Raw genomic sequence first — 57,671 nt, 5'->3', positions numbered from 1 at the left:
CCATACCATTTTACTTCTAGTGATGAAATTGGGTACTCTGGATGTTCAATTGGTACCTCTTTCACTTCTTTTTTAGGGATTTCTTTATATACAGGATCTTTTCCATCAACAGAAAACACAAGCGGTAATACGTCAAAATGTGTACCTTCTCCTTGCCAACCAAGACCTTGACATAAATCAGTAAGTGCGGCGGAGTGTGAGTCACCGATCACTCCCATTTCCGTTTTGTATCCTGCATATCGAATTAATTGATGATTATAAAGTCTTATATTATTCTCTTCACCTTGATATTTCTTAAAAATCGTAATCGTCGGTTTAACTTTCCCATCATTCGTCGCATATTTAATATGATGAATTAATGCATTATATACACCTTCCTCATCATTTACTTCTCGCGCATCTAATATGTGCATTTTACTCCAAAACAATCTCCCAATGCATCTATTACTATTACGCCATGCCATTCGTGATCCATGAACAAGCTCTTCAAATGTATGCTCATACGTTCCAGTCTTTTCTATCTCTATTAAAATTTCTTTCATACGCTCTTTTATTAATTTCTCTTTATTAAGTTCCTTATAGCAAACGGTAATAAAATTACTTGCTTCCTCTATTAATTGTTTCGTTTTGCCCATAAACAATCTCCTTCTATCTCAACAAGACACTACTACTTTACAGTATAAGCAAAAAGGATAAGAGTCACAAACGAAATCAAAAGTGTTACTTTTATTGTAATATTTTTCAAAAAATTCCCGGGATTATTGTTGACTTCCGAAAAAAACAAGTGTATTTTTGACTTAAGTAAACTATTTTTACTCAGGCCAACTTCTGAGGCGGAAAGGAGATAATTTCACGTATTCATTTCAATTGCCCAACCTTTCATATGACTATGATGAACTAGATCCATATATTGATGTGATACATTAGTATTCATCATGCATGTAAGGTAAATTTGGTGATGTAAAACTAGTATTGTCGAAATCCTCCAGAATCCCCCGGATTGCCACCGGGGGATTTATGATTATTTCAGTATATTTATGTAATGCTGTAAAACATTTTTTATTTCTGTATTTAATTCTCGGAACGGAAATCCTAATTCGCGAGCCTTTCTATTATGTAACGTACAATTAGTCATTTCATTATAAGGTGCTATATTCTCTCCCGCTTCTTGAATAAGAGCTTTTGTCCCACTGTTGTCTTCTATGAAACGAATAACTTCTTCCATGGAAATCACTCCGTTACTACAAGCATTAATTGGACCTTCTATATTTTCCATTCCGCACCATGCTAAAAACTCTCCTGCTTCTTTTTCATGTATGAACGATAACTGTCCATCTACATCATCGACAACAATACACGCTTGTTTCACAACATTTTCAACGTAAAATTGTAATCTTTTCGTATAATCATTTTCTCCAATAACAACTGGAAAACGCACTGCAACGACTGGGAATTCTGCATGTTGAAATAAAACTGCCTCAGCTAATCGCTTACCTTCACTATAATTGAAATCATTCCTACCTCCATACGTAATTGTATACTTGTACGGATTGAAGTTTTCTTCTAACAGGCCTAGCGCAGGCTCATAGACAGCCATTGAAGATGTCATAATGTATTTCTTCGTTTTTCCTTTTAGCACTTCACATACTATCTTCGCTGCATTCGAGCTATAGCATAAATTATCGTATACGATATCATAACTTTTATCTTCTAGACTCTCTTTTAGTAACTCTTCATCTTCTCTATCGACAATCAATCTTTTTACTGCACTACCGAAAGAATCTTCGGTAACTCCCCTCGTAGCAATCGTTACATCGTGTCCAGCTTGCAACAGTACTTCTACTAAATGTTTACCAAAAAACCTTGTTCCCCCTAGTACCAATACCTTTTTCAACTTCATCATCCCCTGTTTTATAAAATCGAATATTGTAAATTACTACCTTAATTATAAACTTGAATATAAATAAAAAGCATGGAATCATTATCAAGATTCCATGCTTTCTTATATACGATACTTTAACGTACTCGATATTTAAAAATACAATAGCAGCAATAGAAAATAGAAATTACTGATACATAAACCCATAGTTCATATACAAATCCCTCTCCCCATACTCCCATAAAATAAAAGAGTGCAGGCAACGTCAATGTTACCCACGATTGTACAAAGGCAATTCTGCCAAGATATTGATTGATATTCTTTTTTTGTGCATTTAATACAAAGAATAAATACCAAAGTAATGCCCACATAAACCATGTTAACGCATTAACAACATCGTGGAATTGAACAAATGAAACAACCATATAGAATAAAGCAATAATTGCTACCCAAATACAGAACCAGCCTAGTCCACTACTATCCATTCCTTTAATAAAAGTAACGCCTACATATAAATAAGTTAAACCAAACAAAAAAGTAGCTGCATATGAATATACCGTCCAATTACTTTGATCAGAAATCATAATCAAATAGAACGGAATGATAATTTGTAATGCCCCCACAAATAAATTAAAGACACCTGCACTTTTCATCTCTACTTTTCCTAATATGACAAGACTATTTAAAAATAAAGCTGCACCTGAAAGTAATAATCCTACGTAACCCATATATATTCGTGTGAAAATCTTTCCCTTTCACACTTTTAACCTCCCCACAATATAAAGTTTCACTTTATTATTTTTCTTCCTATTTAAAACTACATACATAATTTTTAATCCAAATAAGTCAGACTTCCTACCTTAAAAAAGAGCAAATTTAAAACGCTTTCAATAATAAATAACCCTATCAGGACATTAAATAGGATTCCTTGATTATAAACTTACTCTAACCATGATACAAGCCAAGAAGGTAACACAGTATATCATAAACAGCTCGTTCGCATTTATTAAGCCCTCCTCTTATGTAAAAGGAGCTGGTCAGTAATACATTCACCTTTATGAAATCCTTGTATTACTGACCTAACACTTCATAGTTTTTCATATGGAACAATTGCTATTTATCATAAATATCATTCGGATTAATTGTAGGAATAAATCCATTTATAGAGCTATATTTTTTAGATACGTTATTTGGAGTAACGGTAAACGTTACAATTTTATTACTTTGTTGTTTAAAATAGCGCATCCAATTTTGACTCCATTCATCTTTCGCAATAACTTGTTTATTGAAGTCTTCCCACAATACACCATGTATAAAATTCAAGGATGTATTTTTGATTGTTTCAAATCCCCAATTCTGTATAAGAAGCAGGTTGGAATCAACACTTTTAATTTCTTTTAATAAATTTACATATGCTTCTCGAAATTTTCCTTGTGTAGCTGGCTGATCATAAAAATAGTCATCAATATCACCAGCTGTATCTAAAAACACACCATCTATGCCTTTGCCAATAATTTGCTGTTTTACTTTATTAACAACAATCCCACGGTAATGTTCATCAGCTAAGTTCATAATATATGTATTCCACTGCTCAATCTTCATTTTCTTACCGTCTCTATAATAATAGTCTGATTCAACTACTTGTGATTTATGCCACGCTTCTAATTCTAAAACACTAACATAACCAAGGACTACCGTTCCTGACTTTTTCAATTGCTGAACTTGTTCTTTCGTAAATGCATATGGCTCTATAATAACCATGTCATACTTTGAAAGTCTCTCAATTACTTGCTCATTTGCTTCACCATAATAAATTTTATAACTTCGTACATTTTTTAAAACTGGTTCCACAACATTTGCTTGTGCGGATGTACTTGAGGAAAAAATAAAAGAAAATATAGCTAAAAAGCATATGGAACGTTTCCACTCCATAATAATATTACCCCCTATACAACTGTAATTTTCTATCGTTTTACATTTTAACACCTTTAAATATTAATACAAACTTAGTAATTCCATAACATTTTACATTTTTCAAACTCGATATCTTTATAAAAATCCCAATAAATACAATTTATTAACAAAAATTAGAATTTATTTCACTTGAATTTACTACATCCCTGTTGATAAAATGATTTGGGCTCTATATATTATATATCTTAAAATAATTCTTTTAAATTATGTATTTTATTTCAGTGTACTATTCCTCAAAATTAAATTTGCAAATGAAAGAAGGAATTTATTTATGTACTATAAGCAATCCAATTCATTCCAAAAAATGATTGAACCTACGATTCTCTTTATTGCACTATTTTTTCTCTCAATACTAACTGATTTTCTAACACCTACGTATGAATACTGCTTACTCTTATTTATTACATTAATTATTTCCAGCCGGTATGGTATATCTATTGCCCTTTTCGTCTTTCTGGAAGCAATGATTTATATTTTTGTAAGCGGTATATATATAGAAGATGATGTATTACTGTACTTTTATTCATCAGGTTACTGGATAAGTTGGATTTTCTTACTTGTTATTAGTTTATGTTGCGGATTAATGAGTACTTCACAAAAAGAACGTTATGAAGATGTACATATGATAAATAATGAGCTGAAGGCTGAAAATAAAGAATTAAAACATGTTGTGAAACAATTGGATGAAACACGTATTACACTACGTTCTCGTGTACTTGAATCAAATAACCATTTGTCGAAAATGTATCATATGTTTAAAGCTTTAAATCATACACATCCTGAAATTGTACTCGATGAAGGAATAAATGTATTAAAAATGTACTTTGGAGCAAAAAAAATTGGTATCTATCACGTCGATAACAATAAACAATCGCTTCGTATTAAATTAAGATCAGAAACTGGTAAAAATACATTATCTCAATCCATTTTTGTTAAAAACGCTTCGTTAGTCATCAAAAATGCTCTAGCGCATAATCGACCTTTTTTCCGTACGGATGAAGATTTTCAAGATGCTCCACTTTTAGTTGGTCCCGTCCTATTCCAAGATGATGTACAATACGTCATTATATTAGACGAAATCGAGTTTTCAAAAGTAACTTCTGAGCAATTCGAACTTTTTACATGGTATTTACGCTGGATGGGTGATCGTTTACAGAACGCTTCTAATCTTTGGCTATCGAGTCAAGAGGATCGCACATTCCCTAAAACAAGCATTTATTATGAAGGTGAATTTGAACATTTACTAAAAATAGAAAAGAAACGTTACGAAACATTATCTTATCCATATTCCTATTTTGAGTTCAATGCTCCGCAAGATTCTTTAGAAATGATAAATTCTATTTTAAAAGACCATTTGCGTGATATTGATATATTCGGTTATAGTACGACCGAACAAAAGATTATGATTTTATTACCTGGCACTGAAGAAAAGTTTTTACTCCAAGTTCAAACTCGTATACAACATGCTCTTTCTTCTAAAGGAGTGATAGTCTAATGATTTTACTCCTTCTTTATTTTATTTATGCTATTTTGGTTTTTCTTTTATTTCGATTTACGAAAAGTGTAATTGCTGAAGATAAAAAAGGAATTATTGAATTTTGCTTGATTATCTCTCTTCTTTTCCCACTTATCGGACTTATTGTATCAGTAATCATGTTATTACTTAATATAAGACGATCCAAAACCGATTGGTTACAGCAATACTCTGAGTACGTTTCCTTTCAAGTTGATAATTACGAAGATATTTTAGAATCAGCAAGACAAGATATGGACTTAATTTCATTTTCTTCTGGATTAGAACTAGATAAGCCTGAATTACATAAACAACTCATTGTACAGTTAAGCTCCTCCTCTATTTCTAATGAAGGAGGCTTATTGAAAGAAGCAATTCACCATAAAGATCCTGAAACTGTACATTACGCAGCAACTACTATTAATTTACTAAATGAACGGTACGAAAAACAGATCGAATACTTAAATAAGCAATTTCTACAAAATCCACAAAATGAAATTGCAAAAGAATTAGTTTCTAACTATTTAAGATATATAGACAGCGGTCTTCTTTCTAATCAGCAAAAAGAAAAAATAATCGATGAATTTATGAATTTTATTACACAAAGTGTAGAACTATTCCCTAACGAATCTCTTTACCCTTTCCACCTTGGAAATCTGTTTCTACACACAAAACAATATGCAAAGTCTGAAGAACAGTTTTTAAATCTTATTCATTTCTATCCTGAATCCTATTACGGTTATGTTGGATTACTTGAAATATATTATGACCAAAAGTTATGGGACAAGCTCTATAACTTAATCAATAATCTAACAACCGCAAAAAGAATTCATATACTACCGCGTAAATATCAATTATTTGTAAAGCAGTTTGGAGGCGCACACATTGAAAAAGGGAATTAATCTATATATCGGGATTATTAGTATCATTTTATTTCTCTTAATTTTATCCATCCTTATATATCGAACAGAAAATTTTTATCAAAAGTTTTCTGTTCCTAAAGCTAAAGAAACAGATACTGTTAAAACACTCAAAGCAAAAGATGTAACTCAAAGTGGACATAAAATGCAATTATATGTTTTAAAAACGGATAATACATTAGGACAACAAGTCGAATTTAATACGAAGAAGGCAATGGATTACGCACACCTACACTATAAAGATATTACAGCTAATGAAATTAAGGGACTTACTCCTTCTCCCTATACAGGGATTATTATTACAGGTGAAATAATGGCGCAACTTCCACAAGCTGATATTCAAAATTTTGTACAAATGGGCGGAAGGATTATTATCGCAAACCGACTTGATTCAGATCCTTCCTGGAACGCCCTATTCGGTATTACAAAAAAAGAAGGCTTCAAAGACGCGAAAGGATTGACCTTTGAAGAGGTTTTATTCCCTGGTTATCCAGATCTCTCAAGTTCTTCTATATTGTTTACTCATAGCTCAATGAATATTACGCTAGATGAGAATACAACTAATACTTGGATTACAGCAGAAGATACTCCCATCCTCTGGACCAATGACTACGGTGAAGGAAAAGTCTTATATTGGAATACAACAGCATTGAACGATAAATTAGGTAGAGGTATGTTCGTTCAATCACTGGGTACTATTTTCCCGGCTTTCGCTACAGCACAACTTGGAGCCGAGATTATGTATATCGATGACTTCCCATCTCCGATTCCAAGTGGAGAACTAAAAAACTTAACAACAGAAAAAATTTCTGTTGAAGAATTTTATAAAAAACATTGGTGGAAAAATATGAAGAATATCTCTGAAGAGCTTGATATTAAATATACGGGTGTTGCAATTGGGACATACCAAAACAAAGTAACTCCACCTTTCGAAGATTTCTCAGGTAAAAATAGAAATACCTATTTATTATTTGGGAGAGAATTATTAAGTCATGGCGGAGAAATAGGCATTCATGGCTATAACCATCAACCTTTATTATTATCATCAGACCCAGTAGATAAAGCACTTGAATATGTTCCATGGAATTCAAAAGAGGATATGGAGAGCTCCTTAAATGCTCTACAAAAACTCGTGTATAACTTCTTTCCAAATGAAAAGTTAAAAACCTATGTACCACCATCCAATATTATAAATACAACTGGATTAAGTGCGTTAAACGACGCGGTCCCAACTATAGAAACAGTTGCTTCCCTATATGTGGGGGGTAAAGGTAACGGCAGTTTAATTCAAGAATTCGGACCAGATGAACAGAATAAAAACATTTATCACTTCCCGCGCATTACGAGTGGCTATGCTATCACAGATGAAGAGCAATTTATCTTAACTGATGTTACTGCAAATTTAGGGATTATCTCACATTTCGTCCATCCAGATGATATCCTTGATGAAAAACGCTCGGGTAACTTAACATGGGAAGAATTATTTAAAGCTTATAAAACGACAATTAAAGAAATACGAGAAAGATATCCTTATATAAAAAGTATGACCCAAAGTGAAGCAACTGCTTCTATGAAAATTTATCAAACTGGTGACCTAGATGTTTCTTATGAAGATGATGCTGTTCACATTGCCTATCAAGGGTTACCAAACCATACTTCAACAATTATACGTGTAGAAGAAGGTAAGAAGATACAACCTGGCTCATTCTCTTACGGTACAGTTAAAAAGCTTGATTCCCAAATTTATAGCGTTACGTTAACGAAGGCCAGCGCTACAATTCCAATTAAAGGAGAATAACAAATGAGAATAGGTTTGGTCGTTGAAGGCAGCTACCCCTTTGTAAGTGGAGGGGTAGCAAGCTGGGTTCAGATGATTATCCAGCAGTTTAAAGAACATGAATTTACGATTTTTGCGATAGTCCCTCAAGTAAAAACAGAAAATGAATATCAATATGAAATTCCAAGCAACGTAAAAGATATCATTCTGATTCCTTTGCAATCAGAAAATGAAGCAAAACATATAAAAACTAATTTAACTGAACAAGAAGTACAGACACTTCAAAAATGGTTTACATTTCAAGCCAACGATACAACAGCATTACAAATATTAGGAAACAAACAAAAACTAGGAACACTCCATTCCTTCTTCGAAAGCCGTGAGTTTTATGCAATTGTTAAAGAAAGCTATTTATATGAAGAAAGTAGTGGCTCCTTCTTAAATTACTTTTGGATGTGGAGATCTATGTTCACACCAATCATTCAAATTTTACAAATTGATTTTCCTGAATTAGATCTTATTCATTCTGTATCGACAGGATATGGTGGATTACTTGGTGCTGCAATTAGTGCCAAGTCCGATATACCATTTATTCTAACTGAGCATGGTATTTATTCTCGAGAGCGCGAAGAAGAAATACTACAATCTACTTGGATACCAATTGAATACAAAAAAAGATGGGTTTCTTTCTTTCATCACTTGTCTCATCAAGCATATGAACAAGCTGATGATGTAATTACGTTGTTCGGCCGAAATAGTGCATATCAAAAAGAATTAGGTGCCCCGGCCCATAAACTAAAAATCGTTCCAAATGGCGTTACTTTATCTGACTATAAAGGGTTACGTAAACCAAAATACAATTCGGATAAACTCATCATTTCCGCCATTATACGAGTTGTGCCAATTAAAGATGTAAAAACAATGATTTATGCAGCTAAATTATTATTGGAAAAAGATATTCCATTTATATTTTACCTACTAGGTCCTGATACGGAAGAAGCAGAATATGCTCAGGAATGTCGTGATTTAATTCAACAATTAGGATTAGAAGAGCATGTAATAATGACCGGCAAAGTAAATATTAAAGATTACTTAAAACAAACAGATCTTCTCGTATTAACAAGTATATCTGAAGGACAACCATTAGCTATGTTAGAAGGAATGGCAGCAGGATTACCGTGGGTTGTTACAGATGTCGGCTCTTGTAAGGAATTAATTTACGGACAAGATGGAGATCCTTACGGACAATGTGGATTTGTTGTACCACCTGTATCTCCTGAACAAGTTGCCATTCATTTAGAGTGGTATTATCGTCACCCTGAATCCATTCAACAATTTGGGGATAATGGGCGCAATCGTATTGAAGCGCACTATCAATTATCAGGTGTCGTTGATAGTTATCGTAAGCTTTACTTAGAAAGAGGTAAAAAAACATGGCAGGAATAGGATTTCGTTTACAAAAATTATTCCAAGAAGACTACTATTCTTCAAGAATAAAGGCGTACGGATTTTCATTATTTGTTACAGCTGGTCCGTGGTTAGTCGTTATTTTAGCAGTAACAGCTATTCGATACATTTTAAGTTTGTTCCATTCTATTTCAATTGAGGAACAGCGCCTTTTCACAATTTCAATTTCATACTGCTTTATTTTTTCTCAAATCATATATGGTGCCCTGCAGCTCATCGTAACTAGATATGTGGCTGATCTTTTATACGAGCAAAAAGCTGATAAAGTATTTTCTTCCTTTTTAGGAATGACGAAAATCACACTTTTCTTAGCTATTGTCTTGTGGCTTTTGTTTGCAATTTTTACACCATTAGCCTTGTATTATAAAATCGTGATGCTATTTTTATTTTTAGCTTTAAACATCATTTGGATTCAATCCATTTATTTAACAGCAGCTAAAGATTATCAGTCCATCGCTCTTGCATTTTTAATTGGTTCCATTTTCTCCTTATCTGGAATTGCGCTTATCGCTTACTGGCATCCAACACTTGGAATAGAACATGGATTTTCCCTATTACTTTTAATTTCTTTTACAATCGGGACTTTCATTACATTAGTGTGGTTAAGTATAGTTATTGTACGAATGTTTCCAAATAGTGATGCTACCGAACAATTTACCTTCCTTTCTTACTTAGATAAATATCCGGAACTATTTTGGTCAAGCTTACTTTACAATATTGGCATTTGGGTATGTAACTTTGTTATTTGGTTCGGAGAAGGGCGAGGAAATATTGAAAACACGTTTATTTATCATCAAATGTATGATACCTCTGTTTTCTGGGCATATTTAAGCATTATCCCAACCTATATTTTCTTCGTAGTATCCATTGAAACAAGGTTTTATGAACGGTATAAGAAGTTCTTCGGTTCAGTTAACAATGGGGCGACATTAAATACAATTTTACAATTAAAAGAATCAATGAACTTTGTCCTAAAGCAAGAAATGGAACGCATACTTCGTAATCAAGGTATTTTTTCTTTACTTATTATTTTTATAATATGGATGTTTAGTTCACAATCTGGGAACGTGACACTTGAATACTCTATTTTGCAACTGACTATAATTGGTGCTTATGCAAACGGGATGATCCTTGTTATCACGTTACTACTCTTATATTTTGAAGATCGTAAAGGGGCATTTCGAACATCAGCCCTGTTCTTTTTTGCAAACCTATTATTAAGTCTTCTTCTACTTCCATTTGGATTCAATGGTTACGGTATTAGTTTTGCACTCGGATCTTCTATTACATTCTTATATGCTATTTCTAGACTCTTTACTTATATTAAAGATATTGACTACTATACATTTTGTCAGTCAAACATTTCTATGAAACAGCGAACTTTCTTTACTAAAGTGGCCAATAAACTTAATGGAAAATAAACAGATAAAAAAATGACCTCTTGCTTATGCAAAGGTCATTTTTTTATCTGTTTATTAAACTTCTAGATAGCCATTTTTGTTATTTGATTGCCATCTCCAAGAATCTGTACACATCTCTTCTAATCCGCGTTTTGCTTCCCATCCTAATTCACGCTTCGCTTTCGATGCATCTGCAAAACATACTGCAACATCACCAGGGCGACGCTCCGTAATTTTATAAGGAACTTCCTTGCCTGAAACTTTTTCAAATGCTTCAACCATTTCTAATACACTATAACCAGTACCTGTACCGAGATTGTATGCATCTATCACAGTAGTAGTGCCAAGTACCTTTTCAAGCGCCTTTACATGGCCATTTGCTAAGTCTACAACATGAATATAATCACGGACACCCGTGCCATCTTTTGTTGGATAGTCATTTCCAAATACACTTAATTCTTTTAACTTACCTACTGCTACTTGCGTTACATATGGCATTAAGTTATTTGGAATTCCATTTGGGTCTTCTCCAATACGCCCACTTTCATGCGCACCAAATGGGTTGAAATAACGAAGTAATGCAATACTCCATTCTGCATCTGCAAATGCTACATCACGCATAATTTGTTCAATCATTAATTTCGTTTGACCATATGGATTTGTTGCACTTAATGGAAACTCCTCCGTAATTGGTGATGTTTCTGGAATACCATACACTGTTGCAGATGAACTGAAGATCATCTTCTTCACATTATGCTTCTGCATCACTTCACATAGCACTAATGTGCTTGTAATGTTGTTATGATAATACGTTAATGGGATTTCTACTGATTCCCCTACAGCCTTAAACCCTGCAAAGTGAATAACAGCTTCAATTGTATTTTCTTCAAAAATCGTATCCAGTGCTTCTCGATTTAAAATATCTTCTTTATAAAATTTAAACTGTTTTCCTGTTATCTCTTTTACTCGATTTATAGACTCTACTGAGCTATTCGAAAGATTATCTACTACTATAATTTCGTAACCGTTTTTTAGTAATTCTACGCATGTATGACTACCAATATATCCTGCTCCACCTGTTACAAGTATTGCCATAATTATAGTCCTCCATATTTCATTCATTATAAACTTATCAAAGTATATCACATATTTCTTATCATATGTTTATTATGCGAACACAGAAACTTACATTTTATCCCATGATTTTTCGGACAATACACGATTCAAATCAGGTAATAAAAAAACGCCACATAACAGACATCGTGTGGCGTTTTTTGATCAAATTACGTAACAATATACACTTAGAAAATGAGCAAGACTACCTAACAATACAAAAACATGAAAAATTTCATGGTGTCCCATATATTTAAACTCCAACCATTTTGGCTTCGCACCGTAAATAAACCCACCAATTGTATAAAAAATGCCTCCAAGTACTAAGAAAATAATACCTCCTGTACTTAAATTCTCAGCTAGCGGTGCAAAGAATAGAACAATTAACCAACCCATCAGAAGATAAATTGCTGTCGATAACCATCTTGGACAATTAAACCAAAACATTTTAAAAACAATACCAAAAATCGCAGTTGCATAAACTAAACAAAATAATAGTAAACCATTTGCCGAATTTAATGTAATTAAGCAAAAGGGTGCATATGTACCTGCAATTAATATAAAAATCATAGAATGATCTAGCTTCCTAAAGAAATAAATAACACGTTCACTGGCTACAACACTATGATACACAGCTGACGCCATATAAAGGACCATCATCCCTATACCAAATAAAATAACGGCTGTAATTGCAGCAACAGATGGCATCTTAACCGAAACCTTCACAAGCATAGCTAATAATGCAATAAATGATAATACAGCTCCTCCTAAGTGAGTAAATGCATTAACTGGTTCTCTTACATAAGTATTCATATAAACACCCCTCATATAATTACATGTAGTTTTCATAACTACATGTAATTATATACATATTATTCGCACGGGTCAACATTTACAATTCATTTGTTTCGTAATACCATATTTAAAGATATACTAAACATTAAGTTCCACTAAGTTATAAAAGTGAGGGGTTCTACGTGGAAAATATAAATAAATTACTTGAATCATTACATTTAGAAAAAAGTATTAAACTTGAGGATATCCCAAATGTCGACTTATATGTAGACCAAGTTGTCCAACTATTTGAGAATACTTATGCGGATACAACGAGAACTGATGATGAAAAAGTATTAACAAAAACAATGATTAACAATTACGCAAAAGGGAAATTATTCATCCCTATCAAAAATAAAAAGTATTCAAAAGAACATATGATTTTAATCAGCTTAATTTATCAATTAAAAGGGGCTCTTTCCATTAATGATATAAAAAGCTCCTTAGAAAATATAAATGCACCGTTAATAAACGATGATACATTCGAATTAAATACTCTATATAAAGATTACCTTTCTCTTACTGACACCAATGTGGAAAGCTTTAAGCAAGACGTGAATAACCGTGTTAAGGAAGTAAACGAAGTTTCTTCCTTAGAAGATCCAAAGCTAGAAAAGTTTTTATTACTAACATCCTTCGTGACTATGAGTAATATGTATAGACGTTTAGCAGAGAAACTAGTTGATGACCTTAAAGAAACTTAAACAAAAAAACTATCCACCTGTTAGAGGTGGATAGTTTTTTTGTTTACTTAATTGCTTCATGAACCTTTAATTGTTTCCCTTTAATCGTTGTGCTTTTCATGATTTTTAAAACAAGTGGTCCTTTTCCATTTAATATTTCAACGTAAGAAACATTGTCTTGTATTGTAATAATTCCTATATCTTCTGCTGTAACACCTTTAATTTTAGCAATTGTACCGACGAAATCTACCGCCCTAATTTTCTTTTTCTTCCCGCCATTAAAGTACAATTTCATAATTCCTTTGTTTAGGTCTGCGTTTTTATCTTTTTTTATAATTGGTTTAGCATGTATTTTTCCCTCAAATACTGCTTTCCCTTTCATAACTTCTTCTTTTGAAGGTGCAAGCGCCTTTGGAATTTCAAAGCCGATGTACTCCTCAATCTCTTCTAAAAATCTATTTTCATACGGCGTTATGAATGTAATAGCTTTTCCGTTATTACCAGCTCGTCCCGTTCTTCCCGTACGATGTACATAACTTTCTTTTTCTAATGGAATATCATAGTTAATAACATGTGTAATATTATCAATATCAATTCCTCTAGCAGCTACGTCTGTCGCTACTAAATAACGGAACCTTCCTTTTCTAAAATCGTCCATAACTTCAAAACGATCTTCTTGTACCATACCACCATGTATTTTGTCACAAGGATAGTTAACGCGCTTTAACTGTTGAAATACGTGATCTACATTTTCTTGTGTACGGCAAAAAATAATACAACTATCTGGATTCTCAATCGTTGTTACATCTTTAAGAAGTGAAAGCTTCTCCTCTTCTCTCGTCTCAAAAAGTGTATGTTCAATTTTATCTGTTGTAATCCCGGCAGCCTTAATTTCAATATGAGTTGGGGAGCCCATATACTTACGAGATAACTTTTCAACATCTTCTGGAAGTGTTGCTGAAAATAGCATTGTCATTCGTTTTTTAGGTAACTCGTCAATAATTGCCTCTACTTGATCGATAAAGCCCATATTCAGCATTTCATCTGCTTCATCAATAACTAAATACTTCAAACACTCTAAAGAAAGAGTACCTTTTTCAATATGATCTAACACACGGCCAGGAGTCCCAACCACAATATGTGTCTTTTGCTTTAATTCTAACTTTTGACGTGCAAATGGAGATTTACCATAAACTGCAGCAGCCTTAATTCTTTTGAAGCGGCCTATATTCGTAATATCTTCTTTTACTTGCACCGCAAGCTCTCTCGTCGGTGTTAAAACTAAAGCTTGTGGCTTATTCTCTTCCCACTCCACCATTTCACAAAGTGGTATGCCAAATGAAGCGGTTTTTCCACTTCCAGTCTGTGATTTCACGACAAGGTCTTTCTTTTGCAAGGCAACTGGAATAACCTCTCCTTGCACTTCTGTCGGATGTTCATATCCTAAACCAGTAAGTGCTCTTACAATTTCCTTACTTAATGCATAATCGGTAAAACTTCTTTTACTCATGTAATAACCTCATTTTATTCTGTATTTAATAATTATATTTTTTATATCCTACGTTCAATTATACCGAAATAATATATTAAACCAATATCTTTAGTTCATTAAAGTACCAACTTATCCTAAGTATAATTCTTTATATTATTTTTTGAGGACAACATAATTAAGGGCAGCCTTAATTATAAGTCTGCCCACCTAAACAATATAAAAATATTTCGATATATTTTTGTAGAAGAAATATCTTTACGGAACTAGCCTTTTTACAACTGGTATTCTTTGCAATACTAACGTTATTACCATACTAAGGAAAAGTGTAATAATTACATTTATAGGTATTGCCAATATTGCATGTACATGTGCATTCACCTTTGGAATGACTATGTATAGATAATTATTTAATAAGAAAAAGTGAAGAATATAAATCCCAAGACTTGCTTGGTTTATGCCGCGTAATAAAAATGGCAATTGTCTTTCTGAATTTTGGAAAGCATATCTGAAAAAGACAAATAACCCGATTGCCATAAGTACAACACCTGGCGCAAAATATTCATACCAATATTGATCTAACTGTCCATTCGCTTTAACTGTATAATGATATGTAATAAAGAATGTACCAATAAACCCTACAAGCCCTCCAATGTAAGAAATATTTCTCCACTTTTTCACAATATCATAATTCGATAAGTAATAACCAAGTAGAAAATATCCTACATAATTTGTAACATAAAATAATTCAATATTAAAGTTGATAGGATAATAATAGTTTACTAGTTTAACTATAACAGATGCATATAGCCATAAAATTAAAAAATATTCTATCTCTCTCTTCTTAGCATTTTTCACAAATACTTTTAGTAAAGGTGCAATTAAATATATTCCTACAATCATGTATAAGAACCATAGATGTAACCCGATACTATTTGTTAAAAAGTACTTTATCCCTTGCTTTAAAGAAGCCGGAAAATATCCTACGCAAGCCCCATAGATATAAAATATAGCACTCCAACCTATCAAAGGTATAATCACTTTACTTGCACGTTTCTTTAAAAATTCCCCAATAGAAGTATCTTTTGTTCCCTTTAATAATAGGGCTCCACTAATCATTACAAAAATTGGTACACTAGCACGCGAAAGTGAGTCGTAAAAATTACCAGCCAACCAACGCGACACGTTATTTGCATCTAACGTAGAAACATAACCAGCAGCAACGTGAATTGTAACGACCGCAATTGTCGCCACTACACGTAGCCAATCCATATATACCGAACGCTTCATCAAATCTCCCCTAAATTAATAAATTTAAACATCCGTACCTATACATAATTTTACATTGAATTGTAATATATTGAAACAATTTTTAGCTATACTAAGCCACAATATGAGTAAATAAACTTCAATTTTCAAATATAAACATGAAAACCTTTGACTTATTACTAAAAATACTGTAAATTATCATTTGGACGAACGTTTTTAAGTAAACTATGTGAAATATTCGTATTTTAGGGGTGCAAATGATGGAAAACGTATTTGACTATGAAGACATTCAATTAATTCCTGCAAAATGTATTGTAAATAGCCGATCTGAGTGTGATACAACTGTCACTTTAGGAAAACATAAATTTAAATTACCTGTCGTACCTGCAAATATGCAAACGATTATTGATGAAAGAATCGCAACTTATTTAGCTGAAAATAATTACTTCTATATCATGCATCGTTTCCAACCAGAGAAACGAATTTCATTCATTAGAGATATGCAATCACGTGGATTAATTGCTTCAATCAGCGTTGGTGTTAAAGAAGACGAGTACGAATTCGTACAACAATTAGCTGCTGAGCAACTTTCACCTGAATACATTACAATCGATATCGCACATGGTCACTCTAACGCTGTGATCAACATGATTCAACATATTAAAAAACATTTACCAGAAAGCTTCGTTATCGCTGGAAACGTTGGAACTCCAGAAGCAGTAAGAGAATTAGAAAACGCTGGTGCTGATGCAACAAAAGTTGGCATTGGACCTGGTAAAGTTTGTATTACTAAAATTAAAACAGGCTTTGGAACTGGCGGTTGGCAGCTAGCTGCACTTCGCTGGTGTGCAAAAGCTGCAAGTAAGCCAATTATCGCTGACGGTGGTATTCGTACACATGGCGACGTAGCTAAATCAATTCGATTTGGAGCAACTATGGTTATGGTCGGTTCTCTATTCGCAGGTCATGAAGAGTCTCCAGGGGAAACAATCGAAAAAGATGGCAAACTTTATAAAGAGTACTTCGGTTCAGCTTCTGAATTCCAAAAAGGTGAGAAGAAAAACGTTGAAGGTAAGAAAATGTTCGTTGAGCATAAAGGTTCTTTAGAAGACACTTTAATCGAAATGGAACAAGATCTTCAATCTTCTATCTCTTACGCTGGTGGAACAAAATTAGACGCAATTCGTACTGTAGATTATGTAGTCGTGAAAAACTCTATTTTCAACGGTGACAAAGTATATTAATTTATAAATTTAACTAGAAGGACAAGCATAAAAAATGCTTGTCCTTCTTTTTCATGTATAAAAATGTAAAATATTTTCATTTCACTGAATTTTCTAGTATCATGTTTTTAGATACTTATAATAAGGGGGATATAACAAATGAAAAATGTAATTGAGAAACGCCTTATTCGCGCGGAAGTCTCTACTGAATTGACATGGGACCTTTCTGATTTATACGAATCTGATAAAGAGTGGGAAACTGCATTACGTGTATTAACAGCCGATATAAAAAAACTTGATGCATTTAAAGGACAATTACACACTAGCCCCGCTACCTTATTAAATTGCCTACTTTTAGAAGAAGAGCTTTTAATGAAGTTAACAAAACTCGGCGCATATGCAAATTTAAAAGAATCCGCTGATCGTACAGATCCAGTTATTCAAGCGAACTCTTCCAAAATTTCCGCTCTAGGAACGAATGTACATACCGCACTATCCTTTATTCATAACGAAATTCTCTCATTTGAGGAGGGAACAATTGAAAAATATTTAACTGAGGAAATAAAACTTGAACCTTTCCATAAATCATTACTAGAGATACTCAAAAAGAGGCAGCACACACTCTCTCCTGAAACAGAAGAAGCTCTTGCTGCACTCGGCGAAGTTCATAGTTCACCCTACAAAATTTACGGCATGACTAAATTAGCCGATATGGATTTCCCTTCTATACAAGATGAACAGGGAAATGATTTGCCTGTATCGTTTGCATTATTCGAAAGCAAATATGAATTTTCTCCAAGCGCATATATACGTAAAAAAGCATATTCATCATTTGTTTCCACATTGAAACGATATAAAAATACAGTTGCAACAACATATGCTACTGAAGTAAAAAAACAAGTGGCGCTTTCTCGTTTGCGCAAGTACGAGTCCGTTACCCATATGCTTTTAGAACCTCAAAAAGTTCCACTTGAAATGTATAACAACCAACTAGATATTATTTATAACGAATTAGCGCCTCATATGCGCCGTTTTGCAGATTTAAAAAAGAATGTATTAGGGCTTGATCAAATGCTTTTCTGTGACTTACATGCACCGTTAGATCCTGAATTTAATCCAACAATCACTTACGAAGAAGCTGGCAAACTCATTCAAGATTCTTTAAAAGTATTAGGAAATGAATATAGTTCCATTATCGAAAAGGGCTTCAAAGAAAGATGGGTAGACCTTGCAGATAACGTAGGAAAATCAACAGGTGCCTTCTGCTCTAGCCCATACGGTTCCCACCCTTATATTTTAATTACATGGCAGGGTACGATGCGCGGGTGTTTCACATTAGCTCATGAATTTGGACATGCTGGTCATTTTTATTTAGCAAATAAAAATCAGCGTATTATGAATGTGCGTCCATCTATGTACTTCGTTGAAGCCCCATCAACGATGAATGAATTACTATTAGCGCAGCATTTACTTGCGACTACTGAAGATAAGAGAATGCGCAGATGGGTTATTCTGCAACTACTCGGCACATATTACCACAACTTCGTTACCCATCTACTTGAGGGAGAATATCAAAGAAGAGTATACGCTCTAGCAGAAGAAGGGCAAGCACTCACAGCTACAACTTTAACTGAAATAAAAACGAAGGTCCTTTCGACATTCTGGGGAGATTCCGTAGAAATTGATGAAGGCGCCGGTTTAACATGGATGCGTCAACCTCACTATTATATGGGCTTATATTCTTACACATATTCTGCGGGACTAACTGCTTCTACCGCTGTAGCTCAAATGATTAAAGAAGAGGGACAACCTGCTGTTGATCGCTGGCTTGATGTACTCCGTGCAGGCGGTACAATGAAACCACTTGAATTAATGAAACACGCTGGAGTAGACATGTCAAAACCAGATGCAATCCGTAAAGCCGTTTCTTACGTCGGTTCCTTAATTGATGAATTAGAACGTTCTTATCAAGAATAAAAATAAGCCCTCGCTTTATGAGGGCTTATTCTATATTTACTTTCCAAATCTTTTGCGGTATCCGCACTTTCTACATAGTTCTTCTACTGCAACCCTTTTTGAAAATCCATCTACAATATTGTTCGCTCTTTCGCCTTCAATAATATTAGAGAATGAATCATTATTAATATTTCCGAGATTAATAATTCCCTCACCATCTAGACAACAAGGAATAACCGTTCCATTCGCTAAAATACCTGCCTGATTTCGAAGACCATGACAGAATCCTTTTCCATCATCCTCTTCTTCATGCAATGCCGGCCACTGGAATTCATAGTCTTGATTAATAAAGACACGTTCCGCAATTTTTATACCTTTTCCTGGTGTAAGCTTCTCTTCAATGTTATAAGAAAGATCAAACTCTTTTTCGATAATAGATAATAAATCTCTATTCCGCTGAATTTCAAGATTCGTTTTGTTGTCCTGAGTTAAATTCCATAACCTTAGCGAAACAATTAAATCCGATTGACTCGTCGCTTCTCTAATGAAAGAAAGTATACTCCTTACATAGCCCTCTTTATCTTGCGATCCTGGGTGTCCATCAAAACTGTGCAGTGAAAAATTCATTTGTCTTAGAGCTGGCTTATTTAACAGTCTATGCCTTCTCTTATTAATTAACGTTCCGTTCGTTGTAATATTAACTTTAAACCCTTTTTCATGGCTTAAATCTAATAGTTGATCTATTTTCGGATGGAGCAACGGCTCACCCTTCACGTGCAAATAGATGTAGTCTGTGTGAGGTTTAATTTGGTCTAATCTTTTAGCAAAATCCTCCACAGAAATGAATTGCTTCTGCCTTTCCGTCGGCGGACAAAAGCTGCACGCAAGATTACATACGCTTGTAATCTCCAAGTAAAACTTCTTAAACTTCTTCACCTTTAATTCCTCACTTCTCTGACTACTTATACTTTTTCCTCTTCATATTACAGCATATTTTTTTAGAAATAGAAACATACTTATTTTAGGAAATCTACATACCATCTATTAATGTTTAAAAGACCATCGATGATTTTTATCCAATGGTCTTTCCCACTATTAATTACCTTTAACCTCCTTTACATACTCCCATGTTTCACCTTGATTTTTAGATTGATAAAGTATACTACTATTACCATTATAGTCTCCATCTGATCCTTGCCCAACTAACATGTTAAAAACCCCATCCTTCTCATAAGGCATATTAGGAAAATCAAAAGGGGTTATTAATTGTCCACTCTCTAGCTTCACTTCATGATTTATATAGCTCACCTTTTTAAAAGTTATACCCACATCATCTGTACGGTATAGCCCTCCTTCAGTGCCAGAGGGTCTAGCTGCCCTTAAAAATCCGAGTTTCTCATTAAAAAAGATGATTCCTGATGCACTACCAACTGCTTCATTGAATGGGTCTTCATTTATAACTGCCCATGTTTCTCCACCATCTATTGTCTTGCTTAGTGAATAAAAGGTACTCCCTAATGCTTTATCTGTAACATGTAGTTTATAACCTACTTCTTTTGAAAAGTAAAATTGCTCATTATCATTAGTTAAATCCTCTTTTTTCTTTTTAAAACTACTTTCCTTACTCCAATTTGGATCACCTAGCAAATTATATCTAGCAGGTACTATCTCTTTCTCTTTTCCAGGGACAAATATAGATACTGTATATCCAATTATTTCGGATTTTGCTTCTTCTAACTTCTCTAATTTCCCATCTTTATTAATATTGATAATTCCTTCTGTATTGTAACCCCAATTTCTTTTCCCATAATAAACTAATCCATACTGATTTTCATTCCACTTACTAACAGTTTGTTTAACCGGAATCGCTTGAACCGTTTTAATTAAAGGTTTTACTAATTTATCTTCATTATAATCAGCGTTAACATGCCCATTTAGTCTTACAAAAATATTTTTCGATTTATTTTTATTATAAGATATTAAGTAACTTTCCTCTTTTCCAGCAGCATTTTTTCCATAAAGAAAAGTATCAAATGATGTAATTGTTCCATCTGAGTTAAATTTCAATGCAAAATCATCTGACATATATAACTTCTTTGACAAAGTATATTTCTTATTTATATCTTCAAAAATACCCTCTACACCATACTTATATATATTATCACGCTCAAGTTCAACTGATCTTTCGTTTTTTACGCTTTCTATAAACCATGCTAGCTTACCACCATAATTCGTTGCACTTTTATAAATTTTTATCCCATAAAAAAGCGTTATAAAGATAATGATGATAACGGAAACATATTTCCATCCCTTTATATTTAATAATTTTGATAATTCATATTCCCTATTTTTTATAACTTTAATTGTAGTAAATATAATTATAAGTATTAAAAATGCTGTACATAATAACAAAATATAAATATTATTATTCACTCTTCCATACATACATAACAAAGCTAACTCATAACAAAAAATCCAGTATCCGATTATTAATAATGGGTTTTTTAGTAATGATATAAGTATTTTTTTCATATTTCCCCTAAATATGTTAAGCCCCCCTAATTACATCTAATACTTCTTTTCTCCTATATTGAGTATACTTGATTTTACCAAACACTCGCATATCCCATATTTATTGTACATTTTAATTACGATCGGTTAAATCTAAAATAATAAAGTGCGTATAAAAAAGCACTCTATCCTGTAAAGATAAGTGCTAATTTCTTAATCATATTTTTTATTCAATATACAGCCAATAATACTTTATGTTATTACACAAGGCATTATTAACTTTCGATTACTACCCACTATTTATGATACGGTTCACCGCGATTAATCCGAAACGCTCTATACACTTGCTCAAGTAATACTAATCGCATTAATTGATGTGGTAATGTCATCTTTGAGAAAGAAAGAGATTCGTTTGAACGCTTCATTACTTCAGAACTAAGCCCCAGTGATCCGCCAATTACAAATGTGATTTTGCTCTTTCCATATGTAGCAAGGCGATCTAAGCTTACTGCAAATTCTTCTGATGATTTTTGTTTTCCTTCTATTGCTAACGCAATGACGTGCGTATCATCAGAAATTTTATCCAGTATACGTATGCCTTCTTTTTCTTTTACAATTAACATTTCTGCTGCACTTAAATTTTCTGGTGCCTTTTCATCTGGCAATTCAATTACTTCTACTTTTGCGTAAGAAGATAATCGTTTTAAATATTCTGCTATACCTTGTTTTAAGTACTTTTCTTTTAATTTCCCAATTGAAATAATCGAGATATTCACATTTATTCCCCACCTTACAAACACGTTATCCACAGGACTTATCCACATATCCACAAATGTTACCCACATATTGTGTGAGAATCTGTGTTCGATACAACATATGTCGCCTCATTTTGACAAAATTCACATGTTTTTTTCTCTTCTTTAGAGTTATCCACATTGTTAATAACCGGTGCGACTTCACACTCATCCACAATGATATCTAATGCTAATTCAACATGTTCTAAACAACAAGGTAAATTCATATTCTTCACCTCACTTTTCTACAATAGAAAACAGGAGGTAGGCCCTCCTGTTTTTAATACTTTTGAATGCCTAATTTCACCGTTGTTGTCGCTCGTTTTGTACCACGATAAAACGTAAGAGTCATTTTATCATTAATTTTTTTATTATATAAGGCCGTGCGGAATCCAATAATATCGTGCACCGCTTTTCCATCTACCGCCACAATAACATCATGTTCTCTAAGACCCGCATCCGTACCTGGCGAAGGACTTTTCACATCTAAAATGCAGACTCCTTCTTTTACGTTATCTGGTAATCGTAACGTTTTTGACCAGTAGTAACTCGGAATCTCGTTTAAAGACCTTAGTTCAATCCCAACATAAGGTCTTTTTACTTTACCGTACTTTTCTAGTTCATTCATAATAGGAACAGCTCTCGTAACTGGAATAGCTAGTCCAATTCCTTCTACTTCTTTTGCTGCAATTTTCATTGAGTTAATACCTATTAATTGTCCCGCTACATTTACAAGCGCTCCACCACTATTACCTGGATTAATTGCCGCATCTGTTTGCAATACTTCTACTTGCCAATCGTAATGTCCATCTTGATTTAAATCTACAGGAACAATACGCTCATTAGCCGAAATAATACCTTGTGTGACAGTTCCGGAAAATTGTAGCCCAAGTGGATTTCCAATCGCAATAACTGGTTCTCCTCTACGAACGGTATTAGAATCGCCAATTTCAATCACTTTCTTCACATACTTCGCATCTATTTCTAGTACCGCTAAATCAGTGACTACATCGGTTCCTAATACTTTACCTGGAATTTTCTTACCGTCACTTAAGCTCACTTCAATACGATTCGCCCCAGCAACAACGTGGTTATTCGTTACAATATACGCATGTCCATCTGTTTTCTTATAAATCACACCAGATCCTGTACCAGCTTCCGAATCAGCCTCTGAAAAATCGTCTCGTTGAATATTAATAACACCAACAACAGCCTCTGAAGCACGATCAACAGCGTCTACAAAGCTAATCTGTTTAACAGGAACATTTCCACTTTGAGCTTCAGCCATATTTTTTTCACTTGCTTCGGCTTGCGGAAGCTTACCTGCATGATTTGAAAATAAAGGAGCTCCAAATGCAAATAATGAAGCCCCTACAATTGTCCCTGCTATGCTAGAAATGACAATACCTTTATGTTTCTTTTTCCCTGCACGTTTAATACGATATTTTTCTTCATCAATAAAGGACATATTTGTTCACCTATCTTCCTGAAAACAACTATATTCACCTTTATTGTTTACTAAAATGAAGAATTATACGTATTGAATTTTCGTAGGCATTTTTTGATCCGTATCATGTATTTCAAAGGATTCTCCAACCCCAAAACCCTTTTCTTCTAATACTTGTGATACAGACATACGCGCTAATTCTTTCATGTTATTATCTAAGCTTAAATGTGCTAAATAAATGTGTTTTGTCTCATCTGTAATAACATCAGCCATCGCTAATGCAGCGTCCTCATTACAAACGTGGCCAACGTCGCTTAAAATACGTCGCTTAATGCTCCATGGATAGCGTCCCATACGAAGCATTTCCACATCATGATTGCTTTCAAACACGAAAGCATTTGCTCCCTTAATAACACCTTTCATACGGTCACTTACGTAGCCCGTATCTGTAATAAGAGCTAACTTTCTATTATTGTTATGAAAAGCGTAAAACATCGGTTCCGCCGCATCATGAGAAACGCCAAATGATTCAACTTCAATATCCCCAAATGTTTTCACGTCTCCTACTGAGAAAATGAATTTTTGATCAGTTGGGATATTACCTATTAAATGTTCCATTGCATTCCATGTTTTCTCGTTCGCATAAACAGGTAAATCATATTTACGCGCCAATACACCTAATCCTTTAATGTGATCACTATGCTCATGTGTTACAAGAATACCTGATATGTCATTTATATTCAGTTCAGCTTGTTTAAATAAAGACTCTGTCGCTTTACCACTTAAACCTGCATCGACAAGCAGTTTTTTTTCATCTGTTCCTACATATAGCATATTCCCTGTACTTCCACTTGCAAGTACACTAAAATGCATGCTCATTCTTTCTCACTCCATTATGTTCTTCCGGCACTTGAGTTTCCCCTAATTCCATAACTTGTCCTTCAATTGCATTCACAAAAAAATCCTTTTTTTGTTCTGTCTTTAAGTTCCATGTTGGAGCAAGCACTTGTATATTAGAAGAAGACTCCGCAAGAGTCGCATATCCAATCTGCGCCTCTTTCACGTGCGTATTTTCTGCAATTTTATTTTTCAAATATATATTTTCTAAAGCTGTTTGAGCAGTAATAATTTCTTGTTCTTTCGTCTTTTCGCTTTCGCCCATTTCCTTCAAATCCGTTAACATTGTTTGTGTATATGAAATAAGCTCATTTTTTTCATTTAAATCTACAACAATCATCGCACGATTATTGTAGAAGATTGGTTTATCTTTATACTTTTGAAAGAAGTAAATTTTTGAGTCCTTTATTGCTCCAAACTCATATTTTTGTCCATCCAGCACATAATTTTTCAAAAACTCATTATACTTATCTTTTGACAATGATTTTGTATTTAAAAAAGGCTCTTTTAATTTACCCTCTATTTGATATTCGTCTTGCACATGCGCTGTCTGATTTTTTAAAGATTGCACATCTTCTTCTTTGAAACCCTTATTTTTTGCCATTATAAATGACTCTTTTTTCGGTTCTTTAGGGAAATTTCCCATAGTAATTTTTTCAGCTTTTAATTGCTGATCGATTTTCGTTTCCGTCACAAGTTCTAATTGATTACTATCTTGCTTTTGAATGAACTGAAAGATAAGAAAGAGGTCTAAAACAAAAAAGGTCACAATAAATATTGTTTTAATTCGATCCCAATCCATTTAGTCCCCCCTCACTCCACTCATATATTTGTTGCTTACCATCTTCTTCACATTTTACATACCATATCGGCTGTAAGACAGCGATTCTCACATCACTGATGGAAGGTTCCAATGACATTTTATAACCAATACCAACATCCTGAATTGATTTTTTATCAATTTCCGGGTTATTCTCTAGTGATGTCATCACTGTATGACCTGATGCAAGAGAAGTTGTTTGTTGTTTACTAGGCAAAGTAATACTGAACTCAAAAAAGGGTCTTTCATACTGCATAATTTCACCTGAACCCCATACTTGTTTTAATTCCGCTATTCCATTGGCATTAAATACAGGCAAACCATCCTCATATAAACGGAATGAAGTTTTCCTCCCATTAATATAATCAAAACGATAGGACTTCAAGGATCCACTATGCCCACTTACAAAGTCAAAACTTTTTTGTAAAATCACCGCATTATCCGTAGGTTTATCACCATGTACAGCGGAATTTTTATATTTCAACATTGCATCCAACTTATCAATTTCCATAGAACGGATGCCATCCGTAAATGTTTCCTTTTCTTTCTCAGAAATAGGACTTAAATAACGTGGATCACTAAATAAAGCATTTTTGAATGGATCCACTTCTAGTTTAGCTGTAATATACTCTGCCTTACTTAATTCCGTAATCCCATCTGGTAAAAAAAGTTTTTTTGTATCATTTATTTGATATTCAAAATATGGTCTTGCTACTGTTATAAGTTGATTTTGAGCATTTATAATATCCTTTATATAAGCACCACTCAATGTTGCTTGATATATTTTATGAGGAGTATCATAGGAAACAAAGCTAACTTTAATTTCTTGGTCCTTACTTCTAGAAGGATCAATTATAATACGATTAAAACTTCTGTTACTTTCTATGTTTTTATCTTTAATATTAAACATATCTTTAATCGTATCTAACGGGATATTTGTAGGAAAAACAAATTCAATTTTTTCTTCTCCGTGTACATAAGACAGAAAATCACCTTTAGGGACTGTCCCCGTTATTTCCCCGAAATTATGTAATTCTCCGTTTTCAAGAATTTTATAGATTGAATCCACATTTGCCTTCTTTTCGCTTACATAATGATTTTTCTCTTTATGAATAACGACAGAGGATGGGCGAACAACCTCCGAAATCTTTACCTGATTTATCTCTTCGTTACCTTGAACGAACTTTGTATTTTGCATAGAAGTAGAATCAGGAACATATGTCCACAAGTTAAAAGTAAGAAATAGACTAATGACAACCAAATTAATTAGAACTATCGTTTTAAAGTTTTCCATACTCATTCCCAATCGTCCTCTTCATCTGTCGCCATTGGCAATGTGAAATAAATAGTTGTCCCTTTTCCTTCCTCACTTTTCGCCCAAATCGAGCCGCCATGTGCCTCAATCATTTCTTTCGCAATGGCTAACCCAAGACCTGTACCACCCATTTGTCTCGAACGCGCTTTATCTACACGATAAAAACGTTCAAATATTTTATCTACATTTTCTTTCGGAATTCCCATTCCTTGATCACTCACACTAATCTCTAATAACTCCCCGCGGTCACGTAGGCGATATGTTACTGTACCACCTTCTGGCGAATATTTTAGTGCATTAGAAATAATGTTATATAAAACTTGCGTAATTTTGTCTGTATCCATATCAATAAATCGAGATTTTTTAGAGAAAGATCGTTTGAAGCTTACATTTTGCTCTTTAGACATTTCAAAGCGATCGATAACGTTATTAAAGAAGTCAGTAAAGTCGACCCATTCCTTCATTAAGCGATGTTCTGTACTATCTAGTTTAGATAGTTGTAACAATGCATTTACAAGCCTGATCATTCTTTCCGTTTCCTCTTGTGTAACCGTTAAAAATTGCGGTGCAATATTTGGATCTTGCCATGCTCCATCAGTAAGTGCTTCTAGGTAACTGCGCATCGTTGTTAACGGCGTTCTTAACTCATGAGATACGTTCGCAACAAACTCACGGCGCTCTTGTTCTATCCGCTCCTGCTCTGTTACATCATATAATACAGCAATTAAACCATTTGCCTTCCCTGTTTCTTTTTGAATAACAGAGAAACTAGCACGTAAAATATATGGTTCATTTCTCGTACTAAAATCTAATAAAACTGAATCAGGCTCTTCATATAAATGATCAAGTGTAAATTCTTCTTGTATTCCTAGCACTTCTAACACTGATTGATCTAGCGCCGTTTCACGCGAAACATTTAACATCTTTTCAGCAGGATCATTTAATAAAATGATATCCCCTTTTCGATCAGTAGCAATTACTCCATCTGTCATATGTGATAAAACGGATGATAATTTTCGTCTTTCACTTTCTGTGGAGGAACGAGCTTGTTGTAATTTTTTAGATAAATTGTTAAAAGATAATGCTAATTGTCCAATCTCATCGTGACTATGCACCTTTACTTTTCGCGAATAATTTCCTTTCGCCATTTCAATTGCTTGTCTTCGCATATCTGAAATTGGTCTCGTAATTGTTTGAGCCAATAAAATTCCAAGTACAGCTGTTACTAATAAAGCAATTACTGTCCCCGTTGCGAAAATTTGGTTGATGTCCTTCATTTGTTTATACACATCTTCCATAGATGCAACGATATGAATGACGCCAAGTACATCTCCGCCCGGCTCTTTTAGAATAGGGGTAATCATAACTTGAACTCGATGACCTGTATGTCCATCTTTCTCAATCTTTGACTCTGGTTTCTTTTGTACCATTACCCGTTGTACAGCTGTATCTGCTGACGTTCGTCCTACCTTATTTTGCTTAGACGTGTCTGAAATTGCCATTAATTTTTTAGTAGAATCAATTACACTTACTTCTTGAATATCTCTCTTACGATCTGATGCGAATTTTTGAATCGAATCATTAATAGCTTTATCTACTGATTCTGTTTTAGGACGTTCTTTTACAAACTCTTGCTTCAGGTTATAAGAAAGTAAGTTTGTTTGCTGCGTTAAGGAATCTTGAAAGCCTTTTACAAGGCTTTTTTCTAATTCCCTGACGAAATATACACCAATTACTTGCATTGCTATTAATATTAACAGCATATATATGAGCACAAATTTTAAATGAATAGATTGAAAAAAGCCAACTTTCTTCATATACTATTCCTGTTCTGGGTCACGCAAGTAATACCCTACCCCACGTCTAGTTACAATTAAAGTAGGATGACTTGGATTATCTTCAACTTTTTCGCGTAAACGACGTACTGTTACGTCTACTGTACGTACATCTCCAAAATAATCATAACCCCAAACTGTTTGTAATAAATGTTCACGAGTCATAACTTGACCTAAATGCTTCGCTAAATAATGTAGTAATTCAAATTCACGATGTGTAAGCTCAATGCTTTCTTCACGCTTCGTTACACTATAAGCGTTCGAATTGATAACGATTGGTCCAATAACCATTTCGGTATTTTCTTCTTTCTCTGCAGCACCACCCTGCTGATGGCGACGTAAATTTGCTTTCACACGAGCAAGTAACTCCCTCGTACTAAATGGCTTCGTTACATAATCATCTGCCCCAAGCTCAAGCCCTAATACTTTATCAATTTCAGAGTCTTTTGCTGTAAGCATAATAATTGGCATTTCTGAGCTTTTACGTATTTCACGACATACCTCTAAACCGTCTTTTCCCGGTAACATAATATCTAATAAAACCATATCTGGCTGTTCTTCATTTGCTTTTTCAATCGCCTCATCACCATCATGCGCCATTACAATTTCAAAACCTTCTTTTTCTAGGTTGAACTTCAAAATATCCGCAATTGGCTTTTCATCATCAACTACTAAAATTTTCTTTCCCATCATCGCCTATTTCCTCCTTATAAAAATATGATCAATAATCCTCAAACATATTGGTGTTTCTATATGACAACAATCTTAGTCTAAGTATTTCTCCTCTATTCTCATAGACTCATGTATCATCCACTTTTACACGGAATCCTATACGATCTATAGAAAAACCTCTAGCTTCAACTGCTAGAGGCTCCTCATTCTATTGTAAAATAACTACCCACATTTGTAAAACTGGACAAAATAAAAAGGATATTAAGTGGGCCCACTTAATATCCTGAGAGTGGCTCGGGACGGAATCGAACCGCCGACACGAGGATTTTCAGTCCTCTGCTCTACCGACTGAGCTACCGAGCCAAAACTATATATAAAACCACTAATGGTGGTATAAACAAAAGTGGCGGTCCCGACCGGGGTCGAACCGGCGATCTCCTGCGTGACAGGCAGGCATGTTAACCACTACACCACGGGACCAAAAATGAACATAAAAAAACATGACCCGTACGGGATTCGAACCCGTGTTACCGCCGTGAAAGGGCGGTGTCTTAACCACTTGACCAACGGGCCACGAAAAATAAAATGGTGAGCCATGAAGGATTCGAACCTTCGACCCTCTGATTAAAAGTCAGATGCTCTACCAACTGAGCTAATGGCTCATACTCACCAACGTCATATTTTCGTGACGACAAGACATATCATAACATGTTATCTTTTATTTTTGCAATACCTTTTTTAATTTTTTTATAAAAGATAAGAAAAAACTCATGAAAACATGAGTTTTTTCTTAAAAAAATCAATTTTTTATATCAATTAAGCTTCGTATACATTACGAACGATATTTGTTTGATTACGATCTGGTCCAACTGAGAACATAGATAATTGGATTCCTGTTAATTCAGAAACACGCTCTACGTATTTTCTTGCATTTTCAGGAAGTTCATCCAATGATTTCATAGCAGTAACATCTTCTGTCCAACCTGGAAGCTCTTCATATACAGGCTCACATTTCGCTAAAATGTTTAAGTTAGCTGGAACTTCATCGATAACTTCGCCATTGTATTTGTAAGCAACACAAATTTTAAGAGTTGGGATACCTGTTAATACATCGATAGAGTTTAATGATAAGTCTGTTAAACCACTAACACGACGTGCATGTCTTACAACAACGCTATCGAACCAACCTACGCGGCGCGGACGACCAGTTGTTGTTCCGTATTCACGACCAACTTCACGAATTTGATGACCGATTTCATCATTAAGTTCCGTAGGGAATGGACCATCACCAACACGGCTTGTATATGCTTTACATACACCTACAACGCGAGTAACTTTCGCAGGACCAACTCCAGTTCCAACTGTTACACCACCAGCAATTGGGTTAGAAGATGTAACGAACGGGTACGTACCGTGGTCGATATCAAGCATCACACCTTGTGCACCTTCAAATAATACACGATGATCGTTATCTAGTGCATCATTTAATACGACAGATGTATCGCATACGTAATGTGCGATTTGTTGTCCGTATTCGAAGTACTCTTCAAAGATTTCTTCTACACTGAAACCTTCTGTATCGTACATTTTTTCAAACAAACGATTTTTTTCCACTAAATTGCGCTCAAGCTTCTCTTTAAATGCTTCACGGTCTAAAAGATCAGCCATACGGATACCAATACGAGCAGCTTTATCCATATATGCAGGACCGATACCTTTTTTCGTTGTACCGATCTTGTTATCACCTTTACTCGCTTCTTCTAACTCATCTTGTTTTAAGTGATAAGGTAAAATAACGTGCGCACGGTTACTTACACGTAAATTATCAGTACTTACACCACGATCGTGTAAGTATTTTAACTCTTCAAGTAATGCTTTCGGATCTACTACTAAGCCGTTTCCGATTACACAAATTTTCTCTTTATAGAAAATACCAGATGGAATTAAGTGTAATTTATATTTAACTCCGCCGAAAACAATTGTATGTCCCGCATTATTTCCACCTTGATATCTTGCAACTACTTCCGCATGCTCAGAAAGAAAATCAGTGATTTTACCTTTTCCTTCGTCGCCCCATTGTGTTCCTACAACTACTACTGAAGACATTATTAAAGCACCTCCGCGATTTTCAAACGATCTATTCAAACAATATAATTGTACCAAAACCGAAAAAGAAGTCAACCAAAAAGCGAACATTTTTTTATTAAAATTCATTTTCGTTCGTAAGAATTATATTTTCACATTATGAAAGCCTTATCTTTCCTATATAAAAAAAGAAACACATCTTATTATAAGAAATGTGTTTCTTTTTTATACTTACCTTTATGCGTGCGGTGCACGTCCATCCTCAAAGCGGCGTTCTAAGTTGACGAATTTATTAAATTCCTTAACAAACGCAAGCTCTACTGAACCTACCGGACCATTACGTTGTTTTGCAATGATAATTTCAATTGTATTTTTATTTTCTGTTTCACGATCATAGTAATCTTCACGATATAGGAAGGCTACAATATCAGCATCCTGCTCGATACTTCCTGATTCACGAATGTCAGACATCATCGGACGTTTATCTTGACGAGATTCTACACCACGAGATAACTGCGACAAGGCGATAACAGGTACTTGCAATTCACGTGCAATCCCTTTTAATGTACGAGAAATCTCAGATACTTCCTGCTGACGGTTTTCTCCTGATTTCCCACTTCCTTGAATAAGCTGTAAATAGTCAATCAAAACCATCCCAAGACCTTGTTCTTGCTTTAATCTACGACATTTTGCTCGAATCTCATTTACTTTAATCCCTGGTGTATCATCAATATATATACCAGCATTCGACAGGCTACCCATCGCCATTGTTAATTTCGCCCAATCATCAGAAGTTAATGAACCGGTACGAAGTCTTTGCGCATCAATATTTCCTTCTGCACAAAGCATACGCATAACAAGCTGATCAGAGCCCATCTCCAAACTAAAAATCGCTACATTTTCATCAGTTTTCGTCGCTACGTTTTGTGCGATATTTAATGAAAATGCAGTTTTCCCCACCGACGGACGCGCTGCTACGATGATTAAATCATTTCGCTGAAAACCAGCGGTCATCTTATCTAATTCAGTAAATCCAGTTGGTATCCCGGTAACTTCACCTTTTTGATTATGCAAAAGTTCAATTTTATCATAAGCATCTACAAGAACATCTTTAATGTTTTGGAATGCTTTTGCATTTGTTTGGTGAGATACTTCTAATATTTTTTTCTCAGCCTCATTTAAAAGGCCATCCACATCATCTTCTCGCTCGTATCCATCCGATACAATATGAGTCGCCGTTCGAATTAAACGACGTAAAAGTGCCTTTTCAGCGATGATGCGTGCATAATATTCTACGTTAGCAGCTGTTGGAACAACTTCTGCTAATTCTGCTAGATAAGAAACCCCACCAACTTCTTCTAGTACTCCTTGATCAGCCATCGCTGATGTCATTATTACTAAGTCGATTGGTTCTCCCTTATCAGACAACCCAAGCATGACTTCAAAAATCTTTTGATGTTTCGTTCGATAGAACGAGTCAGGTAGCAACAGCTCTGATGCTGACGTTAATGCATCTTGATCAATCAATATAGCCCCTAAAACCGCCTGCTCTGCTTCTATATTATGCGGAGGGGTACGATCAGCCAGTACATCACTCATGCGCAATCCTCCTTGCTCAATTTATTTTTATTGTTCACTAACATGAACTTTTACTGCCGCTGTTACTTGCGGATGCAATTTTACAGTGACTTTTGTATAACCTAATGCACGGATTGCATCGTCCATTTCAAATTTACGTTTATCAAGTTTAATCTTGTGTGATTTTTGCATTGCATCTACAATTTGTTTGCTTGTAATAGAACCAAATAAACGGCCACCTTCTCCAGATTTCGCCTTTAATTCTACAGTTAATTTCTCTAATGTTTCTTTTAATTGTTTTGCACTTTCAAGCTCTGCTGCTGCATCTTTTTCCTCTTTGCGCTTTTGAGCATCTAAAGTTTTCATACTGCTGTTTGTCGCTTCGGCAGCTAACCCCTGTTTTAGTAAGAAATTATTTGCATAACCGTCTGGTACGTTTTTTATTTCTCCTTTTTTACCTTTACCTTTTACGTCTTTTAGAAAAATTACTTTCATGATTGTGTGCCTCCCTGTAAATAGTCATCAATAACAAATCGAAGCTTCTCCTCCGCTTCATCTACTGTAACATTTTTCATTTGTGTGGCTGCATTTGTTAAGTGCCCGCCACCTCCTAAATTCTCCATAATTAGCTGTACATTCAATTCACCTAAAGATCTACCACTAATTCCAATGAAATTTTCACCACGTTTTGCAATAACAAATGATGCAATGATACCTGTCATTGTCAATAATGTATCTGCTGATTGTGCAATAAGTACTTGGTCATAATATTCATCACCATCAACTTTAGCAATCGCAATTCCATTTTTATAAATGTACGCATTTTTAATGGCTTTTGCAACTCGTAAATACTGACCCATATCTTCTTTTAAAAGTTCTTGTACAAGTACAGTGTCTGCGCCATGCGAGCGTAAATAAGAAGCAGCATCAAATGTACGAGCGCCTGTACGGAATGTAAAACTTTTCGTATCAACAATAATACCAGCTAACAATGCCGTTGCTTCTAACATTGTCATCTTTAAATTTTTCGGTTGATACTCAAGTAACTCTGTAACAAGCTCTGCCGTTGAAGAAGCGTACGGTTCCATATAAACAAGTAATGGATCTTCAATGAAATCTTCCCCGCGACGATGATGGTCAATAACCACCACATTTTCAATCTTATGTAACAGTTTTTCCTCCATCACCATTGAGGGTTTATGCGTGTCAACAACAACAAGTAATGAATCATCATTTGCAAATTCCATCGCTTGCCCTGGTGTAATAAAGTGTGACCATAACTCTTCATTTTGTTTCACTTTATCCATCAAACGTTTGATTCCTTTATCAGAATCATTTTTATCTAATACAATATATCCTTTGCGCTCATTTAATTGAGCTACCTTTAAAATACCAATCGCCGCACCAATCGCATCCATATCAGGGGCTCTATGCCCCATTATAATGACATTACTGCTTTCTAATACTAAATCCTTTAATGCATGCGAAATAACTCTAGCACGTACACGAGTACGCTTTTCGACCGGATTCGTCTTGCCACCATAAAACTTAACTTTACCCGTTGCTTGTTTAATAGCTACTTGGTCTCCTCCTCGTCCTAATGCAAGGTCTAAACCAGATTGAGCCATCGCTCCAAGCTCCGATAAAGGTAAATCACCTGAGCCAACACCAACACTTAATGTAAGTGGTATATTCCTTTTTGATGTTTCTTCACGCACTTGATCCAAAATACTAAATTTCCCTTTCTCCATTTGCGCTAAAATACTTTCATTTAGTACAACGAAGAATCTTTCTGAAGATGCACGTTTCAAATATGCACCATACTTAACAGCCCATTCATTTAGACGTGATGTCACAAGACTTGTTATATTCGTACGTAATTGATCATCTAACCCTTGTGTAACTTCATCATAATTATCTAAATAAATAACCGCCAAAACAGTGCGCTGATCCTCATACATTTTTTCAATCTCTGTTTGCTCAGTTACATCAAAAAAATAAATTAGTTTTTCTTCTTTCCTTACAAACACACGGAACTTCCGACTATTTAAAGATACTATATCATCAGAAGTCTCTCCTTTAATAAAAAGGAGTAATGTTTCTGATACATCGTACAGATGCCACCCAGCTAATGCGTGTTGCCCCAAACATGAAGACAAATAAGGATTTGCCCAATCAATCCCATACTCCTTATTGTATAACAATATACCGATTGGCATCTGGTTGAATGCTTCGTTACTCACTTTTTTTACCCTAGTAATCATATCTGTCGTATACTTTTCAAAATTCCTTTGAAAGGTAAGTTCAAATCGTATAACTAAAAAGAAAACGATGCTAAAAACAAAAAAGGAAGATATACCCATAATTAAGTGGAAATAACAGAGAATCGAGATTAGCACCAACACAAAAAATGCCAACACGTAAACAGGATATAAAAACCACTGTTTCTTATAAAATTCAGGCATGTATACAACTCCTATAAAGTAAAACTAACTCACCTTCCAGTTAGTTAAACAAATTAAAATAGTGTAAGGAATATTATTTTATTCCCCTATTTTAGAACGCAATGAAATCCCTAAATCAATTATACCTAAGATTGTCACAAGAGGAAACAGCATTGGAATAAACATACATACAATAAAACTAATAATAGGAATACCTCTCGTAAAACCTTTTCTGTGTGCTAAAAAGGTGATAAACGTTAATCCTTGCAATACAAGCAGCAACGCAAAGATTACATATAGATTAGAAAATACCATATGTAAATATGATGTTGGTTCTACTTTTATAAAAGTTGATAGCAAAATAAATATGACGTAATACCAGACAATACTCTTTGGCAATTGTATATCTTTAAATTTAGGCCAAGGTGTCACGTCGTGCTTTAATTTTCTCAAAACACTACCTGATATTAGCACTGTGATCCAAGAAAAACATACAGAAACTAGCACAAGTATACTTGGAAATAACGTTTGTAGTATATCATTCATTTGTGCAAACAACTCTTTTTGTTCCTTACTAACTGGCATACCAGCAGCATTTGCTATCTTTTCACTTTGCGCCATACTTTCACTAAACATATTTTGCATTTGCTTCATTAAATCTATGTTAAAAAACTTTATACTTCCAACATAAATGAGCATCATACCAATTAAATATGCAAGTGTTCCAGCTATTAATATCTCCACTGGTTTTTTTCCTTTTTTATACATATATCCTAATACAACACCTATTAGTCCAAACATCACTGTCTTTATGAGACTAATTGGTTGACTCACGATAACTGTAACAAAAAGCGCTGCTACAAAAATCATGAATACATTAGATAGTTTATGTCTTACTGTTAATAATATAAATGGTAACGGCAACGCAAATATTGCAACTGTACCTAAAATCGGAACATACATAGATATCAGCAGTAAAATGGCATATGTAGCCAATAACGCTGCACCCTCAGTAATAAATCTCGTATTTTTCATCATCCAACCTCTCTCCCAAAAAAAGAAAAGCATAGCAAAATGCACAGTAGAGTCCGACTCTACTGTGCATTTCATACGCTATTATTCACCAACATATGGTAAAAGTGCCATTTGACGAGCACGTTTAATTGCAACTGTAAGTTTGCGTTGGTATTTCGCGCTTGTTCCTGTTACACGACGAGGTAAAATTTTACCGCGCTCAGAAACGAAACGTTTTAATAAATCAACATCTTTATAGTCAATGCGAATGATGCCGTTAGATGTAAAGAAACACACCTTACGACGTTTCGCACGTCCACCTTTGCGTCCTGCCATGTCTATTCCCTCCATTCTTTGTTAAAAATAACCGATTCATGCCATTAAAATGGTAAATCGTCGTCCGAAATGTCAATCGGTTGACCAACATTCGAAAATGGATCGTCATTCTTTGTAAATCCAGAGTTACCAGTGTTACCTGAGTTACCCGGATTACTAGACTGACCAAATGGGTTAGAGCCTTGGTTACCGTAACCAGCTCCTGATGGTTGCTGATTGAATGAACCACGTTGCTCCCCACCGCCATTACGCGGCTCTAAAAATTGTACGCTCTCCGCAAGAACCTCTGTTACATATACACGTTTACCATCTTGTCCATCGTAAGTACGAGTTTGAAGACGTCCGTCTACGCCTGCTAAGCTACCTTTTTTCAAATAATTTGCCACGTTTTCTGCTTGTTTACGCCATATTACACAATTAATAAAGTCAGCTTCACGCTCACCTTGTTGATTCGCAAATGCGCGATTCACAGCTAACGTAAAAGTAGCTACTGCAACACCATTGGGCGTGTAACGTAAGTCAGGGTCCTTAGTTAAACGACCAACGAGGATAACACGATTCATCAATCGAACCACTCTCCCTATATATCTTAATTATTTTTCTTCTTCTTTAACAACGATATGACGAAGGATATCTTCGTTGATCTTAGCTAAACGGTCGAATTCGTTAATCGCTTCTGAATTAGAGTTCACCTTTAAGATCATGTAGAAACCTTCACGTAAGTCGTTGATTTCGTAAGCTAAACGACGCTTACCCCACTCTTTTGTGTTAATGATTTCTGCACCATTGTTTGTTAAAACACCTGCGAAACGTTCAACTAAAGCTTTTTGAGCTTCTTCTTCAACGCCAGGACGAATGATGTACATAATTTCGTACTTTCTCATTACACTTTCACCTCCTTTTGGTCTAAACGGCCCATAATGGGCAAGGAGCAATTAATTTATAGTAATTACTCACGAGTTTAGATTATATCATAGTAAGTTATATGAATCAACTCACCAATACGTAAAAAACTTGGCAAACATATAATATATTTGCCAAGTCTATATCTTTATTTTTCCTAGGAAATATTAAATTAAACGTTAAAGCGGAAGTGCATAACATCTCCGTCTTTTACGATATACTCTTTTCCTTCTAAACGTACTTTACCAGCTTCTTTTGCAGCTGTCATAGAGCCATTTGTCATTAAATCAGTATAAGAAACTGTTTCCGCACGAATAAATCCACGTTCAAAGTCCGTATGAATAACACCAGCACATTGTGGTGCTTTCATACCTTGTTTAAACGTCCATGCACGTACTTCTTGCACACCAGCTGTGAAGTAAGTAGCAAGTCCTAATAAGTCATATGCAGCACGAATTAATTGATCTAAACCAGATTCTTCAATACCTAGTTCTTCAAGAAATACTTTCTTCTCTTCCTCATCTAACTCAGCAATTTCTGATTCGATTTTTGCACATACAACAATTACTTGTGAATTTTCATTTGTTGCAAATTCTTTTACCATTTGTACATATTTATTGTCAGAAGGATCCATAATATCATCTTCACTTACGTTTGCTACGTATAGCATTTCTTTCGTTGTAAGTAAATGGAGGCCTTTAACAATCTTCATTTGCTCTTCTGTAAATTCAACAGTACGAGCTGGTTTTCCCTCTTCAAAAGCTTCTTTTAAACGAACTAAAATTTCATGCTCATATACAGCTTCTTTATCTTTTTGTCTTGCTAACTTCGCAACTCGTTCGATACGTTTATCAACAGATTCTAAATCCGCTAAGATTAGTTCTAAGTTAATTACTTCAATGTCATCAATTGGATCTACTTTTCCTGAAACGTGCGTAATATTTTCATCTTCAAAACAACGAACAACTTGGCAAATTGCATCTACTTGACGAATGTGAGATAAGAATTTATTTCCTAACCCTTCACCTTTACTCGCACCTTTTACGATACCTGCAATATCAGTAAATTCAAATACAGTCGGAACAGTTTTTTTCGGTTCTACTAATTCCGTTAATTTATTTAAACGCTCATCTGGTACCTCTACAACCCCTACGTTTGGATCGATTGTACAGAATGGATAGTTCGCAGATTCTGCTCCTGCTTGTGTAATTGCATTAAATAAAGTGGACTTCCCTACGTTAGGTAATCCAACAATCCCAGCCGTTAATCCCATATTTTTCACTCCTATGTCTCAATCTTTCATCATTATAGATAGTAACGAAAAAAATGACAAGTTTCCACCAAATGAAAAAAAGCAACGGCTGTCTACTGCAGCTGTTGCTGTTTCACTATTCTTCATGCTTCACAAGTATTTTTTTTACCTTGCGATCAAACTCTCTTCGAGGAATCATTACCGAATGGTCACACCCCTCGCACTTAACGCGGATATCCATTCCCATACGAATAATTTTCCAGCGATTTTCACCACATGGATGGGCTTTCTTCATTTCCACAACATCGTACAAGTTATATTGCTTTTGCTCCATTCTCTAAATCCCTCCCACTATTAAATTGCTTTTTCACTAACTAATTCTTCGCGACTATATAAAACCATACGTGGGTATGGAATTTCAATCCCATGTAAATCAAGACGATTTTTAATCTCTTTGCGAAGAGCCCTCGCAATAACTGCATGCTGCATCGGCTCAACTTCAGCAATAACACGTAATACAACTTCAGACGCTGCCAGTGTTTGAACACCTAGCAATTGAGGTGTTGTTACCATTTTCTCATATTTTTCTGGTAATTCCACTAATAAATCTTCAATCACTTGCTCCGCTCGTACTATATCACTTTCATAAGAAATAGATACATCAACAAATGCTACACTATTACTAACGGAAAAGTTCGTTACTTGTACAATACTACCATTTGGTATTATATGAATTTCACCTGTCCAGCTTTTCATCTTCGTTGTACGTAGTCCAATTTCCAAAACAGTTCCTTCAAATTGACCTATTCTTACATAATCACCTACTGAAAATTGATCCTCTAACAAAATAAATAATCCTGTAATAACATCTTTAACTAAACTTTGTGCACCAAAACCGACTGCTAAACCAATTACCCCAGCACCGGCTAATAGACCTGACGCATTAATATCAAACACACCTAAAATTGCAATTAACATAATGAACATAACAACGTATGCCACAATATTTTCAAGCAACTTCGCTACCGTAACTGTACGACGTTCTGAAATTTGAATCGGCGAACGGCTTCCCATACGAAACGCATTTCGTACAATTGCCCTCACAACTCGCACAACGATTGCACCAAGTATTAAAATAACGATTATTTTTAGTGATTTCACACCTATATTCGTCCAATCAATGGACTCAAACCATTTCAACGCTAAATCCATGTCCCTCTACCTCTCCAGCTAAAATTTCTTTTCAGTTATCCTTATTATTGTATCAGAACTCTCTCTGATTTCTGAAAAAAATTTATGACTTTAATTCCATTTGTTAACTTCCATTCAGGTATAAAATCAGACGAATATATATATACTAGTACTATTATTTCTGTTTTCATTCACAGTTTGCAAAAAGTATGCACTTATAATTTTCCATTTCAGACACCATATAACATATTGTGAAAATTTATTAAAAGGATGGGTGCTTCATGAATATTAGAAGTTTTCGCTTACCTTTTTTTGAAAAAGAAACTCAAAATGTTATGCATCATGACTTAGAAGCCTCTGAGACAATCAGCAATTTCTTACTTTCCCATATTCCCATTAAGACTAATATGCCACTCATTCTCGTTTGTATCGGAACAGACCGTTCCACCGGTGATGCACTTGGTCCATTAGTTGGTACTAAACTAGAACAAATTGAAATCAAAAACCTTCAAGTGTTCGGCACACTAGACGAACCAATACATGCACTAAACTTAGAAGAGAAAATTCAGAATATACAGAAAGAAAACCCTACTTCATTTATTATTGCTGTTGATGCATGTTTAGGAAAATCTCAAAGTATCGGTTCTATAACTACCGGAAAGGGCCCCAGTAAACCTGGAGCTGCGATGAATAAGAAATTACCTGAAATTGGTGATTTGCATATTCATGGCATCGTAAATTTAAATGGTTTCATGGAGTTTTTCGTACTTCAAAATACAAGACTAAGTTTAGTCATGAAGATGGCTGATGTAATTGCACAAAGTATAAAAGAAACAGACCAAAAATTATCTGCATTAAAAAAAGCAAACCATCTATAAACAATAAGATGGTTTGCTTTTTAATTTCCCTTTGATAATAATTCTAAAATTCGATTTAAGTCTTCTTTATTAAAAAATTCGATTTCGATTTTACCTTTTTCTTTTTTCGTTTCTTTGATCTTTACATCCGTACCAAACTTTTCTCTTAAAAATGTTTCACGCTCTACAAAAAATATATTTCTTTCTTTTTTCACTTGTTGTGTTTCACGTGAAACACGTTGATTAATTTCCTGGACAATTTGTTCCAATTGGCGAACATTCAGTCCTTCTTTTTCAATTCGCTTCAATAAAGATTTCAACTGTTCTTCATCTTTTATTGTAAGTAAAGTTCTTCCATGAGCCATTGAAAGCTGACCGTTTGCAATCATATCTTGAACAAATGAAGGGAGGCTTAACAATCGAGTATAATTTGCGATATAAGGCCTGCTTTTACCAAGACGTTTTGCTAATTGTTCTTGTGTTACATTTAGCTCGTTCATTAACATCTGATATGCCATTGCCTCTTCCATAGGATTTAAATCTTCTCGTTGTAAGTTTTCAAGCAAAGCAAATTCCATCATTTGCTGCTCATTTAATTGCCTTACGACAGCAGGCACTTTCTCAAGTCCGGCCTCTTTAGCAGCACGATATCTTCTTTCACCTGCAACTATTTCATATCCTTTAATACTCTTTCGAGCAATTAACGGTTGCAATATACCGTGTTCTTTAATAGAAGCCGCTAATTCTTGAATCGCTTCTTTATTGAAATGTTTACGTGGTTGATATGGATTCGGCCTTAATTCAGTTACTATAATCTCCTGAATCGTTTCTTCTTCTTTCACATCTAAATCCGGAAAAAAAACATTGATTCCTCTTCCTAATCCCTTAGCCACCTGCAATCACTTCCTCTGCTAAATCTAAATATACTTCTGCTCCTCTTGATTTAGCGTCATACTGCATAATTGGTTTTCCATGACTTGGTGCCTCACTTAAGCGAACATTACGAGGAATAATCGAACGATATACTTTATCCCTAAAGTATTTTTTCACTTCATCTATAACTTGAATTCCTAAATTTGTACGAGCATCCAACATCGTTAACAATACACCTTGAATTGCTAAATTTTTATTTAAATGCTTTTGCACAAGTCGAACTGTATTTAATAGCTGACTTAACCCTTCCAGCGCGTAATATTCACACTGTACAGGAATAATAACAGAATCTGCTGCTGTTAATGCATTAATCGTTAATAATCCTAAGGATGGGGGACAGTCAATAATAATATACTCATATTCATCACGAATTGGCTGTAATGCTCTTTGCAAGCGTACTTCCCGGGAAATGGTTGGTACCAATTCAATTTCAGCACCAGCCAATTGAATTGTAGCGGGTAGAACATCTAAGTTTTCAGTTGCGGTTTTCCGTATAACGCCTTGAACATCTGCATCTTCCACAAGAACATTATAAATACATTGATCTAATTCAGACTTTTCAATTCCTACACCAGTCGTTGCATTTCCTTGAGCATCAATATCTACGAGAAGGACTTTTTTTCCTACTTGTGCCAATCCAGCCCCTAAATTAACGGATGTTGTTGTTTTTCCAACACCGCCTTTTTGATTAGCGATAGCAATGATTTTTCCCACGATGTCACCTACTTTCAACCTTTCTTATTCTAGAAACAATTACGTTTATTGTAACATGAAATAAAAGTTTTTCTTTTACGTCCTTATTAAACTTCAAAATTTATTTATAAACTCCTTCTTGCTTTAACAAGAAAATATAGTAAAAGAGACCTCTCCAATAGGATAAGGTCTCTAGCACGTAATTATTTTTTCTTCGGAATTTTAATCGTAATTTGGTAGTATTCATCAAACTCTTCTTCCGCAGAATTAACATTCAAACCACTGTTAGCAACCATTTGTAATGATTGTCTAATTGTGTTCATAGCAATTCTTGCATCTCGACTTACTGCTTTTTGCTTCGCTTTGCGCTTTGGTTTTACTTCTTCTAGTAACTTTGCAATTCGTTCTTCTGTTTGCTTTACATTCAATTGCTTCTCCACAATCTCTTGTAAAACCTTCAGTTGTAATTCCTCATTTTTCAAAGGAATAAGGGCGCGAGCATGCCGTTCTGTAATACTTTTTTCTAATAATGCACTTTTGATTTCTTCAGGCAATTTTAATAATCGCAATTTATTTGCGACTGTCGATTGTCCTTTTCCAAGTCGTTGTGCCAATGCTTCTTGTGTTAAATTATGTAACTCAATCAGCTTTTGATATGCCACAGCTTCCTCAATTGCTGTTAATTCCTCACGCTGCAAATTTTCAATTAACGCTACAGAAGCTGCCTCAGTATCATTTAAATTCTTTATTATTGCAGGAACTTTTTCCCACCCTAACTTTGTTGCTGCGCGGAAACGCCTTTCCCCGGCAATAATCTCGTACTTATCATCCTCATACTGTCTCACAACAATCGGCTGGATAAGCCCATGTGTACGAATCGTTAATGCTAGCTCCTCAATACGTGCATCGTCAAAAACTGTTCGTGGTTGATAACGGTTAGGGGTAATGTTTACTATCGGAATTTCCTGTATTTCTTCATATACCTTTTTAGCTATTTCTTCATGGCTTTCGTCTTGTAATTCGAATTCGCTCTCTTTATCTCCAAAGCCAAATAAACGAGAAAACGTATTTTTCATACATATTCCACCACCTTTTAGGCCTATTGACTGTTCTACATAAAATGTTTCCTATGAAACATTTACGTTTTCATTTATATAATTTAATCTTACGTCTAATAAGATTTATTTTTCAATAGGTAATTTATTGGGCGTTCCCGGTTTGCGTGGATATTTCTTTGGTGTCTTACGCTTTTTCTCGATTAATAAAATATTACGCTCACTTTCTTCAAACGGTAATTGGAACGTAGACATTTCTTTCAATTCTCCGCCAAGTACCTCTAAAGCATATTTGCCATTTTCGATTTCTTCGTTCGCCGCTGCACCTTTCATTGCAATGAATGTTCCCCCTACTTTTACAAGTGGTAAACATAGCTCACTTAATACAGAAAGACGTGCAACTGCACGTGCCATTACAATATCGTATGCTTCACGTACACCTTCTTTTTTTCCAAATGTTTCAGCACGATCATGACAAAATGCAACATCACTTAATTCTAACTTTTGCGCTAAGTGATTTAAGAAATTAATACGTTTTTGTAATGAATCTACAATTGTTACTTTTAAGTGCGGGAAACAGATTTTTAAAGGGATACTTGGGAATCCAGCTCCTGCTCCAACATCACAAATAGAAAATGGTTTCGAAAAATCATAATAAAAAGCCGCTGTAACAGAATCAAAAAAGTGTTTTAAGTATACTTCCTCTTTCTCCGTAATAGCCGTTAAGTTCATTTTTTCATTCCACTCTACTAACGTTTCAAAGTAGATTTCGAACTGCTCTAACTGTCTAGAAGAGAGGGAAATCCCCTTCTCTTCTAGCATAGATTGAAATTGTTCTATGTTCATCTAGCAATATCTCCTTACTATGTTATTGTTTCGATACTCGTGCAATTTTTCCTTGTTCAATGTAAATAAGCAAAATAGAAACATCAGCTGGATTTACGCCAGAAATACGTGAAGCTTGCCCCATCGAAAGTGGACGAACATCTTTCAATTTCTGTCTCGCTTCTGTGGCAAGGCTAGAAATCGCATCATAATCAATATCCACAGGGATTTTTTTGTTTTCCATTTTCTTCATACGTTCTACTTGCTGTAAAGATTTCTCGATATATCCTTCATACTTAATCTGAATTTCAACTTGTTCTGTAATTTCATCATTTAATTCTAATTCACTTGGTACTAAAAGATGAATATGCTCATATGTCATCTCTGGACGACGTAATAAGTCACTTGCACGTATTCCATCTTTCAATTCGCTTCCACCAATACTACGAATTAATTCTTGAACTTCAGGACGCGGTTTAATAAAAATACTCTCTAACCGTTCCTTTTCCTGTTCAATTTGTAGTTTTTTATTTGTAAATCTCTCATAACGATCTTCTTTAATTAAACCAATTTCACGCCCAACCTCAGTTAGACGAAGATCTGCATTATCATGGCGTAGTAATAAACGATATTCTGCACGAGACGTTAATAAACGGTATGGTTCATTTGTGCCTTTTGTTACAAGATCATCAATTAAGACACCAATATATGCATCAGCGCGTCCTAAAATAACTTCTTTTTTACCTAAAGAACGACACGCTGCATTAATCCCAGCCATAAGCCCTTGTCCTGCCGCTTCTTCGTAACCAGAAGTTCCATTAATTTGTCCTGCTGTATATAAATTTTTAATTTTTTTCGTTTCAAGTGTTGGCCATAGTTGAGTTGGTACAATTGCATCATATTCAATTGCATAACCCGTACGCATCATTTCAACATTTTCCAGGCCAGGAATTGTTCTAAGCATTGCACGCTGTACATCTTCTGGTAAACTCGTCGATAAGCCTTGTACATATACTTCTTGCGTATTACGTCCTTCTGGCTCTAAGAAAATTTGATGACGTGGTTTATCATTAAATCTTACTACCTTGTCTTCAATTGAAGGGCAATATCTAGGCCCTGTTCCTTTAATCATACCAGAATACATAGCTGAGCGATGTAAGTTTTCATCTATTAAACGATGTGTTTCTGTACTTGTATACGTTAACCAACATGGAATTTGATCCATAATGAATTTTGTCGTTTCAAAAGAGAAAGCACGTGGCTTATCATCACCTGGTTGAATTTCTGTTTTACTATAATCAATCGTATTACTGTTTACACGCGGAGGTGTACCTGTTTTAAATCTAACAAGATCAAAACCAAGTTCCTCTAAGTGTTCAGATAACGTAATAGATGGTTGCTGATTATTTGGACCACTTGAATATTTTAAATCTCCCATAATAATCTCACCACGTAAAAATGTTCCCGTTGTAATTACAACTGTTTTCGCTGTGTATTCGGCACCAGCTTGTGTAATTACCCCTTTACATACACCATCTTCAACAATTAAACGCTCTACCAGACCTTGAAACAACGTTAAGTTTGGTGTTTCTTCAATTGTTTTCTTTAACTCATGCTGGTAAGAGAATTTATCAGCTTGTGCACGAAGCGCGCGTACTGCTGGTCCTTTACCCGTATTTAACATACGCATTTGAATATGTGTTTTATCAATATTGCGTCCCATTTCTCCGCCTAATGCATCAATTTCACGAACAACAATCCCTTTTGCTGGTCCACCAACAGAAGGGTTACATGGCATGAACGCTACCATATCTAAGTTAATTGTTAACATTAATGTTTTTGAGCCCATTCGTGCTGCCGCAAGACCAGCTTCACATCCTGCATGACCTGCACCGATTACTATGACATCATATGAACCGGCATTGTATCCCATTGTTTATTCCTCCTAATAACCTCTATCTTACTAAATCATCTCTGATTAAAGTTTCACTTTATTTTCCTAAACAAAATTGAGAGAACAATTGGTCAATTAAGCTTTCATGGACAGTATCACCAGTAATTTCACCAAGTATTTCCCACGTTCTTGTTAAATCAATTTGAACCATATCAATCGGAACACCATTTTCTATCGCTTCAATTGCATCATTAATTGTTTTTCCTGCTTGTGTTAATAATCCGATATGTCTTGCATTAGACACGTATGTCATATCCGCAGAATCAATTGTTCCTTCAAAGAATAAATCAGCTATTGCCTTTTCAAGCTCATCTATTCCTTGCTCCTCAATTAACGATGTTGTAATAACACGATTGCCTACCGCTAAATCTGTAACACGTTCCATATCAATTTCTTGCGGTAAATCTGTCTTATTTACAATGACAATGAAATCTTTTCCTTGTACGGCACGGAATAGATCCTCATCTTCATTTGTTAAAGCCTCGCTATAGTTCACTACAATTAACACTAAGTCTGCTTGGCTCATCATTTCCTTCGAACGCTCTACACCAATTCGTTCAACAACATCTTCCGTTTCACGAATTCCGGCTGTATCTATAAGTTTAAGTGGTACACCACGCACATTAACGTACTCTTCAATAACATCACGAGTTGTTCCTGCAATATCAGTTACAATTGCCTTTTTCTCCTGAACAAGACTATTTAATAGCGATGATTTCCCAACGTTAGGTCTACCGATAATCGCGGTAGAAATGCCTTCACGTAAAATCTTTCCTTGCTTCGATGTTTCTAATACCTTTTTAATTTCAGCACGGACATGTGTAGCTTTCTCAATTAACATATTATGCGTCATCTCTTCTACATCATCATATTCTGGGTAATCTATATTCACCTCAATATGAGCTAATGTTTCTAATATTTCTTGACGCAGATGGCCGATTAATTTAGATAATCGTCCTTCCATTTGGTTAATCGCTACATTCATAGCACGATCTGTTTTCGCACGGATTAAGTCCATAACAGCTTCTGCTTGTGACAAATCAATACGTCCATTTAAAAAAGCACGTTTTGTAAATTCACCAGGCTCTGCCAGTCGTACTCCTTGTGCTAAAATAAGCTGTAATACTTTATTTACCGAAACAAGTCCACCATGACAGTTAATTTCTACTATATTTTCACGCGTAAAAGTTCTTGGTGCACGCATAATGGATACCATAACTTCTTCAATAACTTGATTTGTATCTAAATCGACAATATGACCATAATGAATTGTATGAGAAGAAACCTGTGTTAAATCCTTCCCTTTAAAAATACGATCGACTTTCTCAATCGCATCATCCCCACTTACTCGAACAATGGCAATTGCACCTTCCCCAAGTGCTGTGGAAATTGCGGCAATTGTATCAAATTCCATGTCCTTTCACCTCACTTGCTTATTTATCTCTATTTCAACATGAATTTTTTCCGTCACTAAATTATTAGGATACCATAACGAACCTATCTACAAAAGAATAATAACTCATTTTATTATGTCCTTATGTAAAAAACACTAAACTTATTCACAGTGGATAAATTTAGTGTTTTTTAGTTATCCACATTTATTTTCTCCTCAAAAAAACCGGCACTCAATTGAGTAACCGGTCACTTGGAAGATATTACAACATACCGATGTGGTTCTTTCCCTTCAGAAGTTGTAATGATATTTTGATGATTAGATAATGCTTGGTGAATAATTTTTCGTTCAAAAGAAGGCATTGGTTCTAGAACAACTCTTTTTTTCGTACTAACTACTTGTTTTGCCAATCGATAAGAAAGAGATTCTAACGTATTTTTTCTTTTACTACGATAGTTTTCAGCATCCAGTGTAATACCAATATATTGCTTTGTATTACGATTCGCAACAAGTTTTGTTAAATACTGTAAGGAATTCAATGTATTACCTCTTTTACCAATTAAAACACCAATGTTTTCACCATAAATTGTAAATTCAACTTCGCGTCCTTTTACAATTTTTCTAATCTCAACTTCCACACCCATATTTTGAACAACATTTTTTAAATATTCTTCACATTCTTGGATTGGATCTTTTTTCAATACAACTTCTACTACAGCGAGGCGATTCCCAAATAAACCTAGGAATCCCCTCTTACCCTCATCGATAATATTTATATCTACTCGATCTTTCGAAACATTTAATTGTCTTAAAGCATCTTGTACTGCCAGCTCGACTGTTTGTCCTTTAGCAGTAATCATACTCACTTGCTTGATCCTCCTGCCTTACTAGCCTTAATTTCAGGCCCTTTGATCATATACATTTGAGCGATACCAAAGATATTACCAACTACCCAGTACAATGATAGTGCTGCTGGGAAGTTAATTGCAAAGACTAAAATCATAATTGGCATAAGCCAAATCATCATTGCCATTTGCGGATTTTGCCCAGCTGTTCCTGCCATTGCAAGCTTTTGCTGAATAAAAGTCGTAATAGCCGCAACGATTGGAAGGATATAGTAAGGATCTGCCTGTCCTAAATCAAACCATAAAAATGTATGTTTACTAATTTCTGCCGTTCTCATAATCGCATGATAAAAAGCGAATAGGATAGGCATCTGAACAAATATTGGTAAACATCCTGCTAATGGATTTACACCATTTTTTTGATACAACTGCATCATTTCTTGTTGTAATTTTTGTTGTGTTGCTTGATCTTTTGAGCTGTACTTTTCTTTTAATTTCACCATTTCTGGTTGTAACGCCTGCATTGCTTTCGTACTCTTCGTTTGTTTAATCATTAATGGTAATAATGCAAAACGAATGATAAGAGTTGTAACAACGATTGCTAAACCATAATTACTACCAAATAAATTTGCAAAATACGTGATTAACTGAGAAAGCGGGTATACGAAATATTCATTCCAAATCCCAGTGCTTTTCGGTGTAATCGGCTGATTTGTTTCACTACAGCCGGTAGCGATTGCCATTAACATAATAACCATGGCTAATAAACCTAGTTTCTTTTTCAAAGCCTGATCCTCCTTGTTTCGGTATGTATATAGTGTAATTCATTTCCTTACGCTACTTTTTTATTCTTTTCATACCAGAGCGTTTAAAGACATGAATTAAGCTTTTCTTTAACTCTTCATATGTCATCTCTGCACAAGGCTTCCTTGCTATTATAACAAAATCTTTTCCAGAATCTATCTCATCTTTTAATTCTATAATCGATTGGCGAATCATACGCTTAATTCGATTACGAACTACTGCATTTCCTATTTTCTTACTAACAGAAAGACCAATGCGAAAATGCGGCTGTTTTTCTTTATCTAATTTGTATACAACAAACTGGCGATTGGCATTCGATTGTCCTTTTTGGAAAACAGCCTGGAATTCATCATTCTTTTTTATACGATTTTTTTTCTTCATATCATTTGACACTCCTGTATTTCATCAGCGGAAACTCATTATTATTAGAAAAAAAGACCACTGAACGTTCAGTGGTCTACGCAGATAATACTTTTCTTCCTTTACGACGACGAGCTGCTAGCACTCTACGTCCGTTTGCTGTGCTCATACGGCTGCGGAAACCATGTACTTTGCTGCGCTTACGTTTATTTGGTTGGTAAGTTCTTTTCATTATATGACACCTCCCTGAGGAATATCTGTTAAAGACAGTCTAATAAATTATAGTAAATCAAATAGGAAAATGTCAATGGTTCTTGAAATTTTCATCAAATATTCATTTTTAACCTATTCACACACTTTTTCACAGTTCCTATATTTCCTTGTGGATAAATATATTTTCTCTTTTTTGTATCCACAAACTCTTTTTTTACTTTTACACAGTATATCGTGTTGTGGACAAGTTTATTCCACAAGGTATTGATTTTGTGGATAACTTTCCTAAATTCATTGCTATAGCTGCTTTTTTTTGATATTATAGTTGTGTTTTCACTTTGAATAAGTTTTCCACACCTTTATTTTATCCACAAATTGTGCATAACATGTGGATACTTTAAATCACATGTGGGTAAATAGTTGTCCACACTTGTTTTTTTGTCGAAAACTCTATCTCGGATACTAACGACGTTTTTATATTTTAAAATACGTTTCGTATAAATATGCATTAAAAATATTTACAGGTTGTACAATTGTTGCGCAACCTTATTCTTTTACCATCTTTGTAAAGGAGGGACACCTTTGGAAAATATCTCTGATTTATGGAATAGTGCCTTAAAAGAATTAGAAAAAAAGGTAAGCAAGCCAAGTTATGAAACCTGGTTAAAATCAACAACTGCTCATAACTTGAAAAAAGATGTATTAACTATTACAGCTCCAAATGAATTCGCTCGTGACTGGCTAGAATCTCATTATTCGGAACTAATCTCCGAAACACTTTATGATTTAACAGGGGCAAAACTAGCTATTCGTTTTATCATTCCCCAAAGTCAGGCAGAAGAGGATATAGATCTCCCTTCTGTTAGGCAAAAACACGCACATGATGAGTCTAATCACTTACCACAGAGTATGTTAAACCCAAAATATACATTTGATACATTTGTTATTGGCTCTGGTAATCGTTTTGCACATGCTGCTTCTTTAGCTGTAGCTGAGGCACCAGCTAAAGCCTATAATCCGCTCTTTATTTACGGGGGCGTTGGACTTGGAAAAACACATTTAATGCACGCAATTGGGCATTATGTAATTGAACACAACCCGAATGCAAAAGTTGTATATTTATCCTCTGAAAAATTTACAAATGAATTTATTAACTCAATTCGTGATAATAAAGCTGTCGATTTTCGTAATAAATATCGTAATGTAGATGTCTTATTGATAGATGATATTCAATTTCTTGCTGGAAAAGAACAAACACAGGAAGAGTTTTTCCATACATTTAATGCATTACATGAAGAAAGTAAACAAATTGTGATTTCAAGCGATAGACCACCAAAAGAAATCCCAACTTTAGAAGATCGCCTTCGTTCTCGCTTTGAATGGGGGTTAATTACGGACATTACGCCACCAGATTTAGAAACTAGAATCGCAATTTTACGTAAAAAAGCAAAAGCAGAAGGTCTTGATATACCAAATGAAGTTATGCTTTATATTGCAAATCAAATCGATTCAAATATTCGTGAACTAGAGGGTGCACTTATTCGAGTTGTAGCTTATTCATCTTTAATTAATAAAGATATGAATGCTGATTTAGCGGCTGAAGCGCTTAAAAATATTATTCCAAACTCTATACCTAGAATTATTTCTATTTCTGATATTCAAAAGGCTGTTGGGGGCGTCTATCAAGTAAAGTTAGAAGATTTCAAAGCAAAAAAACGGACAAAATCCGTTGCATTCCCTCGCCAAATTGCGATGTATTTATCACGTGAACTTACGGACTCATCTTTGCCAAAAATAGGTGAAGAATTTGGTGGCCGCGATCATACAACAGTAATCCATGCTCACGAAAAAATTTCGAAGCTATTAAAAACGGATACTCAATTACAAAAACACGTTGAAGAAATTAAGGATATTTTAAAATAGTAGTAGCTGAATAGTGTGAATAACTTAGCTTGTTTTACGCACAGTCTATCCACATGTAGATAGACTGTTTTTACATCTTTAAATAGGGTTATCCACATATCCACAGGCCCTATTACTATTACTACTACTTTTTTATCTTTATTAAATAAATAAAATCTTATACTTACCGGAGGTTTTTCGTTATGCGTTTTACAATACAAAAAGACTATCTTGTAAGAAGTGTACAAGATGTAATGAAGGCAATTTCTTCTCGTACAACAATTCCAATTCTTACAGGGATTAAAGTTGTAGCAACTGAAGAAGGAGTTACTTTAACAGGTAGTGATGCAGACATCTCTATCGAATCATTTATCCCAGTCGAAGATGCTGGAAAAGAAATTGTGGAAATTGAGCAATCAGGAAGTATTATTTTACAAGCAAAATATTTTAGTGAGATCGTAAAAAAATTACCTAAAGAAACTGTCGAAATTTCTGTGGAAAATCATTTTATGACAAAAATAAAATCTGGAAAATCAGAGTTCAACTTGAATGGTTTAGATGCTGCTGAATATCCGTTATTACCACAAATCGAAGAACATCATGTATTTAAGCTTCCAACAGATTTACTAAAACACATGATTCGTCAAACAGTATTTGCAGTTTCAAGTTCTGAAACAAGACCGATCTTGACAGGTGTAAACTGGAAGGTATATAACAGCGAGCTAACTTGCATTGCAACAGATAGTCACAGGCTAGCACTTCGTAAAGCAAAAATCGAAGGGTATAATATTGCCGATGAATTTCAAGCGAATGTCGTTATTCCTGGTAAAAGCTTAAATGAATTAAGTAAAATTCTAGATGAGTCTGAAGAAATGGTAGATATCGTTATTACGGAGTATCAAGTATTATTCCGTACAAAACATTTATTATTCTTCTCAAGATTATTAGAAGGAAATTATCCAGATACAACGCGTTTGATTCCAGCTGAAAGTAAAACTGATATTTTTGTGAATACAAAAGAATTTTTACAAGCGATTGATCGTGCGTCGCTATTAGCAAGAGATGGTCGTAACAACGTTGTTAAATTATCAACATTAGAACAACAGATGTTAGAGATTTCTTCGAATGCACCAGAAATCGGAAAAGTAGTAGAAGAGGTTCAATGTGAAAATGTAGATGGAGAAGAATTAAAAATATCTTTTAGTGCAAAATATATGATGGACGCATTAAAAGCTTTAGATAGTACAGAAATTAAAGTTAGTTTTACTGGAGCGATGAGACCGTTTTTAATTCGCACAGTAAATGATAATTCTATTATCCAGTTAATTTTACCAGTCCGTACTTACTGAGTGAGGATTAAGGGTTGCTAGTGTAAAGGTACTAGTGACCCTTATTTGATTTGTAGGGTATTACTTTCCTAATGCTAGTTTATTTAGTACAATGAAAGAATGAACACTTTCAGAAAGTGAGCGATTTTATGAAACTTATTAAGATTTCAACAGAATACATTACACTAGGACAATTTTTAAAGTTAGCTGATGTAATTGATACAGGTGGCGCTGTGAAATGGTTCTTACAAGAATATGAAGTATACGTGAATCAAGAACTTGAAAATAGAAGAGGCCGAAAGTTATATGCAAATGATATTGTTGAAATTCCGGGAAGCGGAACTTTCCAAGTTCAGGCATAAAGGGGGATCCCTTTGTTTATTACAGAGATACAATTAAAAAACTATCGCAATTATGAGCATTTAGAGCTTTCCTTTGAGGATAAAGTCAATGTAATTATTGGTGAAAATGCGCAAGGGAAAACGAATCTGATGGAAGCTATTTATGTATTGGCGATGGCGAAATCCCATAGAACTTCGAACGATCGTGAACTCATTCGTTGGGATGAGGATTATGGTAATATAAAAGGTAGATTACAAAGGCGAAATAGCTCATTATCCTTAGAATTAAATATTTCAAAAAAAGGTAAAAAGGCAAAGTTAAATCAGTTAGAACAACAAAAATTGAGCCAGTATATTGGTGAAATGAATGTTGTTATGTTTGCCCCAGAAGATTTAAATCTTGTAAAAGGAAGCCCTCAAGTACGAAGACGCTTTTTGGATATGGAACTTGGACAAATAGCTCCGGTCTATTTGTATGAATTAAGTCAATATCAAAAGGTACTCACGCAACGAAATCATTTACTTAAGAAGATGCAAGGGAATAGTAAAAATGAGGAAACGATGTTGGATGTATTTACACTTCAACTTATTGAGCATGGTGCAAAAATTTTGCGAAAACGTTTTGAGTTTTTGCATTTACTACAAGAATGGGCTGCTCCAATTCACCGCGGGATTAGCAGGGGATTAGAGGAGTTAGAAATTGTTTATAAACCAAGTGTAGATGTATCAGAATCAATGGATTTGTCGAAAATAAAAGAAGTATACTATGAAAGTTTTCAATCTGTGAAACAACGTGAAATTTTTCGTGGTACAACTTTACTAGGTCCTCATCGTGATGATTTACACTTCTTCGTTAATAGTAAAAATGTTCAAGTCTTTGGTTCACAAGGACAACAACGAACAACCGCACTATCCCTAAAATTGGCTGAAATTGAATTGATATACTCAGAGGTTAAGGAATATCCAATCCTTTTACTAGATGATGTGTTATCAGAATTAGATGATTATCGCCAATCGCATCTGCTAAATACAATTCAAGGAAAAGTACAAACCTTTGTGACGACGACGAGTGTCGACGGAATTGAACACGAAACATTGAAAGAAGCGAAAACAATTCATGTAACGAACGGCACGGTAGATTGTGAAATAGACAGGAAATAATTTCTGTTTAAATGGAAAAGTAGGTGATCTTTGTGTCAATGGAACAAAAGCAAATGCAGGAAAATGCATATGATGAAAGTCAGATCCAGGTGTTAGAAGGACTGGAAGCGGTTCGTAAGCGTCCTGGTATGTATATCGGTTCTACAAGTGGAAAAGGTCTTCATCACCTCGTATGGGAAATAGTTGATAACAGTATTGACGAAGCTTTAGCGGGATATTGTGATGAAATTAATATCAGTATTGAAGAAGATAATAGTATTGTTGTAACAGATGATGGTCGTGGTATCCCAGTTGGTATTCAAGAGAAAATGGGACGTCCCGCTGTAGAAGTTATTATGACGGTACTCCATGCCGGTGGTAAGTTTGGCGGTGGCGGTTATAAAGTCTCCGGTGGTTTGCATGGAGTAGGTGCATCTGTTGTAAATGCTTTATCAATAGAATTAGAGGTATTTGTACATCGAGATGGAAAAATACACTATCAAAAATATGAACGTGGGATCCCGGCTGCGGATTTAAAAGTAATAGGTGAAACTGATCGTACAGGAACGATCACACGCTTTAAGCCAGATGCAGAAATTTTTACAGAGACGACAGAATACGAATTTGATACATTAGCTACTCGTATGCGTGAGTTGGCGTTTTTAAATCGTAATATTAAATTAACAATTGAAGATAAGCGTGAACATAAGCAAAAGAAAGAATTCCATTATGAAGGTGGAATTAAATCATATGTTGAACATTTAAATCGTTCAAAACAACCGATTCATGAAGAACCTGTATATGTTGACGGTTCAAAAGATGGGATTCAGGTTGAGGTTGCTCTTCAATATAACGAAGGCTATACAAATCATATTTATTCATTTACAAATAATATTCATACGTATGAGGGCGGTACACATGAGGTAGGTTTTAAGACTGCTCTAACACGTGTAATTAACGATTATGGTCGTAAAAATAATATTTTAAAAGATGCGGATAGTAATTTAACTGGTGAAGATGTTCGTGAAGGTTTAACGGCAATCGTGTCAATTAAGCATCCAAATCCACAATTTGAAGGACAAACAAAGACGAAACTTGGAAATAGTGAAGCAAGAACGATTACAGAGTCTGTATTCTCAGAGGCGTTTGAAAAGTTCTTACTAGAAAACCCCAATGTTGCACGTAAAATTATAGATAAAGGGACTATGGCAGCACGTGCACGTGTAGCGGCTAAAAAAGCTCGTGAACTAACGCGCCGAAAGAGTGCTTTAGAAGTTTCAAGTTTACCAGGGAAGCTAGCTGATTGTTCTTCTAAAGATCCAGCAATTAGCGAAATTTATATCGTGGAGGGTGACTCTGCGGGCGGATCTGCAAAACAAGGACGCGATCGTCATTTCCAAGCGATTTTACCACTGAAGGGTAAAATTATTAACGTTGAAAAGGCACGTTTAGATAAGATTTTATCAAATGATGAAGTTCGTACAATTATTACAGCAATAGGTACAAATATTGGTGGGGATTTTGCTATTGAAAAAGCTCGCTATCATAAAGTTATTATTATGACAGATGCCGATGTTGATGGTGCACATATTCGTACCCTATTATTAACGTTCTTCTATCGTTATATGCGTCAAATTATTGAGTGTGGTTACATATATATCGCACAGCCACCGTTGTTTAAAGTCCAACAAGGTAAAAAAATTCAATATGCTTATAACAATAAAGAACTTGAAAAAATACTTGCTGAATTACCAGCTCAACCTAAGCCTGGGATTCAGCGTTATAAAGGTCTAGGGGAAATGAATCCAACTCAGTTGTGGGAGACGACAATGGACCCAGAAGTACGTTCGTTACTTCAAGTTTCCCTTAAAGATGCAATTGAAGCGGATGAAACATTTGAAATTTTAATGGGTGATAAAGTAGAGCCGCGTCGTAACTTTATCCAAGAAAATGCAAAATACGTGAAAAACCTTGATATTTAAGTGAGTAATGACAGGAATCTAAGTATTCCTGTCTTCTACATATAAATCAATGTATGTGTAACGGAAATGTAAGAGGAGGTGCTCGTTGATGTCAGACAATCAACAACAAGCACGAATTCGAGAAATTAATATTAGTCATGAAATGCGTACCTCATTTTTAGATTACGCAATGAGTGTTATCGTGTCTCGTGCATTACCAGATGTTCGTGATGGATTAAAGCCGGTTCATCGTAGGGTTTTATATGCGATGAATGATTTAGGAATTACAGCTGATAAAGCATATAAGAAGTCGGCGCGTATTGTCGGCGAAGTAATTGGTAAGTATCACCCGCACGGTGATTCAGCTGTTTATGAAACAATGGTACGTATGGCGCAAGATTTTAGTCAACGTTACATGCTTGTTGATGGACATGGTAATTTCGGTTCTGTTGATGGAGATTCAGCGGCAGCAATGC

54 protein-coding genes and 4 tRNA genes (2 of these 58 running past the window's edge) are annotated in these 57,671 nt (G+C 34.8%); 15 read left to right on the top strand and 43 right to left on the bottom strand.

All coding sequences use genetic code 11. The features are described 5' to 3' along the window. The 4 genes from ACE38F_RS01900 to ACE38F_RS01885 all read right to left on the bottom strand — a co-directional run. On the bottom strand, positions 1–635 hold the 5' portion of the coding sequence (locus ACE38F_RS01900) for a nitric oxide synthase oxygenase (protein ID WP_375371057.1). The gene continues 436 nt to the left of window position 1, outside the view; only the first 635 of its 1,071 coding nucleotides appear in the window; the start codon lies at positions 633–635; its stop codon lies beyond the left edge, outside the window. A 386-nt stretch (positions 636–1,021) separates the two neighbouring features. Next, positions 1,022–1,900, bottom strand: a complete 879-nt coding sequence (locus ACE38F_RS01895; protein WP_375371056.1) for an NAD-dependent epimerase/dehydratase family protein — start codon at positions 1,898–1,900, stop codon at positions 1,022–1,024. Positions 1,901–2,016: 116 nt separating this feature from the next. Then, positions 2,017–2,607, bottom strand: coding sequence for an AmiS/UreI family transporter (locus ACE38F_RS01890; RefSeq protein ID WP_341308225.1), 591 nt, complete (start codon positions 2,605–2,607; stop codon positions 2,017–2,019). 385 nt (positions 2,608–2,992) lie between these two features. Next, positions 2,993–3,811 (bottom strand): endo alpha-1,4 polygalactosaminidase, encoded by an 819-nt coding sequence (locus tag ACE38F_RS01885; RefSeq protein WP_375371055.1) that lies wholly within the window; start codon positions 3,809–3,811, stop codon positions 2,993–2,995. Between the two features lie 313 nt (positions 3,812–4,124). Here ACE38F_RS01885 and ACE38F_RS01880 point away from each other — a divergent pair, with 313 nt between their 5' ends. From ACE38F_RS01880 to pelG, 5 genes are read left to right on the top strand one after another with little or no spacing between them, the layout of a single operon-like run. After that, on the top strand, positions 4,125–5,348 hold the full coding sequence (locus tag ACE38F_RS01880; protein ID WP_341308227.1) for a GAF domain-containing protein: 1,224 nt from the start codon (positions 4,125–4,127) through the stop codon (positions 5,346–5,348). After that, complete coding sequence (locus tag ACE38F_RS01875) at positions 5,348–6,268, top strand: tetratricopeptide repeat protein (protein WP_215554898.1); 921 nt, start codon at positions 5,348–5,350, stop codon at positions 6,266–6,268. Before ACE38F_RS01880 ends, ACE38F_RS01875 begins: the two co-directional genes overlap by 1 nt. Further along, complete coding sequence (locus ACE38F_RS01870) at positions 6,252–8,084, top strand: DUF2194 domain-containing protein (protein WP_375371054.1); 1,833 nt, start codon at positions 6,252–6,254, stop codon at positions 8,082–8,084. Before ACE38F_RS01875 ends, ACE38F_RS01870 begins: the two co-directional genes overlap by 17 nt. A gap of 3 nt (positions 8,085–8,087) precedes the next feature. Then, positions 8,088–9,509: a GT4 family glycosyltransferase PelF gene (gene pelF / locus ACE38F_RS01865; protein ID WP_215554900.1), complete on the top strand. Its 1,422-nt coding sequence runs from the start codon at positions 8,088–8,090 to the stop codon at positions 9,507–9,509. After that, positions 9,497–10,951, top strand: a complete 1,455-nt coding sequence (gene pelG, locus ACE38F_RS01860; RefSeq protein ID WP_341308231.1) for an exopolysaccharide Pel transporter PelG — start codon at positions 9,497–9,499, stop codon at positions 10,949–10,951. The genes pelF and pelG overlap by 13 nt, the downstream gene beginning before the upstream one ends. 54 nt (positions 10,952–11,005) lie before the next feature. On the opposite strand, the gene galE is transcribed toward pelG, so the two are convergent. Further along, positions 11,006–12,025, bottom strand: coding sequence for a UDP-glucose 4-epimerase GalE (galE, locus tag ACE38F_RS01855; RefSeq protein ID WP_341308232.1), 1,020 nt, complete (start codon positions 12,023–12,025; stop codon positions 11,006–11,008). 183 nt (positions 12,026–12,208) lie between these two features. After that, complete coding sequence (trhA, locus tag ACE38F_RS01850; RefSeq protein ID WP_002144591.1) at positions 12,209–12,856, bottom strand: PAQR family membrane homeostasis protein TrhA; 648 nt, start codon at positions 12,854–12,856, stop codon at positions 12,209–12,211. Between the two features lie 164 nt (positions 12,857–13,020). Between trhA and ACE38F_RS01845 the strand changes: the two genes are divergently transcribed. Beyond that, positions 13,021–13,581, top strand: a complete 561-nt coding sequence (locus ACE38F_RS01845; protein WP_002035007.1) for a DUF1836 domain-containing protein — start codon at positions 13,021–13,023, stop codon at positions 13,579–13,581. A 43-nt stretch (positions 13,582–13,624) separates the two neighbouring features. On the opposite strand, the gene ACE38F_RS01840 is transcribed toward ACE38F_RS01845, so the two are convergent. Then, entirely contained in the window at positions 13,625–15,070 is a 1,446-nt protein-coding gene (locus tag ACE38F_RS01840) for a DEAD/DEAH box helicase (protein WP_375371053.1), read from the bottom strand. A gap of 237 nt (positions 15,071–15,307) precedes the next feature. Next, positions 15,308–16,339, bottom strand: coding sequence for an acyltransferase (locus tag ACE38F_RS01835; protein WP_215554904.1), 1,032 nt, complete (start codon positions 16,337–16,339; stop codon positions 15,308–15,310). A gap of 239 nt (positions 16,340–16,578) precedes the next feature. On the opposite strand from ACE38F_RS01835, the gene guaC reads away from it, so the two are divergent. Both guaC and pepF read left to right on the top strand, forming a co-directional pair. Continuing rightward, positions 16,579–17,562 (top strand): GMP reductase, encoded by a 984-nt coding sequence (gene guaC, locus ACE38F_RS01830; RefSeq protein WP_002068771.1) that lies wholly within the window; start codon positions 16,579–16,581, stop codon positions 17,560–17,562. Between the two features lie 138 nt (positions 17,563–17,700). Next, on the top strand, positions 17,701–19,518 hold the full coding sequence (gene pepF / locus ACE38F_RS01825) for an oligoendopeptidase F (protein ID WP_375371052.1): 1,818 nt from the start codon (positions 17,701–17,703) through the stop codon (positions 19,516–19,518). Between the two features lie 36 nt (positions 19,519–19,554). Here the strand turns inward: pepF and ACE38F_RS01820 are convergent, their stop codons facing one another. The 25 genes from ACE38F_RS01820 to ACE38F_RS01700 form a co-directional block, all read right to left on the bottom strand. After that, a complete protein-coding gene (locus ACE38F_RS01820; RefSeq protein ID WP_088293174.1) occupies positions 19,555–20,433 on the bottom strand; it encodes a radical SAM/SPASM domain-containing protein in 879 nt (292 codons plus the stop codon). Positions 20,434–20,592: 159 nt separating this feature from the next. Continuing rightward, on the bottom strand, positions 20,593–22,029 hold the full coding sequence (locus ACE38F_RS01815; RefSeq protein ID WP_375371051.1) for a WD40/YVTN/BNR-like repeat-containing protein: 1,437 nt from the start codon (positions 22,027–22,029) through the stop codon (positions 20,593–20,595). 275 nt (positions 22,030–22,304) lie between these two features. After that, positions 22,305–22,784 (bottom strand): 23S rRNA (pseudouridine(1915)-N(3))-methyltransferase RlmH, encoded by a 480-nt coding sequence (gene rlmH, locus ACE38F_RS01810; protein ID WP_002113213.1) that lies wholly within the window; start codon positions 22,782–22,784, stop codon positions 22,305–22,307. 59 nt (positions 22,785–22,843) lie between these two features. Beyond that, positions 22,844–23,029: a CxxH/CxxC protein gene (locus ACE38F_RS01805; protein ID WP_002035001.1), complete on the bottom strand. Its 186-nt coding sequence runs from the start codon at positions 23,027–23,029 to the stop codon at positions 22,844–22,846. A gap of 53 nt (positions 23,030–23,082) precedes the next feature. Then, complete coding sequence (locus tag ACE38F_RS01800; protein WP_002068748.1) at positions 23,083–24,270, bottom strand: S1C family serine protease; 1,188 nt, start codon at positions 24,268–24,270, stop codon at positions 23,083–23,085. 63 nt (positions 24,271–24,333) lie between these two features. Continuing rightward, positions 24,334–25,128 carry an MBL fold metallo-hydrolase gene (locus tag ACE38F_RS01795; protein WP_375371050.1) on the bottom strand — a complete coding sequence of 265 codons (795 nt, stop codon included), beginning with the start codon at positions 25,126–25,128 and terminating at the stop codon, positions 24,334–24,336. Beyond that, positions 25,112–25,948: a two-component system regulatory protein YycI gene (locus ACE38F_RS01790; RefSeq protein WP_002166372.1), complete on the bottom strand. Its 837-nt coding sequence runs from the start codon at positions 25,946–25,948 to the stop codon at positions 25,112–25,114. Before ACE38F_RS01790 ends, ACE38F_RS01795 begins: the two co-directional genes overlap by 17 nt. Next, entirely contained in the window at positions 25,929–27,266 is a 1,338-nt protein-coding gene (locus ACE38F_RS01785; RefSeq protein WP_375371049.1) for a YycH family regulatory protein, read from the bottom strand. Before ACE38F_RS01785 ends, ACE38F_RS01790 begins: the two co-directional genes overlap by 20 nt. Beyond that, positions 27,263–29,098 carry a cell wall metabolism sensor histidine kinase WalK gene (walK, locus tag ACE38F_RS01780; RefSeq protein ID WP_215554910.1) on the bottom strand — a complete coding sequence of 612 codons (1,836 nt, stop codon included), beginning with the start codon at positions 29,096–29,098 and terminating at the stop codon, positions 27,263–27,265. The genes ACE38F_RS01785 and walK overlap by 4 nt, the downstream gene beginning before the upstream one ends. 3 nt (positions 29,099–29,101) lie before the next feature. Next, positions 29,102–29,809 (bottom strand): cell wall metabolism DNA-binding response regulator WalR, encoded by a 708-nt coding sequence (gene walR, locus ACE38F_RS01775; protein ID WP_002089942.1) that lies wholly within the window; start codon positions 29,807–29,809, stop codon positions 29,102–29,104. Positions 29,810–30,078: 269 nt separating this feature from the next. Next, positions 30,079–30,151, bottom strand: a tRNA-Phe gene (locus ACE38F_RS01770). 41 nt (positions 30,152–30,192) lie between these two features. Next, positions 30,193–30,268 (bottom strand) — tRNA-Asp (locus ACE38F_RS01765). A 21-nt stretch (positions 30,269–30,289) separates the two neighbouring features. Next, positions 30,290–30,361, bottom strand: a tRNA-Glu gene (locus tag ACE38F_RS01760). A 13-nt stretch (positions 30,362–30,374) separates the two neighbouring features. After that, positions 30,375–30,450 (bottom strand) — tRNA-Lys (locus tag ACE38F_RS01755). 154 nt (positions 30,451–30,604) lie between these two features. Then, complete coding sequence (locus ACE38F_RS01750; protein ID WP_215554911.1) at positions 30,605–31,894, bottom strand: adenylosuccinate synthase; 1,290 nt, start codon at positions 31,892–31,894, stop codon at positions 30,605–30,607. A gap of 216 nt (positions 31,895–32,110) precedes the next feature. Beyond that, positions 32,111–33,472, bottom strand: a complete 1,362-nt coding sequence (gene dnaB / locus ACE38F_RS01745) for a replicative DNA helicase (protein WP_215554912.1) — start codon at positions 33,470–33,472, stop codon at positions 32,111–32,113. Between the two features lie 27 nt (positions 33,473–33,499). Continuing rightward, positions 33,500–33,946 carry a 50S ribosomal protein L9 gene (rplI, locus tag ACE38F_RS01740; protein WP_002144568.1) on the bottom strand — a complete coding sequence of 149 codons (447 nt, stop codon included), beginning with the start codon at positions 33,944–33,946 and terminating at the stop codon, positions 33,500–33,502. Next, complete coding sequence (locus ACE38F_RS01735) at positions 33,943–35,916, bottom strand: DHH family phosphoesterase (RefSeq protein ID WP_215554913.1); 1,974 nt, start codon at positions 35,914–35,916, stop codon at positions 33,943–33,945. The genes rplI and ACE38F_RS01735 overlap by 4 nt, the downstream gene beginning before the upstream one ends. Positions 35,917–35,994: 78 nt before the next feature. Beyond that, positions 35,995–36,930, bottom strand: a complete 936-nt coding sequence (locus ACE38F_RS01730) for a YybS family protein (protein ID WP_215556655.1) — start codon at positions 36,928–36,930, stop codon at positions 35,995–35,997. 81 nt (positions 36,931–37,011) lie between these two features. Next, complete coding sequence (gene rpsR, locus ACE38F_RS01725) at positions 37,012–37,245, bottom strand: 30S ribosomal protein S18 (protein ID WP_215554914.1); 234 nt, start codon at positions 37,243–37,245, stop codon at positions 37,012–37,014. 44 nt (positions 37,246–37,289) lie between these two features. Continuing rightward, the gene (gene ssb / locus ACE38F_RS01720) at positions 37,290–37,811 is read right to left on the bottom strand and encodes a single-stranded DNA-binding protein (RefSeq protein ID WP_215554915.1); all 522 of its coding nucleotides are present in this window, start codon (positions 37,809–37,811) and stop codon (positions 37,290–37,292) included. A 27-nt stretch (positions 37,812–37,838) separates the two neighbouring features. Then, positions 37,839–38,129, bottom strand: coding sequence for a 30S ribosomal protein S6 (rpsF, locus tag ACE38F_RS01715; protein ID WP_002144565.1), 291 nt, complete (start codon positions 38,127–38,129; stop codon positions 37,839–37,841). A 191-nt stretch (positions 38,130–38,320) separates the two neighbouring features. After that, the gene (gene ychF, locus ACE38F_RS01710) at positions 38,321–39,421 is read right to left on the bottom strand and encodes a redox-regulated ATPase YchF (RefSeq protein ID WP_215554916.1); all 1,101 of its coding nucleotides are present in this window, start codon (positions 39,419–39,421) and stop codon (positions 38,321–38,323) included. A 115-nt stretch (positions 39,422–39,536) separates the two neighbouring features. Then, a complete protein-coding gene (locus ACE38F_RS01705; RefSeq protein ID WP_000436054.1) occupies positions 39,537–39,734 on the bottom strand; it encodes a DUF951 domain-containing protein in 198 nt (65 codons plus the stop codon). A gap of 20 nt (positions 39,735–39,754) precedes the next feature. Next, positions 39,755–40,612, bottom strand: a complete 858-nt coding sequence (locus ACE38F_RS01700) for a mechanosensitive ion channel family protein (RefSeq protein ID WP_002144563.1) — start codon at positions 40,610–40,612, stop codon at positions 39,755–39,757. Between the two features lie 260 nt (positions 40,613–40,872). Between ACE38F_RS01700 and yyaC the strand changes: the two genes are divergently transcribed. Next, positions 40,873–41,469 carry a spore protease YyaC gene (gene yyaC / locus ACE38F_RS01695; protein WP_002089953.1) on the top strand — a complete coding sequence of 199 codons (597 nt, stop codon included), beginning with the start codon at positions 40,873–40,875 and terminating at the stop codon, positions 41,467–41,469. A gap of 20 nt (positions 41,470–41,489) precedes the next feature. On the opposite strand, the gene spo0J is transcribed toward yyaC, so the two are convergent. The 10 genes from spo0J to rpmH form a co-directional block, all read right to left on the bottom strand. After that, positions 41,490–42,341 carry a stage 0 sporulation protein Spo0J gene (gene spo0J / locus ACE38F_RS01690; RefSeq protein ID WP_171902578.1) on the bottom strand — a complete coding sequence of 284 codons (852 nt, stop codon included), beginning with the start codon at positions 42,339–42,341 and terminating at the stop codon, positions 41,490–41,492. Then, positions 42,334–43,095: a sporulation initiation inhibitor protein Soj gene (soj, locus tag ACE38F_RS01685; RefSeq protein ID WP_002113231.1), complete on the bottom strand. Its 762-nt coding sequence runs from the start codon at positions 43,093–43,095 to the stop codon at positions 42,334–42,336. The genes spo0J and soj overlap by 8 nt, the downstream gene beginning before the upstream one ends. Before the next feature lie 182 nt (positions 43,096–43,277). Next, the gene (gene noc, locus ACE38F_RS01680) at positions 43,278–44,150 is read right to left on the bottom strand and encodes a nucleoid occlusion protein (RefSeq protein WP_375371048.1); all 873 of its coding nucleotides are present in this window, start codon (positions 44,148–44,150) and stop codon (positions 43,278–43,280) included. A 105-nt stretch (positions 44,151–44,255) separates the two neighbouring features. Beyond that, positions 44,256–44,975 (bottom strand): 16S rRNA (guanine(527)-N(7))-methyltransferase RsmG, encoded by a 720-nt coding sequence (gene rsmG / locus ACE38F_RS01675; RefSeq protein ID WP_002089956.1) that lies wholly within the window; start codon positions 44,973–44,975, stop codon positions 44,256–44,258. Positions 44,976–44,997: 22 nt separating this feature from the next. Continuing rightward, positions 44,998–46,887, bottom strand: coding sequence for a tRNA uridine-5-carboxymethylaminomethyl(34) synthesis enzyme MnmG (gene mnmG / locus ACE38F_RS01670; protein ID WP_375371047.1), 1,890 nt, complete (start codon positions 46,885–46,887; stop codon positions 44,998–45,000). 58 nt (positions 46,888–46,945) lie between these two features. Further along, positions 46,946–48,322 carry a tRNA uridine-5-carboxymethylaminomethyl(34) synthesis GTPase MnmE gene (gene mnmE, locus ACE38F_RS01665; protein WP_215554919.1) on the bottom strand — a complete coding sequence of 459 codons (1,377 nt, stop codon included), beginning with the start codon at positions 48,320–48,322 and terminating at the stop codon, positions 46,946–46,948. A 227-nt stretch (positions 48,323–48,549) separates the two neighbouring features. Then, on the bottom strand, positions 48,550–49,167 hold the full coding sequence (gene jag / locus ACE38F_RS01660) for an RNA-binding cell elongation regulator Jag/EloR (RefSeq protein WP_215554920.1): 618 nt from the start codon (positions 49,165–49,167) through the stop codon (positions 48,550–48,552). Continuing rightward, positions 49,164–49,931, bottom strand: a complete 768-nt coding sequence (gene spoIIIJ / locus ACE38F_RS01655; RefSeq protein ID WP_215554921.1) for a YidC family membrane integrase SpoIIIJ — start codon at positions 49,929–49,931, stop codon at positions 49,164–49,166. The genes jag and spoIIIJ overlap by 4 nt, the downstream gene beginning before the upstream one ends. A gap of 52 nt (positions 49,932–49,983) precedes the next feature. Continuing rightward, positions 49,984–50,331: a ribonuclease P protein component gene (gene rnpA / locus ACE38F_RS01650; protein ID WP_002089963.1), complete on the bottom strand. Its 348-nt coding sequence runs from the start codon at positions 50,329–50,331 to the stop codon at positions 49,984–49,986. Positions 50,332–50,407: 76 nt separating this feature from the next. Then, a complete protein-coding gene (rpmH, locus tag ACE38F_RS01645) occupies positions 50,408–50,542 on the bottom strand; it encodes a 50S ribosomal protein L34 (protein WP_002068706.1) in 135 nt (44 codons plus the stop codon). Positions 50,543–51,105: 563 nt separating this feature from the next. On the opposite strand from rpmH, the gene dnaA reads away from it, so the two are divergent. The 6 genes from dnaA to gyrA form a co-directional block, all read left to right on the top strand. Then, positions 51,106–52,446, top strand: a complete 1,341-nt coding sequence (gene dnaA / locus ACE38F_RS01640; protein ID WP_215554922.1) for a chromosomal replication initiator protein DnaA — start codon at positions 51,106–51,108, stop codon at positions 52,444–52,446. Positions 52,447–52,628: 182 nt separating this feature from the next. Then, positions 52,629–53,774: a DNA polymerase III subunit beta gene (gene dnaN, locus ACE38F_RS01635; protein ID WP_215554923.1), complete on the top strand. Its 1,146-nt coding sequence runs from the start codon at positions 52,629–52,631 to the stop codon at positions 53,772–53,774. 128 nt (positions 53,775–53,902) lie between these two features. Further along, entirely contained in the window at positions 53,903–54,115 is a 213-nt protein-coding gene (gene yaaA / locus ACE38F_RS01630; protein ID WP_002016484.1) for a S4 domain-containing protein YaaA, read from the top strand. Between the two features lie 12 nt (positions 54,116–54,127). After that, positions 54,128–55,255 carry a DNA replication/repair protein RecF gene (gene recF, locus ACE38F_RS01625; protein WP_016106803.1) on the top strand — a complete coding sequence of 376 codons (1,128 nt, stop codon included), beginning with the start codon at positions 54,128–54,130 and terminating at the stop codon, positions 55,253–55,255. Positions 55,256–55,293: 38 nt separating this feature from the next. Further along, positions 55,294–57,216 carry a DNA topoisomerase (ATP-hydrolyzing) subunit B gene (gene gyrB / locus ACE38F_RS01620; RefSeq protein WP_375371046.1) on the top strand — a complete coding sequence of 641 codons (1,923 nt, stop codon included), beginning with the start codon at positions 55,294–55,296 and terminating at the stop codon, positions 57,214–57,216. A gap of 88 nt (positions 57,217–57,304) precedes the next feature. Then, a protein-coding gene (gene gyrA, locus ACE38F_RS01615; protein WP_375371045.1) for a DNA gyrase subunit A crosses the window boundary here: on the top strand, positions 57,305–57,671 show its 5' portion. It continues 2,108 nt past the right edge of the window; the window shows 367 of its 2,475 coding nt (coding positions 1–367); its start codon is at positions 57,305–57,307; its stop codon lies beyond the right edge, outside the window.

The organism is Bacillus altaicus, from assembly GCF_042136375.2.
In the GTDB taxonomy this organism is placed as follows: Bacteria; Bacillota; Bacilli; order Bacillales; family Bacillaceae_G; genus Bacillus_A; species Bacillus_A cereus_U.
The sequence above is the reverse complement of the archived record's forward strand: the minus strand, read 5'-3'. Positions and strand labels throughout refer to the sequence as shown.

Bases quoted from the DNA above. Each gene is read 5' to 3' on its own strand.
- ACE38F_RS01800 (WP_002068748.1), bottom strand. From the start codon at position 24,270: ATGTCCTTTATTGATGAAGAAAAATATCGTATTAAACGTGCAGGGAAA.
- ACE38F_RS01840 (WP_375371053.1), bottom strand. From the start codon at position 15,070: ATGAGTAAAAGAAGTTTTACCGATTATGCATTAAGTAAGGAAATTGTA.
- rpsR (WP_215554914.1), bottom strand. From the start codon at position 37,245: ATGGCAGGACGCAAAGGTGGACGTGCGAAACGTCGTAAGGTGTGTTTC.
- ACE38F_RS01890 (WP_341308225.1), bottom strand. From the start codon at position 2,607: ATGGGTTACGTAGGATTATTACTTTCAGGTGCAGCTTTATTTTTAAAT.
- ACE38F_RS01700 (WP_002144563.1), bottom strand. From the start codon at position 40,612: ATGGATTTAGCGTTGAAATGGTTTGAGTCCATTGATTGGACGAATATA.
- rsmG (WP_002089956.1), bottom strand. From the start codon at position 44,975: ATGAACATAGAACAATTTCAATCTATGCTAGAAGAGAAGGGGATTTCC.
- noc (WP_375371048.1), bottom strand. From the start codon at position 44,150: ATGAAAAATACGTTTTCTCGTTTATTTGGCTTTGGAGATAAAGAGAGC.
- mnmG (WP_375371047.1), bottom strand. From the start codon at position 46,887: ATGGGATACAATGCCGGTTCATATGATGTCATAGTAATCGGTGCAGGT.
- ACE38F_RS01875 (WP_215554898.1), top strand. From the start codon at position 5,348: ATGATTTTACTCCTTCTTTATTTTATTTATGCTATTTTGGTTTTTCTT.
- ACE38F_RS01835 (WP_215554904.1), bottom strand. From the start codon at position 16,339: ATGAAGCGTTCGGTATATATGGATTGGCTACGTGTAGTGGCGACAATT.
- pelG (WP_341308231.1), top strand. From the start codon at position 9,497: ATGGCAGGAATAGGATTTCGTTTACAAAAATTATTCCAAGAAGACTAC.
- dnaN (WP_215554923.1), top strand. From the start codon at position 52,629: ATGCGTTTTACAATACAAAAAGACTATCTTGTAAGAAGTGTACAAGAT.
- ACE38F_RS01705 (WP_000436054.1), bottom strand. From the start codon at position 39,734: ATGGAGCAAAAGCAATATAACTTGTACGATGTTGTGGAAATGAAGAAA.
- gyrB (WP_375371046.1), top strand. From the start codon at position 55,294: ATGGAACAAAAGCAAATGCAGGAAAATGCATATGATGAAAGTCAGATC.
- rnpA (WP_002089963.1), bottom strand. From the start codon at position 50,331: ATGAAGAAAAAAAATCGTATAAAAAAGAATGATGAATTCCAGGCTGTT.
- rpmH (WP_002068706.1), bottom strand. From the start codon at position 50,542: ATGAAAAGAACTTACCAACCAAATAAACGTAAGCGCAGCAAAGTACAT.
- pelF (WP_215554900.1), top strand. From the start codon at position 8,088: ATGAGAATAGGTTTGGTCGTTGAAGGCAGCTACCCCTTTGTAAGTGGA.
- walR (WP_002089942.1), bottom strand. From the start codon at position 29,809: ATGATGGGAAAGAAAATTTTAGTAGTTGATGATGAAAAGCCAATTGCG.
- ACE38F_RS01735 (WP_215554913.1), bottom strand. From the start codon at position 35,916: ATGCCTGAATTTTATAAGAAACAGTGGTTTTTATATCCTGTTTACGTG.
- ACE38F_RS01805 (WP_002035001.1), bottom strand. From the start codon at position 23,029: ATGAATTTACCTTGTTGTTTAGAACATGTTGAATTAGCATTAGATATC.
- ACE38F_RS01885 (WP_375371055.1), bottom strand. From the start codon at position 3,811: ATGGAGTGGAAACGTTCCATATGCTTTTTAGCTATATTTTCTTTTATT.
- pepF (WP_375371052.1), top strand. From the start codon at position 17,701: ATGAAAAATGTAATTGAGAAACGCCTTATTCGCGCGGAAGTCTCTACT.
- ychF (WP_215554916.1), bottom strand. From the start codon at position 39,421: ATGGGATTAACGGCTGGGATTGTTGGATTACCTAACGTAGGGAAGTCC.
- ACE38F_RS01785 (WP_375371049.1), bottom strand. From the start codon at position 27,266: ATGAGTATGGAAAACTTTAAAACGATAGTTCTAATTAATTTGGTTGTC.
- ACE38F_RS01815 (WP_375371051.1), bottom strand. From the start codon at position 22,029: ATGAAAAAAATACTTATATCATTACTAAAAAACCCATTATTAATAATC.
- ACE38F_RS01880 (WP_341308227.1), top strand. From the start codon at position 4,125: ATGTACTATAAGCAATCCAATTCATTCCAAAAAATGATTGAACCTACG.
- guaC (WP_002068771.1), top strand. From the start codon at position 16,579: ATGGAAAACGTATTTGACTATGAAGACATTCAATTAATTCCTGCAAAA.
- rpsF (WP_002144565.1), bottom strand. From the start codon at position 38,129: ATGAGAAAGTACGAAATTATGTACATCATTCGTCCTGGCGTTGAAGAA.
- yyaC (WP_002089953.1), top strand. From the start codon at position 40,873: ATGAATATTAGAAGTTTTCGCTTACCTTTTTTTGAAAAAGAAACTCAA.
- ACE38F_RS01730 (WP_215556655.1), bottom strand. From the start codon at position 36,930: ATGAAAAATACGAGATTTATTACTGAGGGTGCAGCGTTATTGGCTACA.
- trhA (WP_002144591.1), bottom strand. From the start codon at position 12,856: ATGAATACTTATGTAAGAGAACCAGTTAATGCATTTACTCACTTAGGA.
- yaaA (WP_002016484.1), top strand. From the start codon at position 53,903: ATGAAACTTATTAAGATTTCAACAGAATACATTACACTAGGACAATTT.
- dnaB (WP_215554912.1), bottom strand. From the start codon at position 33,472: ATGAGTGATGTACTGGCTGATCGTACCCCTCCGCATAATATAGAAGCA.
- walK (WP_215554910.1), bottom strand. From the start codon at position 29,098: ATGAAGAAAGTTGGCTTTTTTCAATCTATTCATTTAAAATTTGTGCTC.
- ACE38F_RS01750 (WP_215554911.1), bottom strand. From the start codon at position 31,894: ATGTCTTCAGTAGTAGTTGTAGGAACACAATGGGGCGACGAAGGAAAA.
- ACE38F_RS01790 (WP_002166372.1), bottom strand. From the start codon at position 25,948: ATGGATTGGGATCGAATTAAAACAATATTTATTGTGACCTTTTTTGTT.
- rplI (WP_002144568.1), bottom strand. From the start codon at position 33,946: ATGAAAGTAATTTTTCTAAAAGACGTAAAAGGTAAAGGTAAAAAAGGA.
- mnmE (WP_215554919.1), bottom strand. From the start codon at position 48,322: ATGGAATTTGATACAATTGCCGCAATTTCCACAGCACTTGGGGAAGGT.
- ACE38F_RS01895 (WP_375371056.1), bottom strand. From the start codon at position 1,900: ATGAAGTTGAAAAAGGTATTGGTACTAGGGGGAACAAGGTTTTTTGGT.
- ACE38F_RS01795 (WP_375371050.1), bottom strand. From the start codon at position 25,128: ATGAGCATGCATTTTAGTGTACTTGCAAGTGGAAGTACAGGGAATATG.
- galE (WP_341308232.1), bottom strand. From the start codon at position 12,025: ATGGCAATACTTGTAACAGGTGGAGCAGGATATATTGGTAGTCATACA.